At 46.5% G+C, this 57,671-nt stretch carries 45 protein-coding genes (2 of these 45 running past the window's edge); 19 read left to right on the forward strand and 26 right to left on the reverse strand.

All coding sequences use genetic code 11. From position 1 onward, the window contains the following. The 6 genes from Q1B47_RS08100 to Q1B47_RS08125 form a co-directional block, all read left to right on the forward strand. Nucleotides 1-772 carry the 3' portion of a hypothetical protein gene (locus tag Q1B47_RS08100; protein WP_299791422.1) on the forward strand. 95 nt of this gene lie to the left of the window's left edge, so only the last 772 of its 867 coding nucleotides appear in the window; its start codon lies beyond the left edge, outside the window; the stop codon is at nt 770-772. Nucleotides 773-903: 131 nt separating this feature from the next. Next, on the forward strand, nt 904-1,089 hold the full coding sequence (locus Q1B47_RS08105) for a helix-turn-helix domain-containing protein (protein WP_299791425.1): 186 nt from the start codon (nt 904-906) through the stop codon (nt 1,087-1,089). Nucleotides 1,090-1,305: 216 nt separating this feature from the next. Continuing rightward, the gene (locus Q1B47_RS08110; RefSeq protein WP_299791428.1) at nt 1,306-1,611 is read left to right on the forward strand and encodes a hypothetical protein; all 306 of its coding nucleotides are present in this window, start codon (nt 1,306-1,308) and stop codon (nt 1,609-1,611) included. After that, nucleotides 1,604-3,709 (forward strand): replication endonuclease, encoded by a 2,106-nt coding sequence (locus Q1B47_RS08115; protein ID WP_299791431.1) that lies wholly within the window; start codon nt 1,604-1,606, stop codon nt 3,707-3,709. Before Q1B47_RS08110 ends, Q1B47_RS08115 begins: the two co-directional genes overlap by 8 nt. Nucleotides 3,710-3,871: 162 nt before the next feature. Next, nucleotides 3,872-6,106, forward strand: a complete 2,235-nt coding sequence (locus tag Q1B47_RS08120) for an ATP-binding domain-containing protein (protein WP_299791434.1) — start codon at nt 3,872-3,874, stop codon at nt 6,104-6,106. A gap of 1 nt (nt 6,107) precedes the next feature. Further along, complete coding sequence (locus Q1B47_RS08125) at nt 6,108-6,782, forward strand: DUF2290 domain-containing protein (RefSeq protein WP_299791437.1); 675 nt, start codon at nt 6,108-6,110, stop codon at nt 6,780-6,782. Nucleotides 6,783-6,789: 7 nt separating this feature from the next. On the opposite strand, the gene Q1B47_RS08130 is transcribed toward Q1B47_RS08125, so the two are convergent. Further along, a complete protein-coding gene (locus Q1B47_RS08130) occupies nt 6,790-7,671 on the reverse strand; it encodes a nuclease-related domain-containing protein (protein WP_299791440.1) in 882 nt (293 codons plus the stop codon). Nucleotides 7,672-7,808: 137 nt separating this feature from the next. Between Q1B47_RS08130 and Q1B47_RS08135 the strand changes: the two genes are divergently transcribed. Both Q1B47_RS08135 and Q1B47_RS08140 read left to right on the forward strand, forming a co-directional pair. Next, nucleotides 7,809-8,165, forward strand: coding sequence for a hypothetical protein (locus tag Q1B47_RS08135; protein WP_299791443.1), 357 nt, complete (start codon nt 7,809-7,811; stop codon nt 8,163-8,165). Nucleotides 8,166-8,559: 394 nt separating this feature from the next. Continuing rightward, nucleotides 8,560-9,039, forward strand: coding sequence for a restriction endonuclease (locus Q1B47_RS08140; protein ID WP_299791446.1), 480 nt, complete (start codon nt 8,560-8,562; stop codon nt 9,037-9,039). Nucleotides 9,040-9,097: 58 nt separating this feature from the next. Here the strand turns inward: Q1B47_RS08140 and Q1B47_RS08145 are convergent, their stop codons facing one another. From Q1B47_RS08145 to pseB, 7 genes are all read right to left on the reverse strand, one after another. Then, nucleotides 9,098-10,420: a site-specific integrase gene (locus Q1B47_RS08145; protein ID WP_299791449.1), complete on the reverse strand. Its 1,323-nt coding sequence runs from the start codon at nt 10,418-10,420 to the stop codon at nt 9,098-9,100. Between the two features lie 562 nt (nt 10,421-10,982). After that, nucleotides 10,983-11,600: a pseudaminic acid biosynthesis-associated methylase gene (locus Q1B47_RS08150; protein WP_299791452.1), complete on the reverse strand. Its 618-nt coding sequence runs from the start codon at nt 11,598-11,600 to the stop codon at nt 10,983-10,985. Between the two features lie 96 nt (nt 11,601-11,696). Further along, nucleotides 11,697-12,749, reverse strand: a complete 1,053-nt coding sequence (gene pseI / locus Q1B47_RS08155) for a pseudaminic acid synthase (protein WP_299791455.1) — start codon at nt 12,747-12,749, stop codon at nt 11,697-11,699. Beyond that, entirely contained in the window at nt 12,742-14,271 is a 1,530-nt protein-coding gene (gene pseG, locus Q1B47_RS08160; RefSeq protein ID WP_299791458.1) for a UDP-2,4-diacetamido-2,4,6-trideoxy-beta-L-altropyranose hydrolase, read from the reverse strand. Before pseG ends, pseI begins: the two co-directional genes overlap by 8 nt. 5 nt (nt 14,272-14,276) lie before the next feature. Beyond that, complete coding sequence (gene pseF / locus Q1B47_RS08165; RefSeq protein WP_299791461.1) at nt 14,277-14,966, reverse strand: pseudaminic acid cytidylyltransferase; 690 nt, start codon at nt 14,964-14,966, stop codon at nt 14,277-14,279. After that, a complete protein-coding gene (gene pseC / locus Q1B47_RS08170) occupies nt 14,963-16,111 on the reverse strand; it encodes a UDP-4-amino-4,6-dideoxy-N-acetyl-beta-L-altrosamine transaminase (RefSeq protein ID WP_299791463.1) in 1,149 nt (382 codons plus the stop codon). Before pseC ends, pseF begins: the two co-directional genes overlap by 4 nt. Continuing rightward, a complete protein-coding gene (gene pseB / locus Q1B47_RS08175) occupies nt 16,111-17,109 on the reverse strand; it encodes a UDP-N-acetylglucosamine 4,6-dehydratase (inverting) (protein ID WP_299791466.1) in 999 nt (332 codons plus the stop codon). Before pseB ends, pseC begins: the two co-directional genes overlap by 1 nt. 495 nt (nt 17,110-17,604) lie before the next feature. Here pseB and Q1B47_RS08180 point away from each other — a divergent pair, with 495 nt between their 5' ends. The 3 genes from Q1B47_RS08180 to Q1B47_RS08190 all read left to right on the forward strand — a co-directional run bounded on the left by Q1B47_RS08180 (nt 17,605) and on the right by Q1B47_RS08190 (nt 21,358). Further along, nucleotides 17,605-20,109, forward strand: coding sequence for a 6-hydroxymethylpterin diphosphokinase MptE-like protein (locus Q1B47_RS08180; RefSeq protein ID WP_299791469.1), 2,505 nt, complete (start codon nt 17,605-17,607; stop codon nt 20,107-20,109). A gap of 105 nt (nt 20,110-20,214) precedes the next feature. Continuing rightward, nucleotides 20,215-20,694: a DUF2947 domain-containing protein gene (locus Q1B47_RS08185; RefSeq protein ID WP_299791472.1), complete on the forward strand. Its 480-nt coding sequence runs from the start codon at nt 20,215-20,217 to the stop codon at nt 20,692-20,694. 76 nt (nt 20,695-20,770) lie between these two features. Next, nucleotides 20,771-21,358 carry a chalcone isomerase family protein gene (locus tag Q1B47_RS08190; protein ID WP_299791475.1) on the forward strand — a complete coding sequence of 196 codons (588 nt, stop codon included), beginning with the start codon at nt 20,771-20,773 and terminating at the stop codon, nt 21,356-21,358. Between the two features lie 87 nt (nt 21,359-21,445). Here the strand turns inward: Q1B47_RS08190 and Q1B47_RS08195 are convergent, their stop codons facing one another. Further along, nucleotides 21,446-22,369: a DUF6268 family outer membrane beta-barrel protein gene (locus Q1B47_RS08195; protein WP_299791478.1), complete on the reverse strand. Its 924-nt coding sequence runs from the start codon at nt 22,367-22,369 to the stop codon at nt 21,446-21,448. Between the two features lie 125 nt (nt 22,370-22,494). Next, nucleotides 22,495-23,127, reverse strand: coding sequence for a TetR/AcrR family transcriptional regulator (locus tag Q1B47_RS08200; protein ID WP_299791481.1), 633 nt, complete (start codon nt 23,125-23,127; stop codon nt 22,495-22,497). Between the two features lie 144 nt (nt 23,128-23,271). Between Q1B47_RS08200 and Q1B47_RS08205 the strand changes: the two genes are divergently transcribed. The 4 genes from Q1B47_RS08205 to Q1B47_RS08220 all read left to right on the forward strand — a co-directional run bounded on the left by Q1B47_RS08205 (nt 23,272) and on the right by Q1B47_RS08220 (nt 30,345). Further along, a complete protein-coding gene (locus tag Q1B47_RS08205; protein WP_299791484.1) occupies nt 23,272-24,396 on the forward strand; it encodes an efflux RND transporter periplasmic adaptor subunit in 1,125 nt (374 codons plus the stop codon). A 3-nt stretch (nt 24,397-24,399) separates the two neighbouring features. Beyond that, nucleotides 24,400-27,480 (forward strand): efflux RND transporter permease subunit, encoded by a 3,081-nt coding sequence (locus Q1B47_RS08210; protein WP_299791487.1) that lies wholly within the window; start codon nt 24,400-24,402, stop codon nt 27,478-27,480. A 246-nt stretch (nt 27,481-27,726) separates the two neighbouring features. Next, entirely contained in the window at nt 27,727-29,730 is a 2,004-nt protein-coding gene (locus Q1B47_RS08215) for a methyl-accepting chemotaxis protein (RefSeq protein WP_299791490.1), read from the forward strand. 348 nt (nt 29,731-30,078) lie between these two features. Then, nucleotides 30,079-30,345, forward strand: a complete 267-nt coding sequence (locus Q1B47_RS08220; protein ID WP_299791495.1) for a TfoX/Sxy family protein — start codon at nt 30,079-30,081, stop codon at nt 30,343-30,345. A gap of 150 nt (nt 30,346-30,495) precedes the next feature. Here Q1B47_RS08220 and cydX read toward each other — a convergent pair whose 3' ends face one another. The 4 genes from cydX to purL form a co-directional block, all read right to left on the reverse strand. Continuing rightward, nucleotides 30,496-30,612, reverse strand: a complete 117-nt coding sequence (cydX, locus tag Q1B47_RS08225) for a cytochrome bd-I oxidase subunit CydX (RefSeq protein ID WP_299791498.1) — start codon at nt 30,610-30,612, stop codon at nt 30,496-30,498. Between the two features lie 15 nt (nt 30,613-30,627). Continuing rightward, nucleotides 30,628-31,767, reverse strand: coding sequence for a cytochrome d ubiquinol oxidase subunit II (gene cydB, locus Q1B47_RS08230; protein ID WP_299791501.1), 1,140 nt, complete (start codon nt 31,765-31,767; stop codon nt 30,628-30,630). A gap of 15 nt (nt 31,768-31,782) precedes the next feature. Continuing rightward, complete coding sequence (locus Q1B47_RS08235; RefSeq protein ID WP_299791504.1) at nt 31,783-33,339, reverse strand: cytochrome ubiquinol oxidase subunit I; 1,557 nt, start codon at nt 33,337-33,339, stop codon at nt 31,783-31,785. Between the two features lie 1,328 nt (nt 33,340-34,667). Beyond that, nucleotides 34,668-38,549 carry a phosphoribosylformylglycinamidine synthase gene (purL, locus tag Q1B47_RS08240; RefSeq protein ID WP_299791931.1) on the reverse strand — a complete coding sequence of 1,294 codons (3,882 nt, stop codon included), beginning with the start codon at nt 38,547-38,549 and terminating at the stop codon, nt 34,668-34,670. A 326-nt stretch (nt 38,550-38,875) separates the two neighbouring features. Between purL and mltF the strand changes: the two genes are divergently transcribed. Both mltF and Q1B47_RS08250 read left to right on the forward strand, forming a co-directional pair. Continuing rightward, entirely contained in the window at nt 38,876-40,321 is a 1,446-nt protein-coding gene (gene mltF, locus Q1B47_RS08245; protein WP_299791507.1) for a membrane-bound lytic murein transglycosylase MltF, read from the forward strand. A gap of 29 nt (nt 40,322-40,350) precedes the next feature. After that, nucleotides 40,351-40,488, forward strand: a complete 138-nt coding sequence (locus Q1B47_RS08250; protein WP_299791510.1) for a hypothetical protein — start codon at nt 40,351-40,353, stop codon at nt 40,486-40,488. Nucleotides 40,489-40,538: 50 nt separating this feature from the next. On the opposite strand, the gene tadA is transcribed toward Q1B47_RS08250, so the two are convergent. Beyond that, complete coding sequence (gene tadA, locus Q1B47_RS08255) at nt 40,539-41,108, reverse strand: tRNA adenosine(34) deaminase TadA (protein ID WP_299791513.1); 570 nt, start codon at nt 41,106-41,108, stop codon at nt 40,539-40,541. A gap of 77 nt (nt 41,109-41,185) precedes the next feature. Between tadA and Q1B47_RS08260 the strand changes: the two genes are divergently transcribed. Beyond that, nucleotides 41,186-42,085: a GGDEF domain-containing protein gene (locus Q1B47_RS08260; protein ID WP_299791516.1), complete on the forward strand. Its 900-nt coding sequence runs from the start codon at nt 41,186-41,188 to the stop codon at nt 42,083-42,085. Between the two features lie 76 nt (nt 42,086-42,161). Here Q1B47_RS08260 and Q1B47_RS08265 read toward each other — a convergent pair whose 3' ends face one another. The 3 genes from Q1B47_RS08265 to guaB all read right to left on the reverse strand — a co-directional run bounded on the left by Q1B47_RS08265 (nt 42,162) and on the right by guaB (nt 47,555). Then, entirely contained in the window at nt 42,162-44,093 is a 1,932-nt protein-coding gene (locus Q1B47_RS08265; RefSeq protein ID WP_299791519.1) for an acyltransferase family protein, read from the reverse strand. 289 nt (nt 44,094-44,382) lie between these two features. Then, nucleotides 44,383-45,960, reverse strand: coding sequence for a glutamine-hydrolyzing GMP synthase (gene guaA, locus Q1B47_RS08270; RefSeq protein ID WP_299791522.1), 1,578 nt, complete (start codon nt 45,958-45,960; stop codon nt 44,383-44,385). 122 nt (nt 45,961-46,082) lie between these two features. Beyond that, nucleotides 46,083-47,555 carry an IMP dehydrogenase gene (gene guaB / locus Q1B47_RS08275; RefSeq protein WP_299791525.1) on the reverse strand — a complete coding sequence of 491 codons (1,473 nt, stop codon included), beginning with the start codon at nt 47,553-47,555 and terminating at the stop codon, nt 46,083-46,085. Nucleotides 47,556-47,676: 121 nt separating this feature from the next. On the opposite strand from guaB, the gene xseA reads away from it, so the two are divergent. Beyond that, nucleotides 47,677-49,005, forward strand: a complete 1,329-nt coding sequence (gene xseA, locus Q1B47_RS08280; protein WP_299791528.1) for an exodeoxyribonuclease VII large subunit — start codon at nt 47,677-47,679, stop codon at nt 49,003-49,005. Nucleotides 49,006-49,128: 123 nt separating this feature from the next. Here xseA and der read toward each other — a convergent pair whose 3' ends face one another. From der to Q1B47_RS08320, 8 genes are all read right to left on the reverse strand, one after another. Next, on the reverse strand, nt 49,129-50,595 hold the full coding sequence (der, locus tag Q1B47_RS08285; RefSeq protein WP_299791533.1) for a ribosome biogenesis GTPase Der: 1,467 nt from the start codon (nt 50,593-50,595) through the stop codon (nt 49,129-49,131). A 94-nt stretch (nt 50,596-50,689) separates the two neighbouring features. Then, nucleotides 50,690-51,877 (reverse strand): outer membrane protein assembly factor BamB, encoded by a 1,188-nt coding sequence (gene bamB / locus Q1B47_RS08290; protein WP_299791536.1) that lies wholly within the window; start codon nt 51,875-51,877, stop codon nt 50,690-50,692. A gap of 11 nt (nt 51,878-51,888) precedes the next feature. After that, nucleotides 51,889-52,503 carry a tetratricopeptide repeat protein gene (locus Q1B47_RS08295; protein ID WP_299791539.1) on the reverse strand — a complete coding sequence of 205 codons (615 nt, stop codon included), beginning with the start codon at nt 52,501-52,503 and terminating at the stop codon, nt 51,889-51,891. A 13-nt stretch (nt 52,504-52,516) separates the two neighbouring features. Beyond that, a complete protein-coding gene (gene hisS, locus Q1B47_RS08300) occupies nt 52,517-53,791 on the reverse strand; it encodes a histidine--tRNA ligase (RefSeq protein ID WP_299791542.1) in 1,275 nt (424 codons plus the stop codon). Between the two features lie 147 nt (nt 53,792-53,938). After that, nucleotides 53,939-55,054 (reverse strand): flavodoxin-dependent (E)-4-hydroxy-3-methylbut-2-enyl-diphosphate synthase, encoded by a 1,116-nt coding sequence (ispG, locus tag Q1B47_RS08305; RefSeq protein ID WP_299791545.1) that lies wholly within the window; start codon nt 55,052-55,054, stop codon nt 53,939-53,941. A 95-nt stretch (nt 55,055-55,149) separates the two neighbouring features. Then, a complete protein-coding gene (locus tag Q1B47_RS08310; RefSeq protein ID WP_299791548.1) occupies nt 55,150-56,103 on the reverse strand; it encodes a RodZ domain-containing protein in 954 nt (317 codons plus the stop codon). Next, a complete protein-coding gene (gene pilW, locus Q1B47_RS08315) occupies nt 56,103-56,891 on the reverse strand; it encodes a type IV pilus biogenesis/stability protein PilW (protein ID WP_299791551.1) in 789 nt (262 codons plus the stop codon). The genes Q1B47_RS08310 and pilW overlap by 1 nt, the downstream gene beginning before the upstream one ends. Nucleotides 56,892-56,924: 33 nt before the next feature. Further along, nucleotides 56,925-57,671, reverse strand: partial view of a bifunctional tRNA (adenosine(37)-C2)-methyltransferase TrmG/ribosomal RNA large subunit methyltransferase RlmN gene (locus Q1B47_RS08320; RefSeq protein WP_299791554.1) — the 3' portion only. The gene runs 375 nt beyond the window's last position; only the last 747 of its 1,122 coding nucleotides appear in the window; its start codon lies off the right edge, out of view — the gene reads right to left on this strand; its stop codon occupies nt 56,925-56,927.

The raw sequence follows: 57,671 nt of genomic DNA on the forward strand, positions 1-57,671 counted from the left end.
TCCTGAATTCGAACGCTATAACGACGCCTTACTTTCCCTAAGTGAATGTAACGACTTAGAAGAGCTTTTAAGTTCAACGCCAGATTCCGAGGAGGAACAACTAAAGGTTCTGGCAAAAGCCCCTGATGGACTGAAGCTTTATGATGAAACTTACACTGCCATCGCCAAAGTATTTAGTGCACAGAGTCTGCTAGCTATTAAAGCCCTAGATATCCAACCTGATCCGCAACATGCTGCGCAGGTAGCATCGTCTAAAAGCCTTTCCGAGCTTTTTATAAACACAAAACCAGAACTTGAAATTTTCCTAGAAGACTTTAAGAATAGACGCCCATTCATCTACATTGAAGAACCTGAAGATGGAGATGAAAATAAGCTAAGATTTTCTCTCCTGAAAAGTGCCTTAGCCTGCCACTTTGCAAATCTACCAGAACAGTCAATTATGTTTTTCGACCAACTTTGGGAAAGGGTTTTTGGAAAGGAAAGTCCAAATAATAGTGCGGGGCGCGAGCAATTACTTAAGATAAAAGGCTCTATGGAACATTTTTCCAATGCTGGCTCTAAAGGTAATCAAAAACGCCATTCCGGCAACAAAAAAACAAAGGAAGCAGCTATAAAATTATACCTGTCTGGAGAGTACAAGAACCCAAGCCAAGCCTCGCATCTATTACTTCCAAGAGTAAAAAAACTTGCTGCAGAATTTGGTTCAACCATTAATTGGGAACTAAATGGACAAAAACGTCTTTATGAGTGGCTAAGAACAGCAAACCGATAATAAATATTTCCTCGCTGCGAGAAAGTACCTTTTCGCAGCAATAAAGTACCTTCTCACAGCGACAAGTAAATACACCTCTCTCCTCAAATCATATGGTTGACCCCGACAAACACAAACTAATCGGAGTTAACATGAATACACTACTTACCCCCTCTCAAGTTTCTGACTTCTTAGGAGTCACGATAGGAACCTTATCCGTATGGCGCTGTACTGGACGCTACCCTCTCAGCTTTATCAAAGTTGGTCGGCGTGTGATGTACCGTCAAAGCGATGTTGAAAACTTCGTTAACGGGAGGGTTTATGAGCATACTCTCTAATATTTTCCTTGTTATGCTCATTGGTTTATATGGATTTATCATCTGTCATTCAATATGGGAGCTGTATAAATCGTTTAGTCCTCGTAATAAGGGGTTGTACCCGTTAACGGGTACACAGCCCGAAAGCGACTCAAACGAACTGCCAACGTCCCCGTTAACGAACACCGAACTAGTTAACGTAACGCGAAGTTCAGTTAAAAAGCAGGGAGGCAAATAATGGCCGCCTTAAGCAAAGAACAAGGTTCGCTCCTTAACTGGATTGGGCAAGGTAACAGCATTGCTGTTTGTATCGAGCTATGCCCTGATCTCGGCAAAGTAATAAGAGGCAAGCGTTATAACCAAGCCCATGAAGAACACTTTCAAAGGCGCACCCTATTTAAGCTTAAAGCTTTAGGATTTATTAAGGAGGAGATCCATTATATAACGGGGATGCGTTACTTGATTTGTACAATCAGCCAACGTGGCCTTGAAAGGCTAGAACATGCTGTTACTCGCTCAAACAGGGAGAGTCATCATGCCTGAAGTCCATAAGCATGATAAGCCGTGGCTAAAGGGAAAGCTTTACGGCCTCCCCTCGTTACATAAAGCTGCCATCATGAGGCACTATAAAAAGCAAGCCACAAGACGTGAAGCTAACCTCTATGTGCTTCATACCACCAAGGCCATTGCGCAGGTGTTGGGTAAAGACAGTCACTTTTACAGTATTAATGTCGAAGACAAAGATCATAAAGCCCAGGCAAAATACCATGCCCGCAGCTGTATAAAAACCGCCGCAACCAGTGGCGATAATTTACTTAACGCCTATAACCGAATTATTCATTACATAACGGGTTATCAGATCACGCCGCCTAAGCTATCGGAAGCGGTACTAAATAACCTTAAAACAGGCACGCTTAACGAAACAGAACTGGCTCAAGTGGTTGGCGTACTCAAACGCGCCAATGATGAGGCATGGTGGAAACCCAAACTCAGGCGTCAACACAACAGGCAGATAGAAACTATCTCTCGCCTATTGAATCAAGTGAATAAACATAGAGGGATCTACGCCAGCAACATCACAGTCGACAACTTCAAAACCCAATGGCAAAACAACCAAGAGCTACTAGAAAACACCATTGCCACTAACGAACTCGATTACAGCGTGAGCCTTGCTGAACTCTCTAAGCTCAATGTCTCAAACCCTGCCATACGCAAAGCCGAACTGATGGTTCGTATACGTGGCTTTGAAGACTACGCCAAACAGATGGGCTACTCTGCCCTATTCCTCACCATGACCACTCCCTCTAAGTATCATAGAAGCTATTCCAAATCAGGGGACGCTAACCCAAACTGGAACGGCGCTACCCCGCTGGATGCACAAGACTATCTCAATCGCACCTTTCAACGTATCAGAGCATCCCTTAACCGAGACAAGATCAGCCCGTTCGGTTTCCGTATTGCCGAACCTCATCATGATGGCACGCCACACTGGCACCTACTGCTGTTTATCCCGACTGTGCAACAGAAAGCCCTAGTCGAGACCTTCGAGAAATATTGCCTAGAGGAAGACGGAGACGAGCAAGGCGCAAAAGAGCGCCGCTTTAAGGTTGAATATATCGACCCAGACAAAGGTTCGGCAACTGGCTATGTGGTTAAGTACGTTTCTAAGAATATTGACGGCGAAGGCATAGACCACGACTCATACGGCAAGGAAGCGGTAACCTCAGCGGTTAGAATCAAAGTGTGGGCGTCTTGTTGGGGCATACGTCAATTTCAGCAGATAGGCGGCGTGGGTGTCACCCAATGGCGCGAGTTAAGGCGCTTAGAAAAAATAACAGACCAAAGCTTAGATTGGGTAGAGACAATCAGAAAAGCGGCTGATGAATCAAACTGGAGCCGTTACACTGAGCTTATGGGTGGTGTGTTTTGTAAAAGGAGTGATCAACCCATCCGTCCTCTATACGCAAACAAAATCGACAAAAGAACCGAAACAACTTTACCCAATGCGGTTTTGAACACCACAACAGCTAACGAATTAACCTATAAGGTTAACCGAGCGACCGTAGTTAACCCAGTAATGAACACCGAACCGGTTATCAATCTAACCGAAACAACCATACCCAATGCGGTTTTGAACACCACAACAGTTACCGATTTAACCTATAAGGTTAACCGAACGAGCATAGCTAACCCAGTGATGAACACCGAACTCACTAACAACTTAACCGAAACAACCATACTGAATGCGGTATTGGGTACCGAACCAGCAACCGAATTAACCTGTAAGGTTAACCGAACGACCGTAGCTAACTCAGTAATGAATACCGAATTCAGTACTAACTTAACCGAAACAACCATACTCAGTACGGTTCTTGGTACCGAAGTAGCCCCCGAACTAACCAAAACAAAGAACCAAAAAAGCATACCCAATTCGGTCATAGAAACCGAACTAGCAACCGAGTTAGGCAATACCTCTAGTGGCTCAAACCAGATTTACAAGAGCAACAGATACGGTGATGCGCTGATGACACAGCTCAAAGGCATTGTCTGTTTAGGTGTTGAGATCATCACTCGCGTCCACGAATGGACGCTTACACATGCTCACAAGCCTAACACTGTTAACTTGGAGTTCTGTCAATAACTGTACTAAATGTACTACCGCGCATGGCGCGGCAGTGTATTCCAAGAGAATAAATCACCAATGTGTAGCATTTGATTAAAGTCTAAAAATGTTTACTAATTAGCTGATAAAGTGAGTGAAATACGCTAGTCTGACCAATATCCAGTAAAGAGAGACTTCAGCATGTCAAAATTACGCTTTTTAGCAGGCTCACTTGAATTAGAAGATAAGCCTATTCATTCAATTATCGCAGAAGAACTGCAAAAATTATTTGCTCATGTTGACGGTTACTTGGCCTATAAGCTTACCTCTTTAGGTAGAAATGATGACTCTGAAGCACCATCATTTATGTTAATTTCAAAAGAATACGGCATCACTTGTTTAGATGTAGTGGAGGGGACTTTAGAAAGTATTCACTATCGTGGTGAGGACGAAATCTGGACAGTTAGCGGTCAAGAAATGTACTCGCGTGATTATTTAATGGACTTATTCACCGATGAAATCAAGTCAAGACTTAAAAATGATTCATCACTATATAGCAGAAAGAAAAAAGATATTATATTCCCCATAAAATCTATCGTCATTTTAAATGCTAATACAAACGCTGATATTAAAAGTAAAGAACCTGAGGATGGCTTTTACTCATATTGTTTTGGCCATGACAACTTGAGTGACAACATTTTAAAAAGCATTAATGACAACCAAGATGAAGCGTTAAGTGATGAAAAACTGGACTTGGTAATAAGCCTTATCGAAGGAACGTATATTTTCCAAGATAAATTCAAAGTCAACACAGAGCAAGAACTAAAAACAATAAATTCATATATAAAAAAGTCACAAGAAAGAACATTTAAACAAGATGAGGCGCAAAGAATAATCTCTTTACAACTACCTAACGGATACCAAAGAATAAGAGGGTTAGCTGGAACAGGTAAAACCATAGTACTATCTTTAAAAGCAGCGATTACACACAAAAGAAAGCCTGACTTCAAGATTTTATATTTATTCAACACTCAAAGCCTATACGAAATAGTAACCAATCTAATTTCAAAGTATTATTTATCAGAAGCAAAAAAAATACCTGACTTTGATAATAAACTTAATATATATCACGCGTGGGGTGGTAGAAATAAAGCAGGCCTTTATTCAGAAATATGTAAAAAACTAGGCGTCACTCCGAAAACATATGGTAATGTTAAAGGAATATCAGACCCTTTAGAGTACATATATCGAGATTTGCTTGATAATCACTCAGATAGAATTGAACCTTTCTATGACATGGTTTTAATAGATGAAGCACAAGACCTATCACCAGCACTTTTTGAAATGGTTTACAAGCTAACAAAATCGCCTAAAAGAATTGTTTGGGCTTATGATGAATTTCAGTCTCTAAAGGCTGATAAAATGAAGAGCGTTGAAGAATTATTTGGCAAAGATTCAGCTGGAGAACCAAATATTTCTGAGGACATGCTCAATGGTACATATCTAGGTGGAATAGAAAAAGACTTTATTTTACCACATTGTTACAGAACACCAAGGCCATTGTTAATGGTTGCTCATGGCGTTGCATTAGGACTTTATAATAAGACTCGTAGAATGCAACTCTTTGACAACAAAAAAGACTGGAATGCAATTGGATATGAACTACTATCACCAAAAGATGCCGATGAAATTCAGGAGTATGATGAAGTTGAATTATTTAGACCAGAAAGTAACAGAAGCAATGGTTTAGAAAAAATCCTTAATGAAAACGGTAAAAACCCTCTAGAACTAGTAAGAGTAAATACACTTAATAGTTTTGAAGAAGAGATGCAGTTTATTTCAACCCAAATAGAATATCTGATAAACAAACAAAATGTATCCCCTGAAAACATAATTGTTATTGATATTAACTATTCTAACGGTTGTAAAGATGAGTGCCTACAGCTCAGACAGTTACTAAATCAAAAAGGTATCAAGTCTGTTACACCTGGATTCGTTGAAAGTGTGGATGTATTTAAAGTTAAAAACCACATCACTATTGCCACTCCTTTTAAAGCAAAAGGAAACGAGTCTGATGTAGTTTTCCTTATGAACTCTCAAAAAGTTTCTTCAGATATAACATTGAGAGCTAGAAATGCCTTTTTCGCTTCTGTAACAAGATCAAGAGGATGGTGTTATATTACTGGGCATGGCCAGTTTATGGAGGTGTTAGAGAAAGAAATCAACTCTATAACAGCAGACTTTCCATACTTTAAATTCACTAGACCGAGTAACGAAAAGGTGAACAATGTAAGAGAGTTACTCAGCAAGTCTGATAAGGAAATTGAGCGAGCAGAAAGAGATATACAGTCTGCTCTCTCCAATCCTGAACTACTATTAGAAACACTTAAAAACAACCCTGAGTTTATGAAAATGTTTAATGATAACGAGGGTTAAAATGGATAAGAAGTCTATTAGCTCAAACATAGAGCAAGTTTGTACTTATTTCAAGAAGATTATAATATCTGATCTAAATATAAATAACACTATGGGACAAACTATATCATGGAACAATTATCAAGCAGGGATAGATAAGGCTGTCTGTTACCAAAGAGAGTACCAAAAACTACTAGACAATCAGCAGTACTCTATTCTATTTGTAGACTCCTCTTTTATCCAACTTTTTTATAAATTCGATGACAAGGGTGACTTAGAGTTAGCGAGATTAGCTTACTACCCACACCCAAAAAAAATGGAAGAATCTTCTGAAGATCTATTTGATTATGCTGAAAATGCTAGCGAACCAATGCAAAACATTTACCTAGAGATGATAGATTTATTAGACGATGATGAAGAAATATTTTCAAATAATTCTCACATAAGATTTGACTATGACTGCAATGTTAAATCACATAGTAAAGCCCATCTACAATTTGGTGGCATTAATGACTTCAGAATAACGACATCAAAAATTATTAGCCCTTTTATATTTTTAGATTCCATATCCAAACACTTTTTCCAAGACTGGTATGAAGAAGCTTCGCAAAAGAAAACCTACATGGCGGCCATGAATGCATCAAAAAAGTTAGAGTTTGTATTTGATGAGATAGATCATTTCTATATTACAACTTAGCAATTACTTATACATTATCATTCAAACACTTCTGTGCCACTTGATAGACAATCGCATTTACCTGCTCATGGGTAAATGCTTGTGACCTGAGCGTTGGAATAGCCTTCACCAACTGCTTGTGATTCATGATGGGGAACGGTGGTTTTGATTGGCTGGTAACAAACCAACCAGGAAACACTAAAACGGGTAATGGGTTAATAGGCAAGCCTACTGATTTTGTTAGCCACTCCCCTACCCATTTACCTTGTCTTGTGGCTTGCTCTAATGGCTTAGTCTCTGTCCAAGATGGGAAAGTTAAACGGTTATCTTTAAAGAAAAGCTGGTAATCTTTGCCGCCATTCTTCTTGTCTTTGGTTCGCTTATGCCGCCCTTTAGTCTCGATGGCAAATACACCATTTTGACCGACAACTAAGTGATCGATATTAAACCCATCGGCTTGTACATCATGAAAGACTTGATAGCCCAATGCCTGTAACCCTATTAACTCACTAGCAGTCGCGAGTTCAGCAGTATGACCTAACCTAACCTTTGCAAGCTGTGACATGGTCTTCCACGTTCGATAACCACTATAGATAAGACCAACAAGAATAAATGCCACTAGAAGCCAGTGAATCGATCCGATAGTTAGAAACGCTTTAAGCCCGAAGTAGGCAAAGGGAAAGCAAACAGCCATTACAGCCATAAGCAAGGCTGACAAAACATCAAACTGAAGATCTTGAATTTGATTCTGTAGACCAAGTGCAGGAATGCGAGTGAGCTGCTCCCTATCAATCGGTAACCTTACAGTTCTATCACGGTGCTTAAGCATCACAAACATCACCAGCAACACGACTCCCATGCCAGAGAGGAGAATCACTATTGATAAAAGGTTTGTGGTTAACTCACTCATACTCATCCTTGAAAGCTCTTACTTCTTTAGTTCGAATCTTACTACAATAAAACTGACAATGAACAGACATTGATTGATTATTCTTCAGGCCTGCTTTAATCTCGTAAAATCATATACCTAAACAAGGATGGCTTATTGTGAAAGCAAGCGTGTTTTGGACTATTTTAGTTGGTGCTTTATTCGGAATATACTTCCTTTCTGGAAGCTTTGGCGTATTGTTCGGAGCAGTGGGCTATCTAGAGAGCTGGGATAAGTCAGAAATTCAAACTCAATGTTTAATGGTTCCTAACGGCCAAGCTATATTGAACAGTGATAAAGCCAAGTGTCAGGCTGTTTTAGACTTTTACAAATCCAAAGGTCGTAGTGGAACACGATGTTTAGACGAACTTTTTCCAGCTTCAAACATAATCATCAAAAACACAGATTTAGTAGAATGCAGTTTATCAATGGAAGAACACCAAGCTAATCTGTTAAAAAAGTCTCTCAACTTATAGATTCATAAAATACTCAAACAGCTCTCCCCATTCCTCCTCTGAGAGCTGTTCTATCCCCCTCACTAACTTATCTCTGCTAGACTCTTGAAGAGCTGAACAAGCATGGTAAAACTTGGAGATGCTAGTGCAGTTTCCCCCCATAAAACTCATGACTATAGTCCTACTGATTGATGGAAGTATTACCAGTGAGTAATCATAGCCCCCCCCCTCAAATGAACATTCAATCTAATCTTGATAAATCTGATAACCGCTTCTATTTTTGTTCTACATACTTATGAGTACATAGCCTGATTTTTGCCCCAAATTATGGAGTGTCTGCTTAATGCTTTCTTATATAGGTCAACTTTTTGCTTCATACATTGGGCTTCACTTTTTTATTGGGAGCCCGCCTAGCATGCCGGCATTTATCTTTGTAGCTCTCATACTTGGGATTATCAATATCGGCACTTTTTTCAAGCAAGAAAGTTACCGATATACAAAAGGAATAAATAAAGCTATTAGGCTGGAAAGAATCGACACTATGGATGGCCTAGAGTTCGAACATTACGTTGCATGGCTTTTAAGTCAAAAAAATTATACTGATGTTGAAGTTACAAAAGGCTCTGGTGATTTTGGAGCCGATATAATTGCTTGCCGTAACGGAAGGCGGTATACCGTACAGGTAAAAAGACACGCTCAGAAAATTTCTAGGAGAGCAATTAGTGATGCTTGTGCTGCTAAAGATTATTATAATTGTACAAACTCGATGGTTGTTACAAACAATTATTTTACTCAAAATGCCATTGAGTTTGCTATGAGTGTAAATTGTGAACTCATCGATCGTGATACCTTAGGTTCTTGGATATTAGATATACAAAGATTTAAATCAACATAATTCAAAATTTACACATTTGTAGTGCCATACGGTATTGAACAGTAGCTAAGGAAGCTTTCTAAGCTCTATAGTTAATTCTAAGTATCCTCAACAACTCACTCCTCTCCTCTCCTGAGAGCTGTTCTATCTCCTTCACTAACTTATCCACCTTCGACTCTTGGATATCAGTCCCCAGCAACTGAGCCGTGGTGATACCAAGCTCTGTCCTGACCTGTTCAACATCTAAGTGAGCATAAGTGCTGGCGGTGATACTGATATCACTATGACCTAGTAGCTTACTCGTGGTTTGGATGTTGCCGCCGCGCATCACACTCCAACTGGCTATGGTTCGCCTCAGATCGTGAATTGTGACACTCTCGCCCTTTTCATCACTTCGTAGCCCTGCTCGTTCGGTAATACGCCACCAGAAGCTGCCCTTACCTGATTTCTCTGTGATATGGCCTGTTTGAGTACGAGGAGCAGGGAAAACGTATTGCTCGCCCTGTTTGGCCTCCTGACTGCGCCGCTTGAGAATATCCATCACCTCTACCGTTAACGGCACAGCATGTGGCTTTTTCACCTTCATCTTGCTAGTCGGGATAAGCCAGATACCGCGCTGATGATCGATCTCTTTCCACTCCATCGTAAACACACAGCTTTTACGTTGGCCTGTTAATAGCAATAGCATCACCACATCTTGATAGATTTGTGGCTCATACTTGAGGGCATCGAGTAGGTTTCTCACTTCAAGTTGATTGAGTATTCGCTCTCGTTTGGTGTCAGCTAGCTTTTTGATTTTGGCAAACGGGTTTTTCTCCTGCTCGCTAAACATCGACTTCATTAGCGATAGGCATTTGTTACGGATGGCGACAGAGTTTTGACTAAGGATTTTCTTTAATAGGTTATTGGCATCGACAGGGGTGATCTCTTCAATCAATAGCTTCGCTACTCTAGGCGCAAGATGTTTACGCCAAAGTGCTTGAGCATCCTTTAATGATTTTTCACGCCGCTCACCCGTTTTGATTTTGAGTTCAAATTCGGAAACGTAGATCTCAAATAACTGCGCCATACTCATGGCTAAGGCTCGCTCTATCTCAGCCTGTTGTATTTTATCCCGTTTTTCCTCATTAGGGTTCAGGCCTTGGGACATAGTGGCCGCATGTTTTAGGGCTAGTTTACGGGCGTTTTCAATGGTGATGGTTGGAAAGTTTCCTAGGGAGACGACTACGGCTCGACCTAAGTGTTTGCGGCGAAAGCGAAAAGTTTTTTTGCCAGAGACTAAAACCTCAACAAAAAGTCCTTTTACTGAGCTTTTATGGCCAATATCATAGATTTTGTAGCGTTTAAGCGGCTTTTCGAGCTGTTCTAAAGCACGTTTTGTAAAAGGAATATCCGTATTCATAATGACTTAGCCTCTGTAAACAACCTAATTCTGTGTCACCCATGTATCACCAGCGGGGTTAATTTAAGCTAATTTACAGTAATTTTGGTTAAAGTCAAAAACGCAATTCCGCCTATAAGCGACTGATTGGTATGAGTTAGTTAATTTTCATCAATTTTGGTTAATGTCACCAGACCTCACCTGTGGGGAGACCATAATTGCCGCCAAGTGCTGACTGGCACTTGTTGAGCAGTTCCTTTCTGATATACCAGCCTTCATTTTCCTTTATACGTTTTTTTGATTAAAGCTATTTCAAAGTAATCTATCGCCTGTAGCGGGCTGATGTGCAGATACTTCAGTGACGCGCTGCAAGTACGCTCCCTGTAAGCTCGATGACAGCATCCATGCTGTCAACGGTCACAGCCGCATCTACACCAGTTAACATAAAGCAAGTATATCTCTTCGAATAACCAGTGATGGGTAAGGCAAGTTTACATTTTTGTAGTAAGCTAACATCACGCGCCATTGACTATGGCGCGTGTGGAGATTGGTAGGTGTTTTATCCTCTTTTGATAAGAGAGGATCACTTCTTTTCCAGCAGAAACCAGCTCAGGTCGTCTTGGGGAAAGTTGGTGTCTCTGTGGTAGCTAAAGCCATAATCGACCAGTTTCAGATCCGGGTACCTGTCTAACATCTCACCGGCAAAGTCACGCTTGAATAACTTGCCCTGATGCCCACGATAAGGCACCTCTACCGGTGAGGGGTTGTAGTACTCGGTTATACAGATATAACGGGAGCTGGTTTGATAAAGCGCTTCATAAACTTTTGAGAGGGCGTCGGGGTTTATGTGGATCAGCACTCCCTTGATAAAGCTCATCTCATAGGTTCGATTCGGTGTAAACTCTAACAGAGAGTCATGGATAACGGTGAGATCATCTATCTGCTTTAACTGCTCCACCGCTTTCTCATTTATCTCAATGGCGGCCAGCTCACTGCCAGGCAGCAGCTGTTTAAAGGCGTGGATATTCATGCCGATGTTGGCACCAAACTCTATCAGGGACCCCACTCTCTCTGTACGACTTAAGATACGGGTAAAGAGTGCCAGATTGCTGGCCAGCAGCTGCTGGCCCTGATTACGCTCGATATAAGCATTACCGAACTCACCGGCCCAAAAGCTTTCCTGCTCTGTTTTAAATGTCATGTTCTAACCTTATTCTTTGTCCTATGACTATCGGTATTTTCATGATAGTTAACACACTAAACAGCGGCTAGCGCCGCCCTTAACATCAAGCCCTGACTAGAGCGCAATATATTCCATTTTCAACGCCGTCCCCTCTCCCAGATCCTGGGTGAAAGTTTTACCTATCAATGACTCCAGATGTTTAGGTGCAAGGCCAAATCCTGGACGAATACTCTTAACATTTTCAGCCGTGATGCGCTCCCCCGCCTTCACCGGTTTCACCACATAGAGTGAACGCCTGAACTGTAAATTCGCCTTTTCGGACGCGCTTCGGCTGTAGTTGACCTTACCCAGTGACGACCAGGCCAACTTACTGTCGTGACAGAGCTGTCTTAGTTCATCGGGTTCGAGGGAGAAGCTGTCATCGGGTCCGCCACCGCTCCTGTCCAGAGTCACATGCTTCTCGATAATACTCGCTCCCAGGCTGGTTGCGGCAATGGCAGTGACATTACTCAGAGTATGATCCGACAAGCCGGTAACGAGATTAAATCTGTTTTTCATATCGACCAGGGTCGCCAGATTATAATCATCTGCCGATGCCGGATAGGCACTGACACAGTGAAGTATCGCTAAATCCTTACAGCCACAACTTCTTGCCGCATCGATGGCTTCACCAATCTCTTCCTCATTCGCCATTCCGGTCGAGATAATCAACGGCTTTCCGGTACTGGCCGCATATTTAATCAATGGGATATCAACCGCTTCGAATGAGGCAATTTTATAGGCCGGAGCGTTTAGATCCTCTAACAGGTCAACTGCCGTAGTATCGAAGGGGGAGCTGAAGATAGTGATCCCAAGCTGACGTGCATAATCGAACAGAGGTTTGTGCCAATCCCATGGAGTATGGGCCCACTCATAGAGTTGATAGAGGGTCTTACCATCCCATAAGCCACCATGGATCTGAAAATCGGCACTTCTGCTATCGATGGTGATGGTATCTGGTCGATAGGTCTGCATCTTGACGGCATCGGCCCCGGCTCTTTTAGCATGGGCGATGATATCAAATGCCACCTGAATGTTGCCATTATGATTAGCTGATAATTCAGCAATAATATAAGGCGGTAGCCCAGCACCTATCGCTCTACCTTCAATCGAAATTACATTACTCATTCGCTTCCTCTAAAGGGTATTGTACCCATTGGCTTTTATCTACCTGCATATAGCCCATACTTTTAAAGAGTGATTTTGAAGCAAAATTTTCAGGTAGAACAGTTGCAAAAATGGTTATCGACTTAAAAGCAAGTCTTATCAACTCGAGGGCAGACTTTGCTACTCCTTGACGGAAACAATCAGGCGCGGTAAAGATAGAGATTTGATAGAAATCATTCTCCTTCATGGGGTCTAAACGCACCATGCCCACATCTGTTTTTTTTCGGCGAATAATAAACAAAAAACTTTTATGATCAATAACTTTATTACTAAACCATTCACAATGTTCTTGCCATGAAGGAACCGCCGAGACAAGAGCAAATCTGCGAGTCTCTGGCGCTTGTTGCCACTCAAACAAACGCTCACAATCCTGCCAACTTGCTCGTTTCAGGTATATCTCCTCACCTCGAGAACCTACCGTTGTGAACAAGCTAATCGCCACCCGGCTTGCCCCCATTCCATCGAGCAACCTACCCGCTTTGGTAACCATATTTTGATAGTTAGCTTCACATTCAGCTATCGCGCTATCCAAGCTACCTGGAGTTAACTCCTCCGGTTTGCCCAAAGATATTGCCACCCCCTGCTCGGCTAACCTCTGTGCTACTGTACGCTGATTATCGGCCAATGTGATACTCAACGAGGGCAGAGAAAGAACGCACCTCTCCCAAGCACTCGAGCCGGCAGCTCCGATAGCTATATCTGACTCCATGATTAAATCGGCCATATTAGTCACAGAAGTGTGCAGCTTACATTGGAATCTAGATTGTTCAACAACTGTTTCCAGCGCTGATAAATTAGGATTATTTGGGCCTACTATCACATTGAAGCGGGTCAAATCTGATAATTGAGTAACCTCTAGCATTGCAATAACCTTCCCGGTTATATTATCAACATCGGTTCCCCCTAGACTGAGCAATATGGAGTTAATTTTAACATGTTGCTTTCGAAGAATAAGTGCTTGCTCACTGGCAAGAGCAAACTCATCCCGTAATAATCCAAACTCTGTGCCTAAAAAAAGCTCAGCCTCCGATGTTAAATGGGGGAGATAATCTTGAACAGAACGTTCAAAGGTCTGGTCCAATAAACGGTCGCAGCTATATTCACGGTCAGCTAAATCATCTATTACCATTAACTTATATTCGAGTCGCTGTACAGCTTCATGCCAACGACTATCAATTGCATAGTGATCAACAATCAACCAATCCAGTTCTGATTCGGAAAGAATATGAAGCGTTAGTTGCGCATCCTCCTGCCAATCTCGGCCCAGCCAGGAGGCACATTCTTGCTTTTCATTGGAATTTGGTAGCCTATGAACCTGATAACCTTTTTCTGTAATGAAGTTATTCAGATTTCCCGGGTGCTCAGTAGATATAAACTCAACCTGACAACCAAACTCTGTCAACTTATCAGCCAAAGTTAAACAGCGATAGACATGACCACATCCAATTTGCAGTGATGCATCCACTCTAAAAATAATCTTCAAGATAATCACCTATTTTGGTAAAACTCGAAAAGTGCTTCAGCCAAAGACCAGTCTTCATGAGTATCTATATCAACCACGCTACCTTTTGGTAAAACAAGCCCACTAGCTTTATCACTGTATATCGGCTTAGATGCAAGAAATGCTGATACTATGCCCCAGTAAAACTGGCCTGTATCATAATAAGCGGGTTTTAAATCCTGACTACGGGTATTAAGATTCTCAGGAGCAAACATCGAAATCTTAAGAGATTCATCTAAACTAATCGCTCGTTGAATTGGCGATGGGTACTCACACACTGGAAATAGATAATCTGCTTGTCTCTGCTTGATCTGTTGCAACCCCTCCCTAAGTTGTATGGCTGTAACAAAAGGGGCCGTCGCATAAATACAGCAGCAATAATCATATTGCTCTTCTCTTTCGAGCATTGCTTTTATGGCATGCTCAATCACCATCAGAGTTGTAGCATGATCGTCGGCAATATCAGCCGGTCGCATAAATGGCACTTCCGCACCATACTTTTTTGCAACCCGGGCAATCTCTTCACTATCGGTCGAAACGATGACACGGTCGAAACAGCCACTGTTGATAGCAGCCTCTATCGAATAAGCTATGATAGGTTTGCCATTGAAGAGTTTGATATTTTTCCCGGGGATCCGCTTGCTGCCTCCTCTGGCGGGAATAATAGCGATATTCATCCGAGTAAACCTCTCAGTGTGTCTATGATAAAACACTGCTCCTCTTCCGTTAAATCAGGAAATAGAGGAAGGGTTAAACAGTGTCGATAGAAATATTCGGCTTCAGGAAAATCCTGTTCGGCAAAGCCCCTCTTGAGGTAATAGGGCTGAAGGTGTACCGGAATATAGTGAACATGAACCCAAATACCAGCGGCTCTCATCGCATCGAAAATGGCCTTTCGATCGAGCTCATCGGGTAACAGGACAATCATCAGGTGGTACGCGCTGTGACTCTCTTCCAAGGGGGTAACACACTTTAGCCCAAGCGCTTTAAATGCGTCGAGATAGCCGCCTACCAGCTTGTTGCGCCGGGCAATAAAGCTGTCCAAACGCTTGATTTGACTGTTGCCTAATGCGGCCTGTAGCTCAGTCATACGATAATTGAAGCCCAGAGAGTGCTGCTCATAATACCAGTCCCCCTCATCGGGTCTCAGCATTGCCTCACTATTCCTGATGATGCCGTGACTACGCAGCTGCGCCATAGTCTCGGCTAGCAAGGCATCGTTGGTCGTGGCAACGCCGCCCTCGGCGGTAGTGATGATCTTCACCGGATGAAAACTAAATACCGTTATGTCGCTGTACTGACATGCGCCTATCATGCGACCTTGGTGGCTGCCGCCGATACCATGGGAGGCATCTTCAATGACCTTTACCCCATAGCTTTTGGCCAACTGCCCTATGGCCTGCATATCACAACTGTGACCGGCCATATGAACAGGGATGAGTACTTTCGGCAAACAGTCATCGGCCTTCGCCTGCTTGAGCTTTCTCTCCAGCGCCTCAGGGCACATATTGCCCGTCAACCTGTTCACATCCACGAAGTTAACCGAGGCTCCACAGTAGAGCGCGCAGTTGGCTGAGGCGACAAATGTTATCGGACTTGTCCAGACGCAGTCGCCCTGACCGACACCTAAGGCCAGACAGGCCAGATGCAACGCCGAGGTAGCACTGTTCGCCGCGACGGCATATTTAGCCGAGGTAACTGCGCAGATACTCTTCTCAAACAGTGGAACCTGCGGTCCCTGAGTCAGGAAATCTGATTTCAGTACCGCTGTCACCGCTTCAACATCTTCATCCGAGATATTTTGGCGTCCATATGGGATCATTAATCTTTCCCTTCATCAAGCTGCTTTATTTGCTCAATCGACAGGAAGTCCGGGTTATTGCCCGAATGATACTCAAACCCCATAGGCACACTCTTTCCTTTCTCACCGAGTAGATTTTTCGAATAATCGATATCTTTACCAAAGAAGGTGATGCTGGGTGTAATAACAAAATGATCATCAAACTCTATCGTATGATGTGAATCGTCTCCCGGACACATGATCTCATGTAGTTTCTCACCGGGCCTTATCCCTACTATCTCATGTTTCAAGCCGGGACCACACGCTTCTGCAAGGTCAGTAATACGGACCGAAGGAATCTTGGGCACAAAGATCTCGCCGCCCTGCATTCTGGCAAAGTTCGTTAACACGAAGTCGACCCCATCTTGCAAGGATATCCAAAAACGCGTCATATCCGGATGAGTAATGGGTAGCGAAGTGGCACCATCTTCAATCAGCCCTTTAAAGAATGGAACGACCGAACCGCGAGAGCCGACAACATTGCCGTACCTCACCGCAGAAAAACGTGTAGTTCCCTCTCCGACCATGTTATTGGCCGCAACGAAAAGTTTGTCTGAGGCAAGCTTGGTCGCACCATATAAATTTATCGGGCCTGCAGCCTTATCGGTCGATAGTGCAATAACACGCTTAACCTTGTTAGCTATCGCCGCTTTAATGACATTCTCGGCACCATAGATATTGGTCTTGATGCACTCCATGGGGTTATATTCAGCTGCGGGAACCTGTTTAATCGCCGCCGCGTGGATCACATAATCAACATCCCTGAACGCCTGCATCATACGGTCGCCATCGCGCACATCTCCCAAAAAGTAACGCATACAGGGCGCATTAAACACCTGCTGCATCTCAAATTGTTTGAGCTCATCCCTTGAGAGGATGATCAACCGCTTAGGCTTATAACGTTCAAGGATGGTTTTGGTATATTTGTGTCCAAAGGAACCGGTGCCGCCTGTGATTAGAATTGATTTATTATCAAACATGAGTTCTCCAACCTGTTAAGTCAGCGCCGTCACTCTAATTCACTCTTTTAAATCAGATAGCGCACCATATGTGTTGTTAAATAAATGCAAACTTTAAGCCAACAAGACTAGATGCCCTTCAAGATGAGTCATTAACCAACTCTAAAAACTTGAGACAAGCACCGATTGTTAGCCTAAACAGAGCAGATATATCTATTCCAGTTAGCTTAACCACAGCATAGTAATAAGTATATAAATATCCAGATTTATTCAATATTTTGTTATTTATCTCCCTAAAAAACGCCACCTTTATCTGTAAATTCCTAGAAAATTAATTTTTTTATCCTCCTTCTATTCATTGAACATTTGGCTTACTCTTTGCTTAAACAGGATAGCAATCCGGATATAAATTTGCTGATCGGCAACTTATATGCCCACTCAAGGGGCTAATCCCTTGTTAGCTGACAGAAATTTGACGACTGGGTAAACCATAAAACAACTTAATAAGAGGCCGATATGCAAGAGAGTCAATCTACTATTTTAAACACTTTTGCAGTAAACCCATTCGGTGAATACTACCTACCCAGCATCAATCGGACGCAATTTGAAAGTATTGATTCTAAAACTCAATACGATACCAAGTTTAAGCAAGACTTTGGCCGTGAAGATACCCTCCACGTGGTTATCGGTATGGACTCCGGATTACTGGCTAATTATGTTCTCGAGACAGGAGTCGCCGAAGGAAGTCGTTTCATTTTCGTAGAGCTCGATGCAGCCCTCAGCCTGCTACAGATCGAGATCCCCAAGGAATTTAAGCAGTCACTACATATCTGTACGCTTTCCGAGTTCAGCGAATTGTTGAAAGAGGAAACGAATGAACTTTTTGTCATTAAAGACCGATGTTCTTTTTATCGTTCATTAGGCGCCGCATCAAACCATTTAGAGGAGTACACCCTCCTATGCAATGATGTCGAAAAGATTATTCAAAATACCTATTTTGACTCTGAAGTTAGTTTCTCACAAAAAATATTCGTTAAAACTCAACTTGAAAATATCATCGAGAATCGTCAGCCGGCATCTGTTTTAAAAGATCAATTCACAGGCATGGCCTGCATCATCATCGCCGGTGGCCCTTCTCTGGATCAACACATTGAGTGGATAAGATCTCAGTCCGATAATCTGATCGTCATTGCCGTCTCCCGTATAGCATCCAAGCTGTACAATGAGGGGATAAAACCCGACATTATCGTCTCTGTAGATCCTCAGGATCACAGCTTCGAAGTCAATCGCGAGATGATGTCACTCCATAAAGAAGCACTTTTTGTACAATCATTCCATGTCTGTTCACGCATGAGTGCACAGTGGCAGGGAAGAAGTCTCTACCTGGGAAACAGGATCCCATGGAATAAGAGCTTAGATGAAAATAATATTGAATCTATCGGACCTACGGTAACAAATAGTGCTGTTCATTTAGCACTGAATATGGGCTTTTCACAGCTACTGCTGTGTGGCGTGGATCTATGCCACTCAAAAGACGGGTATACCCATGCTAAAGGCACATTAGAAGCAAGCCTGGGCCCCAATTTAGGTCAAATTTGTGAATGGGTCGATACCTACGCCGGCTATAAGGCTGAGACTCTGATCCAACTTCTTTGTGCCATTGAATCACTCGAGAATCAGGTTGCAGCTTTCTCTGAACGCACCTTTATCAACCTTTCCCGAACTGCAGCCATAGTCAAGGGAGTAAGCTATCAAGCAACCAAAGATATTCAACTTCAAGCCATAGCAACAGAGAAACGTCAATTACTACAAACTATCGGGAGTACCGACTCTAAACAGGAAAAAGTTGAAGAGATAGAAGGCTGGATTAACGAACTGGATGAGACGGCTAAATCCATGGGAGAGATCACCACCCTTTCATCGAACGCACTCAGGTATAGTCGGGAGATGGCGAAGCAGGATGTTACCCCACAGCAGTTAAGTGCTCTGTCTGAAAAAATTGAAACTATAGAGCAGGAACTCAATAGTAAATATCACTCACTGAGCCAGTTGATTAAGTTCTACGGCTATTATGAATTTACAAAATTCTTAACAACCAAAGAGTCCGATAGCTGGTCGCAGAAGCAGCTCAATGAGATGACTTTCAGCTACTATGATGCTTTCGAGAAAATATCAGAAACGCTGCACAACTTGATAAACAACTCGCTGCAGAGAAGCAAGAGCCGCCTATTGGAAACCTGCAGCAGTAGCAAAATAACGGAGCTCGCTAAACAGTGGCGGGCCGACAATCAGCAAGGCCGTGTCAGGATATGGAAGCAGGCCCACCCCGACTATATGGAACATTGTAAACCTCACCTTGAGCTCATCGAAGAGTTAGAAAATGAATACCAGGAGCAATTAACCAACGATAGAAAAGTATATGTCGATGCAGTAAAGAAAACGACGACCCTTGAACGTGCGTTCACAAAAATCATGGTTCTGGTCAATGCAAAACATCTCGCAGGCCTGAAACAGATGGCGACATGTCTGCAGCCGGTAGCGGCTCACGAAGATGAAGCGAACCGCTTGTATCATCTGGCCTATGGTCATCAACTGTATTTAGAGGAACAATACGAGGAAGCATTGACCTGTATGCTCGATCTGCCTGATGAGCTAGTCACTGAGCCAGAGTTAAAGCTGACACTTAGGCTGTCGCTGAAACTGATGAAGCTTGAGCAAGCCAGCAAGGCTCTTAAAAAGGCGACCTCATACAGTGATGAATATCTGCCGCAATATGCCAACGTACTCAGACTTCAGGGGCTGACACAGGAATCTGTAAACACCTATCTGGACTATCTGGACAGATACCCATCGGATCTGATGGTGTGGCTGAAATTCGGTACTTTCATGTTCGATATTAGACAGATACAAGCCGCTATCGACGCCTTTAGTCATGTTATTCAATCTGACCCGGATAATCAGGTGGCACTGAGTTATCTGACAAAAATCGATACCATGCTCAATGCAGAGCAAGGCAGTTAAATTGCCCCTATTTCCTTAAGCCGCCGCTTAACAGTATAATGCCGGTTAACAGATAATTAATCGGCATTTGAACCGCCGTAGCTTAGTTAGTCCCGGAGACCCCGCTTGTCACATACCTATATCCCGCTTGAGCAATACAAACGTAAATGGATCTTTAACCACAAAGATCTGCCTGTAACCGATGAAGACAAGGCAGAGATAAAACCATTGGATCAGAAGGGTTCGATGGAAGTATGGAAAAAGTGGATCAGCAACCGCAGCAACCTTTCAGAACAGTTTTCAAAAGGTGACTGGGCGGCTAAGGGCGATGCCTGGAAAGAGACCGATCACTGGCAGAGTGCATGGGACAGTGAAGATCCGGCACTTCCGGAGATGTTTGCCGAGTTTTTTGACTGGAAAGACGATGCAACCGTATATTTTTGCTACGAAAAATATCAGGTGATCGAGACTCGATGGGATGTATTCGTTCGAAACTGGAAATGTTTTCTCTTCTTCGATGACGGCCCTTTGCTTATCTCACCAAAACACAAACAGGCGGCTTTCATTCATCAAAATGGCCAATATCAGTTAGGTCATCGAGGCTAGCTCGTAGCTCGTAGCTCGTAGCTCGTAGCTCGTAGCTCGTCAGCATACTAACAACAATAAAAATATCAGAGGTTTTATGAAGTCCCTCACCCATTCTTTACCAAGCAAGCTATTATCCACCAGTCTGCTGGCAGGCAGCTTGCTGCTCTGCAGTCCGCTCAGTGCCAAAGAGGTAGCGGGTATCGAGCTTGCCGAACAGATCACGGTTGAGTCGACGCAGTTGCAACTCAATGGCGCCGGTGTACGTAGCAAGTTCTTTATCGACCTCTATGTAGGCAGCCTGTATCTGCCCTCAGGCGGTGACAACATCGGCGAGGTTATTGACGCGCCGGTTTCGGCGGTTCGATTAAACATCACCTCGGGGATGATCACCAGCGATAAGATGCGTGATGCAATCGAAGATGGATTCGAGGATGCAACCGATGGCAATACGGATGAGATCAAGCCTCAAATAGATAAGTTTATGGCGCTGTTCAGTGATGCGATTATTGAGGGCGATCAATTCACCTTGGCCACAGATAAAGCATCGGGCGTCACCGCTTACAAGAATGGCGTAGCGCAGGCGACTATCGAAGGCGAAGCATTCAGGCTGGCGCTGCTAAAGATCTGGCTCGGAGACAACCCGGCTCAAACCAGCTTAAAGAAGGCGATGCTGGGAGAGTAAACTGAAAGCGTCGCTGAAATTTCAACGAGAGACAGCAAAGGGTGTTGGTTTCCAGCACCCTTTTTCATATCTGCAAGAAGAACCCGGTTAAAATTTATATTTGATGGCCAGAGCCAGCGCGCCCTGGTTTTCAATGCTCTCTGTACCTGCCGAATTATCGAGTTTGGTTTCGCTTAGCTCCATCTCCGTGTCAAAGTAATACCCTGCATAGACGTTAAAAGATAATGAGTGACTCACCTCCCAACCAACCCGCACAAAGCTGACCCACTCATCCACTTCCACTGTAATATCATCATCTTCAACCAAAAACCTTTGGGTGCGTTTAGATGTACCTAAGCCAAATTCGATGTCCGGGCTAAACCTATAACTCAGTTCCAGCCCCGCAGGGCCGGTAAAACCGGCAGTAAATGGATTACCTAACCGCCAGTTTTCATCTATTTGCCAGTTAATCACAAGATAAGGTAGGGTTCTGACCTCAGAGATATCATTGAGATACGCCACTCCCACCCCCAGCAGATCTCCCCCTTCAAAGCGGTACATCGCCGATGTCACCACCCCATAACTCAAAGCATGACCCGCAGAAGCCGTATCGGCATAGGCATACTGTAATTTCGGCGCCAACATAAACATCCAATGTCTTCCCTGCCGATAACTCAATGAAAAACCAGCACTATATCTATCGACCTGCTGCCAGCTGCTGAGGTTGGAGTCGAATAATGTCGCCCCCCTTTCTTGCCAGTCATAGTCCAGATCTGCATAACCCAGATTAAAACCTAACGACCATTGTCGATTCAGAGAAAATGACGCTTTGCCGTCAATTAGCCATGAACTCCTTTGAAGTCGCTGCTGCCCCTGAACAAGCTCGGCTTCGCCGGTAGTAATATGTGAAACGCTGACACTGAAAGGAGAGCTGCTGTTTGGCACTACCGCATTGGCGTCGATTGTGTAGTTAAGAGAGGTAATAAGTGTTACAAAAAATAATAATGACCTAAAAAAAGACGGGTTATCCATGCTTAATCCTTAGCGTTAGGTAAATACCTCTTTAATACTCCTCAATATACATGCTGTCATGGGCATAGCAATAAACCTGGCAAGCCGGAGTCATTAAAAATAGCCGTAACATCCAGGTTCGCTGCTCACAAATTTTCCACTTTATAAGCCCTCAAAAACATAGCGACACACTCTTTGACATACTCCTCTCGCCCCTCGATTAACTCCCCGACATCCAGGCCAAGCTCCAGCTTCATTCGCATCTCACCAAACATCATCAGGCAGAGACGCACCGCGCAATCACGAGGCTTATCGAAATGATATAGCCCTTTCTTATCAACAGCTTCAAGATAACCGGATAGCATATCAAGCAGGTGATGTGGTCCGGCGTCAAAGAACAGAGCGGAGACTTCCGGGTGAGTTTCGGCTTGTGCAACACAGGCGGTAAATACGGTTATCGCTTCAGGGCTGACAATCATGTCGCCAAAGTACTCACCGAAGTTAGCCAATGCTCTTTGTGGCTCATCGGGGTCGGCAAACAGCTCAGATGTTAACTGACTGACAACACACTTAGATTTAATCGAAGCGATGAAAAGCTCATCCTTACAGCCGAAGTGGGAATAAACCGTCTGTTTAGAGACACCGGCCCTTTTGGCAACTTCATCCATGCTGGTATTAGGGAAACCGTGGCCACAGAAGAGCTCTATCGCGGCTTCGAGGATCTGAACCCGTTTTTGCTCACTTCGACTCAGGTTTAAACTGGAGAGTACGGCGGTCACTTTTCACCCCTGGCTAACATAACTCATATATCTTAGACACATTTAATCACAAAGTAGACTAGACAGTCTAGTTTTCACAAAATAGACTAAACAGTCTATTTTAACCTTTTTGTTACCTTAGATTAACCAGGGATGTGTATCAGGATGAGTAATTTCAGAGCCACTGCGGGAATAAAGATAGTAATAAGCCTGTTGCTGATTAATTTGCTCGGCGCTTGTCAGAAAGAGGTGACGCTTCATGCGACCCAGCCTGAGTTACAAACGGTAACGACCATGACACTCACTCCCTCAACGTCATATCAGCATATTCAGGAGTTCAGCGGTACCATACGGGCGGGTAACACCACAGGCATTGGTTTTGAGCTTTCGGGCAAGATTAAGCAGCTTGCGGTCGATAGCGGAGAGCAGGTCGAAGAGGGTCAGCTTTTGGCCCGACTGGATACACGCTTGTTAGAGGCCGAAAAACTGGAGCTGATCGCCAGCCTATCTCAAAATAGTGCGGATCTCGCACTTGCCACCAGCACACTGAACCGAAGTGAGAAGCTAAAACAGCAAGGCTACACCTCTGAGCAACAACTCGATGAGCTTAAGGGGCAACTGGCCAGCTTACAGGCGGCAAAGAAAAGGCTCGAAGCATCACTGCAAGCTAACACTCTGAGAATTGAAAAATCCTCCCTGATGGCCCCCTTCGATGGCGTTATAAGCCAAAGGAACACTAATCTGGGTGAGGTGATAGCCCTCGGCACCCCGGTGTTCACCCTGGTGCAAAACAACAATCCACAGGCATTTGTCGGAGTGCCCATCAAGGTAGCCCAGAGTCTGAAAGCCTCACAAGCCGTCTCCCTCAGGGTTGCCGACAAAGACTACCAGGCAAAAATTGCAGGGATCGGCGCCGAGATCAACCCCATAACCCGAACCGTGCCGCTACGGCTGCTGTTACCTCAGGACTCAAAACTGATCAACGGCGAGCTAGCCTATTTAGCTTATCAAAAGACCATAGAGCAAGCTGGTTTTTGGGTTCCTATCTCATCCCTGACCGATGGCATAAGAGGGCTATGGAATCTGTTTGTTATCGCTGCCGACGAAACAGGAGCTAAGGAGGAGAGTTTTCATATCGAGCGAAGAGATGTTGAGATTATCTATACCAAAGATGATCAGGCATATATTCGAGGCGCGGTGAACAGTGGTGAAGAGTTTATCAGCCAGGGGCTACATAAACTGGTTGTGGGACAAAAGGTAAAACCTGGCACCAATGTGGCTTCGAGGTAGACAATGATAAAAGCATTTGTAGAGAACGGACGTCTGGCAAGCTTATTCATTGCACTGCTGATCGTTGCCGGTTTCGGCGCAATATCCAGCCTGCCGAGGATGGAGGACCCGGAAATAACCAACCGATTCTCATCGGTCATCACCCACTACCCTGGAGCATCTGCCGAACGGGTAGAAGCTCTGGTAACTGAAGTATTAGAGAACCAACTCAGGCGCCTTGAAGAGCTCAAGTTGGTCCAATCTACCTCGCGCCCGGGAATATCTGTCATCCAACTTGAGTTAAAGGACAGTGTCGTAGATACCGACCCCGTATGGTCCAGAGCCAGAGATCTGGTGGCCGACTCTAAACACTTGTTACCGCTACCGGCACAGAATGCCATATTGGACGATCAGCTTGGCTATGCCAATACGGCAATTCTCGGTCTGGTGTGGAAAGGTGGAGGTGAAGCAAGAACCGAAATGCTCAACCGTTACGCTAAGGAGCTGCAGAGCAGATTAAGAGTGCTTAGCGGCACCAATTTCGTAAAACTCTACGGAGCACCTACCGAAGAGATCTTAGTACAATTAGATGGCGACAAGGTTAACAGACTGCAACTCTCGGTAGCCGCCGTGTCCCGGATACTCAACGATGCCGATACTAAAATATCGGCCGGTGAGATCAATAACAGCGATTTCAGGGCATTGATCGAGGTCTCCGGAGAGCTGGACTCAATATCCAGGATCCGTCAGGTGCCGCTTAAAATCGATGAGCAGGGGCAGATCATCCGTTTGGAAGACATCGCCGCGATAAGCAGAGAGGCAAAATCCCCTGCAAGTGCCATTGCTCTGATAGAGCAGGAACAGGGAGTGATGGTTGCGGCTCGTATGCTCAATAATACCAGGGTAGACCTATGGCTAGCCAAAGTCAGAGATGAAGTTGAAGCACTGCAGACAAGCATTCCGGCAAACATCGAAATTCAATGGCTGTTCGATCAGGAAAAATATACTACCGAACGTTTGAGCGACTTAATCGGAAGCTTACTATTAGGTTTCTGCATCATCTTAATCGTTCTCATGTTGACCTTAGGGCTGCGCAACGCTGTCATCGTTTCACTCTCGCTTCCACTCACTGCACTATTTACCCTCGCCTGCATGAAATTTGTCGGGCTGCCTATTCATCAGATGTCCGTCACCGGCTTAGTGGTCGCTCTCGGTATCATGGTCGATAACGCCATCGTTATCGTCGATGCCATATCACAACGAAGACAGCAGGGGATGACAAGACTGGATGCGGTGAGTAAAACTCTGCATCATCTCTGGCTACCACTGGCAGGCTCTACCATCACCACCATGCTCGCCTTCGCGCCTATCGTATTGATGCCGGGGGCTGCCGGTGAGTTTGTCGGTGGGATAGCCATATCGGTAATGTTCGCCTTAATCGGCTCCTACCTTATCTCTCACACCTTGATTGCCGGGCTCGCCGGGCGCTTCGGAGTAGAAGGTAAACAACAGAAGTGGTATCAGGCTGGTATTCAACTTCCCTTGGTAAGCAAGATGTTCAAGTTCAGCTTAAGGCTGGCACTGAAACGTCCACTGTTATCGGGCCTGTTTATAGGGATATTTCCTATTTTAGGCTTCATGGCTGCAGGGAAGATGACTGAGCAGTTCTTTCCTCCATCAGACCGGGATATGTTTCAGATAGAGGTATACCTCTCTCCCCATGCGAGCATAGAGAACACCCGCAGCCGGGTAGAGCAGATTGATAAACACCTGAGAGAGCAAGCGGGAGTTATCCGTATCGATTGGGTCGTTGGAGGCAATACGCCTTCGTTTTACTATAACCTGTTGCAGCGACAACAAGGCGCAGGTAACTATGCCCAGGCCATGGTAAAGGTTACAGATTTTGATACCGCTAACCGTTTAATTCCACAGCTTCAAAAGAGCCTGGATCTCGACTTTCCTGAGGCGCAGATATTGGTAAGAAAGTTAGAACAGGGCCCGCCATTCAACGCACCGGTAGAGTTAAGGGTATTCGGTCCCAATTTAGACCAGCTGAGACTTATCGGTGATGAGATCAGACGCATCCTCTCTGATACCGCCGATGTCATTCACACCCGGGCGACCCTGAGTGCCGGCGCACCTAAGGTGTGGTTTCAAATCAATGAAGACGCCAGCTTAATGAGTGGCCTTAACCTGACACAGATAGCTAACCAGATCCAGATGGCCACCACAGGAGTAACCGGCGGCAGCATTCTGGAACAGACAGAGTCACTACCTGTGAGAGTTAGCCTGCAGCAGAGCACTCGGGAGCAACAAACCAAACTATCTGAAATTAATTTAGTCTCCGCTGTCGGTTCACAAATTCCCCTCTCGGCTCTCTCCAGCAACCATATCGAAGTAAGCCGGGGGGCTATCCCCCGCAGAGATGGTCACAGGGTCAACACCATAGAAGCCTATCTGGTCAGCGGCGTTCTGCCGCAGCAGGTACTCGACGATGCCAAATCAGAGATCGATAAATTGGTGCTTCCCGCCGGTTATCATATTGAGGTGGGTGGTGAAAGTGCCAAACGCAACGAAGCCGTGGGTAACCTGCTTTCCAATATCGTATTAGTCGTGACCTTACTGCTGGCCACCGTCGTGCTATCTTTTAACTCCTTCAGGCTTACGGGCATCATTCTCTTCAGTGCCCTGCAATCGGCCGGACTCGGTCTGCTTGCTGTATACGCCTTCGGCTACCCATTTGGCTTCACCGTGATCATAGGTCTGCTCGGACTGATGGGGCTGGCCATCAATGCGGCAATTGTTATCCTGGCCGAGTTAGAGGAGCTCCCCGAAGCCCGAAGTGGTGACCTTGAGTCGACGGTGACAGCCGTCTCAGGTTGTGGACGACACATAGGCTCGACAACTATAACCACAATAGGTGGCTTCCTGCCCCTAATCATAGCCGGCGGAGGATTTTGGCCCCCGTTTGCCATAGCCATAGCCGGTGGCACCCTGCTTACGACTCTGCTCTCACTGGTTTGGGTACCGACCATGTATCAACTGCTCATGAAACCTGCCAATCAGTGCCGGATAATGCCCCGCAAGATGGTCACGGAGAGCTGATCACAGTGCCTGCTTCGCTATCGGGGAGATGAAACCTCATCAGGTGTTTCACTCCCCCAGCCTCCCAATGCAGCACGTTTGTGCCAGTTAAACCCTCTTTGTAAACACCTCTCACATACTTGCAAAAAAACTGATAAAAACAGCTGTATTTAACCTTAATTAATGTCGCTTTTAGACCTATATCAAATCATTGACAGTTAATGTGATTTAAATTATTGCTTAACATAATAAAAAGCGGACCAAAAAATGAATTATAAAAACTGGCCAATTTCACAACAGATAGGCACCCTAGCCCTGGTATTAACGGTGCTTGTATTCGGAATAACGGGGAGTATCTCTTACTTTACCGCCGCAGATATCCTCGAGGAGAAAGCCGCCACCGCCATGCAGGCTCAAATGCATGGAACATCGGACCTCATTGAGGTGCAATACGGCAGCCTGTTGACGCTTGCTCGTCGCAGCGCCGATGTCCTTCGCGCCATGTACCCCGGCCAGTTCAGAAAGCCCGACAAAACCGTCAAGGTGTTAGGTAAAGCCACCCCCGCGCTCGCCCACGAAAGAGAACAGATAAACGCCTCGAAGAGTAAGGTCGATCGCTTCTCAAACCTAACCGGCGGCACGGCAACCGTATTTGTCCGTGATGGCGATGACTTCCTGAGGATCTCCACCTCATTAAAGAAAGCCGATGGCAAACGCGCGCTGGGCACATATCTGGGGAAAAATCACCCTGGGTATAAGGCCATTATGAGTGGGCAAAATTATGAGGGCTATGCCAAGCTGTTTGGTAAGGACTACATGACTGTATATCGGCCCATAACCTCAATTGAGGGTGAGATCATAGGCATCCTCTATATCGGCTTCGATATCACCGAATCTCTGACTCAACTCCAGCAGGCGATGAATAAGCTCAAGATTGAAGAGTCAGGTTATTTCATGATCATGCGCAAGAGCAATCAATCCGTCATCGCCCACCCCAGCGTCAAATCCGGCGATAAGATGACAGAGCAGTTACTCGGCGGACTGACTATTGAGCAAGCGTTAACCGACAACGGCTCCTGGGAATATATCAACGATAAAAATGAGCCTATGTACGCCTATAGCGTCAACATCCCCGGTTGGGATTGGGCGCTGGTTGGCTTCGCTAAGGTCAGCGAGCTTAATGAGGAGAGCCTGAAACTGCTCAGCATTAATGTTGCAGTAGCCGCCATCGGGATTATTTTAATCACCCTGATGTTATTCCTTGTGTTGATGAAGAGCCTTCGCCCGTTGAAGAAGCTGCAACAGCAGCTGGATCTGCTAGGCAGAGGAGACCTTTCACAAAGCTTCAACCGCCCCAGCAATGACAGCAAGAATGAGGTCGATATGATCACTATCAGTACCTCACAGATGGCCGACAGTTTAAGGCAGTTGATTATCGCGCTTCAGCAATCGGTAAGCACCTTAGAGACTCAGGCGGCAGAAGCCCAGCAAACAGCGAGGCTCAACGGTGAGGAAGCACAGTCACTGATGGCGCAGACAGACCAGATAGCCACGGCCATCGAGGAGATGTCCACCTCCATTCGTGATGTTGCCAGTCATGCAAGTGAAGGGGCCAACAAGAGCCAGCAGGTCGACTCGGCTTCCCGTGAGGGGCATGATCAATTGACCCAGGTGGTTAACGGATTATCCGAGCTGAGTCATCAGCTTAATAACAGCCATGTCAGCGTAGAAAACGTGACCAAAGAGAGCGAGGCTATCAGCCAGGTTACCGAGGTGATAAATGGTATTGCCGAGCAGACAAACCTGCTGGCACTCAACGCTGCAATCGAAGCGGCGAGAGCCGGGGAGCAGGGACGTGGATTTGCCGTGGTTGCCGATGAGGTCAGAACACTGGCACAGCGAACACAAACATCAATTCATGAGATTGGCCTCACCATCACTCAGCTTCAGGCCCAGGTCAAGACAACGGCAGAGCAGATGGGACAGAGTCATCAGCTAGGTATGGCATCGGCTACTCAAGGTGAAGAGGCCGGCATACAGCTCAACCAGATCACCGAAAGTATCGGCGAACTGGCGATATCATCGAGCAGTATTGCCAGCGCAACGGAGCAACAGAGCGCCGTTGCCGATGAGATAACCCGCAATCTTCACCAGATCACCGAGCTTGCACGTGAAGGTGAGCAGAGAGCCGGTGAAACCGTCGATGCGGCGCAGGGCTTATCGAACCTGGCCATGGAGATAAAACAAAAGATCAGCGTCTTTAAAGCTTAAACAGGGTATTTTTATAAAGAGGGCCTGAATGCGTAAAGTATTTGGGCTCTCAAGCTTTCTAAGCCTCTCTCCTCAACCATGAAGTGCCATAGATTCTGAAACAAGTTCAGAATGACGGTTCGAACCCAGAACCTCTCCCCCTCAGAAACTCAAGCTGTCTTCTCAAGCCCGCAACAAGCTTTGCGCCTGAATCACGCTCCTGCAATGAGAAAACAAACGATATACCACCAGTACAGAACCACCTTTAGCCTGGAAAACGATAATGGGGCCTGAAATATTCGTAAGGGATACCCGTTCACTTTGCTGATAATATTGACCGATGACAGTAATGATTATCGGAGCCGTTATATGCAACTTGAAGCGCTGCCCGGGCTTGGGCCTAAGTCTGCCAAGTGGCTTAATCAGATTGGCATCTATACGAGAGATGATTTAATCACAACAGGACCAGTTGAGACTATGGTCAGGCTTGAGCGTGCGGGAATAAAGCCCGGACTCAACATGCTCTACGCTCTTGTTGGCGCGATAGAGGGGTTGAATTGGCAGGAGGTAGCACGAACACGCAAAGCCGAACTGGTATTATCGCTCGATGCGGCTCGCGAGCTGGAAAAGTTATAACCCCCTTGAGATTATCCATAACGCTATAAGTTTATAAGTGTAACTGGCAACAAGTTTCGCGGCTAAAGCCGCTCATACAAAAAAGAGGCACAAAAAAGCCCCGCAACATAAGGCTGCGGGGCTTACGGTAAAAACTAAATCACTCTTTGATTAGTCTTCCTGCTCTGCTTCTCTGTCCATATTTTCTGTATTTTCAAGCCATAACGCATTGATAATACCGAAAGAACACGCCAGCAAAATACCTAATATCCAAGAAAAATACCACATAGTGTTGGCTCCTAATCAGTAAAGTGACGTCTTGTTGTTCTCGATAAAGTTACGAGAAAGGCGACCAAACATCTTCAAGTATGTGTACACGGTATAGCTCAGTACAATAGGTACGAAGATGATTGCAGCCCAGGTCATCACAGTTAAGGTCATCTCACTCGCCGTTGCATCCCACATAGTCAAACTCACGTTCGGCTCCAGTGAAGATGGCATAACGAATGGGAACATAGCCGCACCACAAGTTAAGATCACGGCCGCAATCGCCAGTGAGCTGAACAAGAAAGCGAAACCACTGCGGTTCAGACGACTTGTCAGTAACACCAGAATCGGCATCGCCAGACCCAGTAGAGGGAACAGCATAGTGATCGGATACTTGTCATAGTTTGTTAACCATGCACCAGCTTCCACTGCAACAGTCTTAAGCGTTGGGTCTGAGATACCATGAGAATCGATGACAGAGGTCACGACGTAACCATCGATGCCATTGACTAACCATACGCCTGCTGCGCCGAAGAGCAGGAATAGCGCCACAGACAACAACTGAGAGACCTTAGCCGCACGAACACGCAACTCACCTTCGGTCTTCATCTGTAACCAGGTCGCACCTTGAAGCATAAACATGCTAACGCACACTAAGCCAGCCAATAGACCGAATGGATTCAACAAGCCAAAGAAACCACCGTGATAGGTTGCACGCAGATATTCATCGAAGTTGAACGGCACACCCTGCAGCAGGTTACCAAAAGCTACACCTATGATCAGCGGAGGCACAAAACCACCAACAAACAGAGCCCAGTCCCAGGACTTACGCCATCTTGGATCTTCAATCTTAGAACGGTAATCGAATCCAACGGGACGCAGGAATAACGCAAACAGGGTCAGCATCATAGCGACGTAAAATCCTGAAAACGACACGCCATATACCATTGGCCATGCAGCGAATAACGCGCCACCGGCTGTGATTAGCCAAACCTGGTTACCATCCCAATGTGGAGCGATCGAGTTGATCATGATACGACGCTCGGTGTCATCTTTACCTATGATAGGTAAAAGTGCCCCTACTCCCATATCAAAACCATCAGTAACTGCAAACCCGATGAAAAGCACACCAATCAGTGCCCACCAGATAAATCTTAATATTTCATAATCAAACATAATCAGATCTCCCGCTTAGGCATCAAGCTTTTCAAAGTGATAACGGCCGGTCTTAAGACAACTTGGGCCTTGACGCGCAAACTTGATCATTAAGTAAGCTTCAATCACAAGTAACACAGTGTAGAACAAGGTGATAGAGATAATACTGAACCAAAGATCGGCTACAGAAAGGCTCGACGCTGACATGAATGTCGGCAGAACCTCTGAAATAGTCCAAGGCTGACGACCGTACTCGGCAACAAACCAACCACATTCGATGGCTATCCAGGGTAGTGGCAAGCTGTAGAGTGCAGCTTTAAGTACCCAAGGTTTCTCATCAATTTTGTGGCGAGTGCTCTGCCAGAACGCCGCTGCGAATACAAACAGCATCACAACACCTAAACCAACCATGACACGGAACGACCAGAACATAGGTGCAACACTAGGTATCGAATCTTTCGCCGCAGCGACAATCTGCTCTTCAGTCGCATCGACAACATTTTCGGTATAACGCTTCAGCAGCAGGCCATAGCCCAAATCGACTTTGGCTTCCTCGAATGCCGCACGTAACTCCGGCGTTTCATTACCCGCACGCAACTCAGTCAACATAGCGTAAGCTTTCATACCATTGCGAATACGCACTTCATGCTCTTCAATAAGGTCATGAATACCGGTTACCTGCTCATCGAGAGAGCGGGTAGCGATAATACCCATAGCATATGGGATCTTCACCGCGAAATCGGTTTCCATGGTCTCCTGATTCGGGAAACCAACGGCCGTAAAGGCTGCTGGAGCCGGCTCTGTGTGCCACTCAGCTTCAATAGCGGCTAACTTAACGCGCTGTGCTTCACCAACTTTATAGCCTGATTCATCTCCTAAAACGATAACGGAGAGAATAGAGGCCATACCAAAGCTTGCGGCAATCGCGAACGAGCGACGGGCAAACGGCAGGTCACGCTTCTTAAGGATATAGTAAGCACTGATCGCAAGAACGAACATAGCACCGGCAACATAACCGGAGGCCACAGTATGAACAAACTTCACCTGAGCGACAGGGTTGAACAATACATCGGCAAAACTGGTCATCTCCATGCGCATGGTTTCGTAGTTGAATACGCTACCAACCGGGTTTTGCATCCAGCCATTAGCCACCAAGATCCACAGTGCCGACATGTTAGAGCCCAGTGCAACCAACCAGGTAACCGCTAAGTGCTGGCGTTTGCTAAACCTGTCCCAACCGAAGAAGAACATGCCAACTAAGGTAGATTCAAGGAAGAAAGCCATCAAACCTTCGATAGCGAGCGGCGCGCCAAAAATATCCCCGACATAATGAGAATAATATGACCAGTTGGTACCAAACTGGAACTCCATGGCAAGACCCGTGGCCACACCAAGAGCAAAGTTAATACCGAATAACTTACCCCAGAATTTGGTCATATCTTTATAGATCTGCTTATCAGTCATCACATACAGTGACTCCATGATAGCCAGCAAGAAAGCTAAGCCCAGAGTTAAGGGAACAAACAAGAAGTGATACATAGCTGTCAACGCAAACTGAAAGCGCGATAACTCAACAACCTCTTCTAAAATCATTAGTGACTCCTTAGGTGGTGCATCCATTTATCATAATTGATCCCCATCACTCACGATAAATGCCTATTTAGGAATTTTGTTTTTAGTAGTATTTATACGCCAACGAGCAATATAAATGGCTAAACATCATTTTTTATTAATTAGCCGAGTTATTAAGCAAACATGACAAACCCGACCCAATTTCACGACAAACTTCACACTATTTATTTTATTTGTGATCTATGTACAAATAAAATATCTAAAAAACGAGCTAAGCATTATTTTTCAAAAGCTTAGCGCGACAACATGCTCTTTCCCGCCCCTATTTTATACCATTCAAAATTGATTCAAATCAATCAAACACTCTGTGCAAAACCTATTTTGTGGTAAGGAACACAGTTACACCCACCCCGCCATTGACTATCACCACATTACGTGCTAGGGATAAGCAAATGAGCAAGTTTAACGCAACTTTTACCAATCTCACCATACAAAAAGCAAAAAACACAACAAAATTGGCACCAATAAAATATAAAGATTATTTTTCTTAACTCGCAACAAATTTAAAACAATCACAAAATCAACGCAAGACACTGTTTTAAAAAGACACTTAACCAAACCGAAAACAAAGATAGACATTAGCACCCCAAAATGGATTAGAATTACTAATCTACATGTGAAAAATTTCTCGTTTGATAAGCAACTCGTTAGCACATAACATACACCCTGTGTTGAGGAGGCAGCTTGTTAACCCGGTGAAGTAGCCCGGCAAAGCCCAACTCCGCTCACATCATCTAATTACTGTGTGGAGATACCAATATGAAAAACTTTTTCGACCGTCTAGTTTGCAACTACCAGCGTGTTTTTGTTGAACTTTATACAGCAAGAGAGCTATAAAGCGGCTTTTTTGCCCCCCAAATGATTTCCAGTTTTGTTAGCGCAAAACAGCCACCTGGCTTATTAAGCCGGGTGGCTTTTTCATTTCTGGCCCTCCTCCTCTCTTTTAAGCAGCAAATGAGTCAAGATCACGAACTTGTTTTTCGATTTGCACACCTATAGAAAATCATCATTTTTACTCATTTGGCTTGTTCGTGAACCAAGACGCCACTTTCTTTAGGTTTAGAACTTCATTATCAACTAAACCTTATCTAACCAGTTATTTATAAAGTCTTTTTTATAATGAAAAAACACAAAAAAAAAGAGCCTCGAAAATTTCGAGGCTCTTTTTCAGCCGTTAAAGCTTTAGTAAACGTTAAATTAGCACCACTCAACCTTTACAATCTGTAACATTAGCTCACTATGGAGATCTTCCCGTAGAGCTAAAAAATAAGTGCTATTGCCAGATGATGTTAGCCGATACTCGCTCGCACGTTTCTGAACATTCTCATCCAAGGGCTATCTTCTCCCCACTCATCAGGGTGCCACGAATTAGCAACAGTTCTGAATACACGCTCAGGATGCGGCATCATAATTGTCACTCGTCCATCGGTTGAACTTAATGCGGTAATTGCATTAGGAGAACCGTTCGGATTTTGCGGATACTGAGTCGCTATCTGACCATTTCCGTCAACATAGCGCAGTGCCACTGTACCTGATGCTTCAGCCGCGGCTAATGCCTCGGGCGATGCAAACTCGGCACGTCCTTCACCATGAGAAACGGCGATAGGCATACGTGAACCGGCCATCCCTTCAAAGAACAGGGACGGACTCTTTTGCACTTCGACTAAGCTGAAACGGGCTTCGAAACGTTCAGAGCGGTTACGTACAAAGTGTGGCCACAACTCGGTGCCAGGAATGATATCTTTAAGATTAGAGAGCATCTGACAGCCATTACACACACCGAGCGAGAAGCTATCACTGCGCTCGAAGAAACCACTGAACTGCTCACGGGCACGCTGATTGAAAAGAATAGACTTAGCCCACCCCTCACCTGCGCCCAATACGTCACCGTAAGAGAAACCACCACAAGCCACCAGCCCCTGAAAATCTTCAAGGCTGATACGGCCGCTTAAGATGTCACTCATATGGACATCGCGAGATTCAAATCCGGCCCGGTCAAATGCAGCAGCCATTTCGATATGTGAGTTAACTCCCTGCTCTCGCAGGATAGCCATCTTAGGTGCCGCCCCCTTAAGAATATAAGGTGCTGCAACATCTTCGCTTGGGTCGAAACTCAGATCGACAGTCAGGCCTGACTCGTTCGCATCTTGCTTAAGCTCAAACTCCTCTTTGGCACATTCAGGGTTATCACGCAGCGCTTGCATGCGGTAGGTGGTTTCGGCCCAAATAGTACGCAGCGAAGTGCGAGACTCGGTCAGTACTTCACGCTCGCCGTCACGAATAACAATTTGGTCTGCATCGGTGAGCGTAGCCACCTTATGGCAAGGTACACCCGCAGCGGCAAACTTAGCACTGATAGCGGCGACATCATCGCTGCGAACCTGAATGACGGCACCGAGCTCTTCGTTAAACAAGCGCTCAACGTCATTACCATTCAACGCGCTGATATCGATATCCAGTCCGGTGTGACCCGCAAATGCCATCTCTACCAATGTGGTATAGAGACCGCCGTCACTTCTGTCGTGGTAAGCGATAATGGACTTATCGGCCACCAGTGGCTGAATAACTTCGAAGAAACCTTTCAGGGTAGCAGCATTATCGAGATCCGGCGCAACATCGCCCAGCTCACTATAGACCTGTGCTAAACAGGAGCCACCAAGACGGGTTTGTCCAAGGCCTAAATCGAGGAGCAGCAGCTCTGTTTCACCCTTGTCGCTTCTAAGTTCAGGCGTCACTGTATTGCGAACATCCTGCACCACACCAAAGGCGGTGATAACCAGTGACATAGGCGAGGTGACGCTCTTCTGTTCACCGTTATCTTCCCATGCCGTCTTCATAGACATAGAATCTTTACCGACAGGAATTGTCAGTGACAGCTCAGGGCATAACTCTTCACCGATGGCTTTAACCGCCTCATAGAGACCGGCATCCTCACCCGGGTGACCCGCCGGTGACATCCAGTTAGCGGACAGCTTAATACGTTTGAATGAACCGATATCGCTACCGGCGATATTCATGATCGACTCGGCAACCGCCATACGTGCAGATGCGCCAAAATCCAGCAACGCAAGCGGAGTACGCTCACCCATAGACATAGCTTCACCCGTGTATGAATCATAGCTTGACGCGGTCACTGCACAATCTGCAACCGGTACCTGCCATGGGCCAACCATCTGGTCACGATTTACCAGACCGGTTACCGTTCTGTCACCGATAGTAATAAGGAATGTTTTCTCGGCTACAGTCGGCAAACGCAAGATACGATGCGCCGCTTCCCTAACCTCAATAACACTCTGATCCAGCGCCGGGGAATCGGCCTTGGCGCTGACTACGTCACGGCTCATCTTAGGCGCCTTACCCAGTAGCACCTCTAGCGGCAGGTCGATAGGGTGATTTTCAAAGTGCTCATCACTAAGAATCAGTTCTTTCTCTTCGGTGGCGATACCCACTACGGCAAATGGAGCGCGTTCACGCTGACAGATCGCAGTGAATATCTCTAAATTTTCAGGCGCGACAGACATCACATAACGCTCTTGAGACTCGTTACACCAGATCTCCAGAGGGCTCATGCCCGGCTCATCGGAAGGCACTCTGCGCAACTCAAACTTGCCACCTCGCTCGCCATCATCAACAAGCTCAGGGAAGGCATTTGACAGTCCGCCCGCTCCCACGTCGTGGATAAACTGAATTGGGTTTTCAGCCCCCATCTGCCAGCAGCGGTCGATCACCTCCTGACAACGACGCTCCATCTCCGGATTTTCACGCTGAACAGAGGCAAAATCCAGATCTTCACTGGACTGACCCGATGTCATCGATGAAGCAGCACCGCCGCCTAAACCAATGTTCATCGCAGGACCACCCAGTACGATCAGCTTAGCGCCAACGGTGATCTCGCCTTTCTGCACATGCTCTTCACGAATATTACCTAAGCCACCAGCCAGCATAATAGGCTTGTGATAACCCCGGACTTCGACGCCATTGTGGCTGTTGACTTTCTGTTCATAGGTACGGAAATAACCCACAAGCGCCGGACGACCAAATTCATTGTTAAAGGCTGCGCCACCCAGCGGACCTTCGGTCATGATATCCAAAGCAGTGACGATGCGGTCGGGTTTACCATAGTCGGCTTCCCAGGGCTGAACAAAACCGGGAATCTTAAGGTTCGATACACTGAAGCCGGTCAGTCCCGCCTTTGGCTTAGAGCCACGGCCCGTTGCACCCTCATCACGAATCTCACCACCGGAGCCGGTAGCAGCACCCGGATAGGGGCTGATAGCCGTTGGGTGGTTGTGGGTCTCAACCTTCATCAGTACGTGCATAGGTTCGGTATGATAACCATAAACACCATCTTGCTTAGGGAAGAATCTCCCCGCAGTTGAGCCTGTCATCACAGCGGCATTATCTTTATATGCCGACAGTACATTTTCAGGGGTCGATTCATAGGTATTCTTAATCATTTTGAACAGAGACTTTGGCTGAACTTCGCCATCGATGGTCCAATCGGCATTAAAAATCTTATGACGACAATGCTCGGAGTTTGCTTGGGCAAACATCATCAACTCGACATCGTTAGGGTTACGGCCTAATCGTTTGAAGTTATCGACCAGATAATCGATCTCATCGTCGGCCAGTGCCAAGCCTAACTTGATGTTAGCCTCCTCGAGTGCGAGGCGACCTTCATCAAGCACATTAACACTACCGAATTTTGCCGGCTCAGTACGAGCAAATAGCACATCAGCCTCATTAAAGCCAGGTAAGATAACCTCAACCATACGGTCATGTAGCAGACCATTAAGCACTTTTGATTGCTCGGCGCTTAACTCATCGGCCACGACATAATAAGCCATACCTCGCTCTAAACGCTTAACCTTTTCCAGGCCGCAGTTATGTGCGATATCTGTTGCTTTTGATGACCAGGGGGAGATTGTACCGGGGCGGGGTGTGACAAAATGGAGTTTACCTTCTGGCTTATGTGCTTCGATAGCAGGGCCGTAGGTCAGGATTTTTTCAAGCTGTTGAGTTTCTTTCTCGTCTAGTGACTCTTTCAAATCGGCTAAGTGGATAAACTCGGCATAGATTTGGCGCACCGGTAGTGCTGCCGATTCACAAGCTTGCATCAGCTTCTGTACTCTAAACGCCGAAAGTGCAGGGGCTCCGCGGATGATCTCCATCACGTCATTTCACCTTATATATTATTATTGCAGGGTCAGAACTGGCGCTATTATAGGGAAATGTACGCGACAAATCATCCGTAGTCGCTGTCGAAAACAGTGTTTCCTGTTAATCAAAAAAGCTCATTATAAAAATGTTGAGTCAATTGGGGCTTAAACTAAAAAATGGACCATAATTAGTAAAGATTATTTCACAATAAATCACCTTAAATCACTCTAACAGTGCTAAAAATGGAGTTTTTTTTCACTTGGCACTGATTATGATATAATCGCCGGCTTGCTCGATAAAAATCACTAAATTTAATGACGGGTCACTAATATCCACGATGAAAAAATTGCTGTTTGTCTTACTCGCTTTGACCTTACTGGCTTCCTGCCGGGAGGTGAGTGTGGAACAAACAGAAGTGACCCCACAGCCCGTTAAGAAAACAACCCTCAATGTGGGCACCCTGTATGGGGCGCAGATATTTGTTACCACAGGACAGGGAGAAGCCGGGTTCGACTTTGAGATGGCGAGTCGATTCGCTAAGTATCTTAATTTAGCTCTTAAGATGAAGCCCTACTCCAATATCGGCGAGCTTTATCAGGCTCTGGAGAGTGGCGAGGTCGATCTGCTTGCCGCAGGCCTTGCCGATACGCCGAGTCGGCGGGAGAAATTTCGCTTAGGCCCGCCTCTCTATAGGGTCAATCAGGTTCTGGTCTATAAACAGGGAACCCCGGTACCTAAAGATATCTCGTCGCTGGAAGATAACATCACGGTTATCAAAGACTCATCTTTTGTAGAGACCCTGTCTCAGCTACAAAAGCTCTATCCTGAGTTAATCTGGGAGCAGGAGAAGGAGAAAGATAGTGAAGAGTTGATGGCCATGATTGCCCGCGGGGAGATCACCTATACCATAGCCGATTCAACCACATTTGAAATTAACCGGCGCTATCTTCCGGAGCTCAGGGCCGGCCTCACACTGAAAGAGAAGCAGGCAGTAGTCTGGTTACTGCCGCCTCATAACAGCGATCAACTCATGAGCGATCTACTCACTTTCTGGCACTATGAGAAGCGCTCGGGCACCCTGGCACACCTGAATGAAAAATATTTCGCTCATGTTAAACGCTTCGATTATGTCGATACACGGGCATTTTTACGCGCCATAGATAACAAGTTACCTAAATACAAAGAGCGATTTCAAAAATATGCCGATGGTATCGATTGGCGAAAACTTGCCGCAACGGCCTATCAGGAGTCTCACTGGAACCCAAATGCCCGCTCACCTACCGGTGTTCGAGGGTTAATGATGCTCACTCTACCTACGGCAAAGCAGGTTGGTATTCAGAATAGACTGGACCCGGAGCAGAGTATTAAAGGCGGAGCCAAGTATCTCAATGACATTCTTAACCGGCTACCGGAGTCTATTCCGGACAACCAGCGAATGTGGTTTGCCTTAGCCTCCTACAACATAGGGTATGGCCATGTGGAGGATGCCCGTAAGCTGGCGCAGTCGATGGGACTCAATCCCAGCGCATGGCGGGATCTGAAAGAGGTGCTACCCTTGCTTCAGAAACGTAAATACTATCAGCGTACCCGCTACGGCTATGCCCGTGGCAACGAGGCCGTTCATTATGTCGACAGTATTCGTCGTTACTATGACACTCTGGTCTGGGTAGACAACCAGAGGCAACTTATGGAAAGTGAAAAAAACACTGCAGAAACACAGATTGTCGACCTGAGCACAGAAGGAAAACCTCAAGAAGAGGTTTCGGCAGTACAGCCTCAATAGCGGCTTTGTGTTGCAGATAAGGAGGTAGAATGAGAAAAGCAAAAATAAAACATATGTCCGGAAGACGCAGAACACAGTTAAAATCACGTCACCTGCGTACCATGAACAGGCAGAAGCAGTTCTTCGTCTTTATTCAGCCGGTAAATCCGGCATCCGAGGGCCAATGAAACCAAAAATAACTTGAGGGGTACAGTCCCTCAAGCATATAGATAAGAGACTAGCCGACAGCAGAGTCGTTGCCGTCGGCTTTCAATGCCTCTAACCGCTTCAACTCCTTTTTGAGCTCTTTCTTCTCCTTGCGCCGCCGCCTGAAAAACGCCCTCAACTGTTCACTGCACTCCTGCTCCAATACACCATGACTGACATCCAACTGGTGATTAAATTTAGGGTGCCTGACCAGGTCAATAACCGAGCCGGCCGCTCCGGTTTTTTCATCTTTAGCACCGTAGACCAGCCGGGTGACGCGTGAGTGAACCATGGCCCCGGCGCACATGGCGCAGGGCTCGAGCGTCACGTAGAGGGTGGTATCGAGCAGGCGATAATTCTCAACGAGTTTACCGGCCTGGCGCAGACACTGCATTTCGGCATGAGCACTGGGATCATGCTGACTAATGCTGTCATTAGAGCCAACCGCTACCACCTTATCATCTTTGACCAGAACGGCGCCCACAGGCACCTCTCCCCTCGCCTCGGCCTTACAGGCTTGCTGCATGGCGAGTGTCATAAAATGAACATCTCTATCTAATTGGGTCAAGCTTAGATCTCCAAAAAATTCCTTATATTTCATTATACCCTGATAGCTGTTCAATCGTTCGAATAAATCCTAACTATACTCATAACAGATATTCGCTAAATGGCGGTCAGATGCTAACCCGGTATAGCAAACAGTTTTTAATACTTGCCTTCTCATTGATGCTGACTTTGATGATCACCCGAAATTCGTCGCTGGTTGATGACCCGCTCAGTATCGAGTCGGCTATGGAGGGAATCAGGGTCATTATCTGTTTATGTCTGCTTTTCTTAATCGAATCGACCGGTGACCAACGGCAGATCTACACCCCGCTTTTAGCGGGTGGCAGCGCACTCTACCTGGGAAACCTGCTCAACTTATTAGATGACTTCTATGATTTGAGTCAGGCACCACTTGAGCTTATTGAAGATCTGTTTGAAACAGCCGGCTTGATCAGTGTCCTTGTGGGAGTCACATTATGGACAAGACATCATCAGGAACAGTTCAAATACCTGATGAAACTGGCGACCAGCGATCCATTAACCGGATTACTCAACCGACGTGCGGCGATAACCGCAATTAAAGAGTATGGCGGAAACGGCGAAGAGACACATCTTGAGCCCGAAAAATCGGGTGAGACACACTGCACCATGATAATGGATCTGGATCATTTCAAACATGTTAATGACGCCTTAGGCCATGATGCCGGAGATAAGTTACTCTGTGACATTTCAGGCATATTGCAGCAGAGACTCAAGAGCTGTGTCATTGCCCGTTGGGGGGGAGAGGAATTTCTTATCTACTCGATGACCGGCTCGAAACAGGAGGCATTAGAGCTGGCATTGTCTGTCAAATATCAGATAGGCCACCACCCCTTCAGCTATGAAGGCACCCCCATGAAGATCACCGTCAGCATAGGTGTCAGCACCTGTTCCTGTGAGGATTTCTCGCTATTCGAGGAGATAAAGCATGCCGATATTGCCCTGTATCAGGCGAAGGCGGCGGGTAGAGATTATGTACAGATGGCGAAATAGCAAGTTGTCAGCAAGTCTCGGCCTCAATATGACTGCATCTGACAAGTGCTGTACTATTTCCAGATATTTAGCTCAGCTATAACGCCATTAACCAGTTGACACTATCGATACGTGAACCGAAGAACTTCGCCCCCTCAACCGTATGGTGACCATAATCATAAAATAGTTTTTGATAATCATCTGTGATGGCGTAGCAGACCTCTTTAGGTTTATCGCACACATAATCCATACGATCCAACAGTAAAACCTGTTCATATTTACGACCAATATCATCTATTCCACTATTTATCTGCTTCCTGAACTGACCGGGATCGCGATAGCGGAACTGCTCAAAATGTTTCTGATTAATTTGATGGATATCGCTATCTGAGATATTTTCAGCCCCTTCATTCTGAAGCAGTAAACTAAATAGGAAATCTGCATACGTTCTGTGACCAAACTCCTCAAATTCATAGATATTTTTCACAAGCGCCGTTTTCTTTCCATCAGATATGGTTCGCTCTATCACTTTGTCAAACACATCAAGATCGGCTGGTTTATATTGAGATACAAACATGATCACATCGGCCAGACGATAATTTGGAGAGTTAAAAAACTCATAATCAATATTGGCGATCTCGGCTCCAAAACGTGCAAGCTGAAACTGATTTAAAGTTTGTTTACTACTGCTTAGCACATTAAACATATCTTTAGAGTGAGAATTACCAACCAACAACAAGCGCACTCTCTTGTCAGATTCGTCAAACCATTGGGTCCGATCAAATTCATTCAGCTCTACGCCGTATTTGTCATCCCCGCTTATCTCTCTTAAATAGCTCCAACTGTTTGCCCCCAACTCCCTGTTATCAGGCTGATACCCACCAATCATCAAATCTCTATAGAGATCCCTGGATTTAAAACCGTCGTTCATATTTAGAACGCCCGCAGTGCTTATAAACGCCAGCGTCATCACCGTCGATGAAGTAAAAATAAATTGCCTGTTATATACCTTTTTATCTCTGAATGGTTTCTCCACAAACCGCCAGCTCAGATAAGCCAGTACCAAAATGACCAGACACAGGCCCAACATCAACTGAGCCGACGGTTCGGTAAAACTTCGGTACTTAACAAACGCAAAAATCGGTTGATGCCAGAGATAAGCACTGTAACTTATCAAACCGATCCCCACGAAGAGTTTAAGACTGAGAATACGGTTAACCAGAGTACCTTTTTGAGCAAACATGATGATAAGCACCGTACCTATAGTAGGTACCAGAGCATAGACTCCCGGAAAGGGGGCTGTTTCATCAAAATAAAAGGTGGCAAAACAGATTAAGCCTAACCCGGAAAGACTTAAAAACTCATTGAGCCGTGAGTGAGTTACAATGGGCACTTTACGGTTAAGGAAAAATGCCGCAAAGACACCTATTAACAGCTCCCATCCTCGGGTTGGTAGCAGGTAAAAAGCAGCCGTTGGTGAGTGATACGCGCCCCACTGTGCCAGTGCTAAACTGAGCAAAAATACCACGGCCAATGCCATTAAAATCCAACGTTTGCCCAAGTGCCAGCTAAACATCAGAAAAAGTGGGAAGAAGATATAATATTGCTCCTCAACAGCCAGGCTCCAGGTGTGTAACAGAGGCTTCAACTCAGCTGCGGTATCGAAATAGTCACTCTCGAGCCAAAACAGAATATTCGATGAGAAAGTAGATACGGCTAGTAAACTCTGAATAAAATCTTTCATATCGACCGGCATCAGATAGAGCCAGGCAAAGGGGAAACAAGCAAGCATCACAAAGAAGAGTACAGGCAGGATCCTTCTGGCCCTGCGTTCATAGAAATTAACTATGCTGAACTTTCCCTCCTCCAGCTCGGTAAGTATGATACAGGTGATTAGGTAGCCACTTATCACAAAAAAGACATCTACACCGACAAAGCCGCCACTGAAACTATGGATACCGGCATGAAACAGAATGACAGGTACAACAGCTAAGGCTCGTAAGCCATCAATTTCCGGACGATATACCATACTCTGCCCTCCCCTAATTTATTGATGTATATTTAGTTTATTGCTTATAGTTCTCCCCTTACTCAATTGGTTTGAATGATACTTATTCAACAAATTTACGAACGAAATAGCTTTAAGTATATGAGAGGTTTTGAAGCTTTGCGAACTCACCAACACGGTATATCGGCAATCTGTGCAGGATGAAGCAGGATTGAGATGGCTAACTTCCAGTGATAAAAATCTGATTTATTGACAAAAAAAGGGCTGGCGTATCAGATACGCCAGCCCTTTATAACCACTTAGAAATTAATTATTCCCACTCGATAGTCGCAGGTGGCTTACCCGAGATATCATAGACAACGCGAGAGATGCCATCAATTTCGTTAATGATTCTGTTAGATACACGACCCAGGAAGTCATAAGGTAGCTGTGCCCAGTGCGCCGTCATAAAGTCGATAGTTTCAACTGCACGCAGTGAAACCACCCAGTCATATTTACGGCCATCGCCCATAACGCCTACAGAGCGCACCGGCAGGAAGACTGTAAATGCCTGGCTGACTTTATGGTATAGGTCGGCTTTGTGCAGCTCTTCGATGAAGATGGCATCGGCCAAGCGCAATAGATCACAGTACTCCTTCTTCACTTCACCGAGGACACGAACACCCAGTCCAGGGCCAGGGAATGGATGACGATAAAGCATGTCGTACGGCAGGCCTAGCTCCAGACCGACTTTGCGCACCTCATCTTTAAACAGCTCACGAAGCGGCTCAACAAGACCCAGCTCCATATCGTCGGGCAAGCCACCCACATTGTGATGTGACTTGATAACATGGGCCTTACCTGTCGCACTACCGGCAGATTCGATCACATCCGGGTAGATAGTACCTTGACCCAACCACTTGGCATTCTTGCACTTCTTAGATTCTTCATCGAAGATCTCAACGAAGACATGACCGATGATCTTACGCTTAGCCTCAGGATCGGCCTCGCCCTTCATCGCCTCAAGGAAACGCTCTTCGGCGTTCACATGAACGATATTGAGTCCGAAATGATCGCCGAACATCTCCATCACCTGCTTAGCTTCGTTGAGACGAAGCAGGCCGTTATCGACAAATACACAGGTCAGCTTGTCACCGATGGCTCGGTGTAACAGCATAGCCACAACCGATGAATCTACACCGCCGGAGAGGCCGAGAATCACTTCATCGTCACCGATCTGCTTCTTCAAGCGCTCAACGGCATCTTCGATGATTGATGTCGGTTTCCAGTTAGCTTCACACTGACAGATATCAAGAGCAAAATGCTCCAGCATACGTTTACCCTGACGGGTGTGGGTCACTTCCGGGTGGAACTGTACGCCATAGAACTTCTTATCCTCATTGGCCATTGCCGCGTAGGGACATGTTTCGGTGTTAGCTACGGTAACGAAACCTTCAGGAATTTCAGAAACCTTATCACCATGGCTCATCCAAACATCAAGAAGCGGCTTACCAGCATCGCTGATAGCATCTTCGATGCTCTTAAATAGCTCTGTTGGCGCCTGGATTTCAACCTGAGCGTAGCCAAACTCACCTTCACCGATCCCCTGGATCACCTTACCACCGAGCTGCTCAGACATGGTCTGCATGCCGTAACAGATCCCCAATACCGGGACACCGGCATTGAAAACGTATTCAGGTGCACGGGGCGATTCGTCGGCAGTTACGCTTTCAGGCCCACCGGCCAGGATGATACCGTTAGGGGCGAACTCTTTTATTTGTGCTTCGGAAACATCCCAAGCCCACAACTCACAATAAACACCGATTTCACGGATACGACGGGCGATTAACTGAGTATACTGAGATCCGAAATCCAGGATCAGTATCTTATGCTCATGAATGTTGCTCATGGGGAAACCTTAATTTTTCTATCTAATTTGTTGGTATCAATCTCAGGTTCAGATAAAACCCCTGAGACTGGCATAAAAAAGGATAAAGAGTGGGCGACAAATTGTCGCCCATTATCACTACTTTATGAACCTGGGCTGTAGTTCGGCGCTTCTTTACTGATGGTCACGTCGTGAACATGCGACTCACCCATACCTGCAGAGGTGATCTTTACAAACTCAGCCTTCTCATTCAGGTCTTTGATGGTTGCACAACCGGTCAGCCCCATACATGAACGCAGACCGCCCATGTGCTGGTGAATGATCTCTTTTAGCTTACCCTTGTATGCCACACGACCTTCGATCCCTTCGGGAACTAGTTTGTCTGCAGCATTATCGCTCTGGAAGTAACGATCAGATGAGCCTTGAGTCTGAGTCATGGCACCTAACGAGCCCATACCGCGATAAGACTTGTATGCACGACCGTTGTAGAGCTCAGTTTCACCAGGCGCTTCATCGGTACCGGCAAACATTGAACCCGCCATGATGCAAGATGCACCGGCAGCTAACGCCTTAGCAAGATCACCGGAGAAACGTATTCCACCATCGGCAATAACCGGAATATCCAGGTGTCTGACGGCTTCGGCTGCATCCGAGACAGCAGTGATCTGTGGTACACCTACACCGGTAACGATACGGGTGGTACAGATAGAGCCAGGGCCGATACCCACCTTAACACCGTTAACGCCGGCCTCAACCAGTGCTAGTGCACCTTCTGCCGTCGCTACGTTTCCGCCAACAATTTGTAATTCAGGGTATTTAGCACGGGTATCACGAATACGCTGTAAAACGCCTTCCGAGTGACCATGAGATGAATCGATAAGCAGCACGTCTACACCCGCCTCAACGAGGGCATCGACACGCTCTTCGTTACCGGCACCGGCACCAACGGCAGCACCGACACGCAGGCGACCTAACTCATCTTTACATGCGTTGGGTTTACGTTCCGCTTTTTGGAAATCCTTAACGGTGATCAGACCCTTAAGCTTAAATTCACCATCGACAACGAGCACCTTCTCAACACGGTGAGAATGCATAAGTGTCTGAACTTCATCTAACTTAGTTCCTTCAGGCACAGTAACCAGACGCTCTTTAGGTGTCATCACCTCATCGACGGTAAGGCTCCAGTCTGTCACGAAACGAACATCACGGCCGGTTATGATACCGACAAGTTCATGGGCTTCGTTGACAACCGGGTAACCGGCAAAACCGTTCTTCAGGGTTAACACTTTAAGGTCGGCAAGTGTCGTTGTAGGCGTAACAGTTACAGGCTTTTGAACGATACCCGCTTCATAGCTTTTAACTTTACGAACTTCTTCGGCCTGTTGCTCAATCGTCATATTCTTATGAATAAAGCCTAAACCACCTTCCTGTGCGATAGCGATCGCCAGGCGTCCTTCGGTCACGGTATCCATGGCCGCAGAGACAATTGGGGTATTCAGTTCTATTTTAGTGGTCAGACGAGTTTTGAGAACGGCAGTATTAGGGAGTACAGTCGAATGTGCAGGAACGAGTAACACATCATCAAAGGTAAGCGCATCTTTCTTTAAACGTAGCATTTAGCAACATCTCCCCATATAGGTTGGATTGGTGGTGAAATATTGCGGCGGGATTATACCTTGCATATTCACACTGGTAAATGGAAAATGGTAAAAAAGTGCTTTTAGCTGCCAAATTAGTATGAAAATGCCAAAAAATAACGTTTACACTGTATCCCGCCTCAATGGCGAAGTGCGCCAACTACTCGAAGGTGAGCTGGGGAGAATCTGGCTCAACGCCGAGATATCAAACTTCGCCGCTCCCGGCTCCGGGCATTGGTATCTGACACTTAAGGATAATTTTGCCCAGATCCGCTGCGCCATGTTCAAGGGCAAGAACCGAACCGTTACCTTTAAGCCCGCCAACGGGCAACAGGTTCTGGTGAAAGGCTCGATAAGCGTCTATGAACCCAGAGGCGATTATCAACTCATTATCGAGTCTATGCTTCCCGCAGGGGACGGGCTATTAGCGCAGCAATATGAAGCGCTTAAGATGAAGTTAGCGGCCGAAGGCCTGTTTGCGGCAGACACCAAACGTCCACTGCCGAGCAAGATTCAAAAAATTGGGGTTATCACCTCAGCAACGGGGGCTGCAATTAAAGATGTCCTCCATGTGCTGGCACGGCGCGACTCGAGCATAGAGGTCGTCATCTATCCGACACAGGTTCAGGGGGATACGGCAGCGGACAACATCTGCAGAGCCATTCAGCTGGCCAACGCCAGGCTGGAGGTAGATGTGCTTTTGCTGACCCGGGGGGGCGGCTCACTTGAAGATCTCTGGTGTTTCAACAATGAGGAGCTTGCCCATGAGATCTATAACAGTGCCCTGCCCGTCGTCAGTGCCGTCGGTCACGAGGTCGATACCACCATCAGTGACTATGTTGCCGACGTGAGAGCCCCGACACCATCGGCCGGTGCGGAGCTCCTCTCTCAGGACGCTGAAAGCAGGGCCGAGAGATTGGCAGGCTTCATCGCCCGGCTTAAGCAGGGCTGGCAACATTACCAGTTAAAAACCGAGCAACGCGCCCAGGCGCTCGAAAACCGGCTTCACAGGCAAGATCCGAAACGCAAACTGGAGCAGTTTCAGCAGAGTTTCGATGAGATGCAGATACGCCTCAACGCAGCCATTAACGACAAATTGAATCGTTCGGCCCTGATGCAGCAGAATTTAGATCACAGGCTTAACCAACAGTCTCCCCGACATAGGTTAACCTTAGAGTCGAAGCGGCTCGACTATCTCAGCGCCCGGTTAAATGATGGCATTAAGGGTAAACTCCACGATGTCGAGATGAGCCTTAAGAACAGTGCCCATCAACTGGAAACCGTCAGCCCACTGGCAACCCTGAGCCGCGGCTACAGCATCACCCAGGATGAGAGCGGCAAGGTTCTGCTAAATGCGCAAGACGTTCACAGCGGCGATACCATAACCACTAAGTTACTCGAAGGTGAGCTTAAGTCCAGAGTGATCTGAGGTCGGCCCGTTTACAACTGGACTTTCAAATCGTCAAATATCAGGCAAGGGTAACAAAAAGGCCAGCTAACATGAATTAGCTGGCCTCCAATGAATCAGGTGCAGGGTTCTGAAACCTTAACCCTACTTCTTATCTTTAATATGACTCATCATGCGCTTGCGACGACGCTCCTGACTCACGGTCAGCTTCTTGGTGTTCATCCCCTCAAACGGGTTACCACCATCCTGGAAACGAACCTGAATCGGCGTCCCCATCACCTTAAGCGAACGGCGATAGTAGTTCATCATGAAGCGCTTATAGGAATCCGGCAGCTTCTTGACCTGATTACCATGGATCACGACGATCGGCGGATTATAGCCACCTGCATGAGCATATTTAAGCTTAACACGGCGACCATTCACCATCGGAGGCTGATGATCGTCCTGCGCCATCTGCATGATACGGGTCAGCATAGAGGTACTGACGCGACGGGTAGCACTGTCGTAAGCTTCCTGAACAGACTCATAGAGATGTCCGACACCTGTACCGTGAAGGGCCGAGATAAAGTGAATGCGGGCAAAATCTATGAAGCCCAGACGGCGGTCCAGCTCGCTCTTCACTCTATCTTTAATATCCTGATCGATACCATCCCATTTGTTGACGGCAATAACCAGTGCACGACCGGCATTAAGGGCAAAGCCCAGCAGACCCAGATCTTGCTCTGCGATACCTTCACGGGCATCGATGATCAATAATACGACGTTACTGTCTTCAACCGCTTTCAGCGTCTTAATGACCGAAAACTTCTCAACCGTCTCATGTACCTTGCTGCGTCGACGCACACCCGCGGTATCGATAAGAACGTACTCACGCCCCTCCCGCTCCATCGGGATATAGATACTGTCTCGGGTGGTTCCCGGTTCATCGTAAACAACCACGCGCTCTTCACCTAAGATACGGTTAGTCAGCGTAGACTTACCTACATTAGGCTTACCGATAATCGCCAACTTGATAGGCAGATCCTGCAGACGCTTCTGCTCCGCTTCCGCTTCCTCTTCGGTATACTCGCGTTCCTGCTCATTCTCATCGCCTTCACCATCACGGTTAAGACCCAGAGCCTCGGCATAGGGCGCCAATGCATACTCGATCATATTGGTCACACCACGCCCTTGCGCGGCGGCCATCTGATAAACTTCACCAAGACCTAAGGCCCAGAATTCGGCGCAAGCCGAATCTGCGTCGATACCGTCGACCTTGTTAGCAACGACAAAAGTGGTCTTTTCGCGACGACGCAGATGCTCGGAAATCGCCTGATCGGCCGCCGTCAAACCCGCTCTGGCATCTGTCAGGAATAGCACCACGTCGGCTTCTTCAATCGCTGCAAGTGATTGTTCTGCCATGTGGGTTTCAATCCCCTCTTCCGTACCATCGATACCACCGGTATCGACAACGATAAACTCATAACCGGAGAGGTAGGCGCGACCATATTTACGATCCCGAGTCAGCCCAGGAAAGTCGGCCACCAAAGCATCTCTAGTGCGGGTCAGACGATTAAACAGGGTCGACTTACCCACATTAGGTCGGCCAACAAGGGCCACAACTGGAATCATTTTTTTGCCTCTAATCTACAAATTCTTAAAACATTAATAACTAAAAAGCCCCCGAAACAGACTTCCGGGGGCTAAAAATCTATTCAGCTAAAGCTTACGGAAGCGTTATTCTAGCAACTTTTCCACCACGAGTCTGAACATAGATATTATCACCTTCGACCAGCGGCTGGCTAAACAAACCTGAACTATCGATCTGAATACGCCCTGCTAAGGTACCGGTACTCTTATTGATAAAGTGTAGGTAACCTTCGAAGTCTCCGACAACAATATAATCTTTAAATACAGCAGCCGATGTTAAGTTACGGTTAGTCAGCTCTGTATTACTCCAGCTTTCCAAACCATTTCGTCTATCGACCGAGTATATACGACTATGATCATCGACAAGGAACAGGCTCACACCTGAATTAGCGAGTTCATGAAAGCTCGAGTATTTACGAGTCCATACCACACGACCCGTTCTCACTTCCATAGAGACCAGATTACCGTTGAAACTCACGGCATAGAGGTTCTCACCTATGATCAATGGCTTCATGTCGACATCGGCCATTCTGGTAAACTCGTTACCTCCCTTAGGCGTATAGATCGCTTGTTCCCATGCAGCCTGGCCATTATTTTTAACGACAACCGCAATCTTGCCGTCAGCCGTACCGACGAAGAAACCACCTGACTCATAGGTCGCCGAACCTGTACCACGTAGTGTCAGGTTTGGCAGCTTAGACTCGTAGCTCCACTTCTTTTCACCATCTTCTACATCAAAGGCTTCGAGTGTCCCCGAGCTGGTGTTGACCACCACAAGATCCTCACCGACCGAGGGGGCCGACAACAGCTCACCACTGGCTATAACAGACCAGAGGGTCTCACCCGTTTCGGCATCGAGGGCACCAAATATGCCACTCTCACCACCGATAAAGACTTTGTTTCGGGCCGCTGTCACACCGGCGGCTAATTTAGCCCCCTTGTTCTTAGCAAGAATATTGTCCTTAAATGCAGAACTGAAATCCTGACTCCAAACCTTTTCACCGGACTGTTCATCGAACGCGGTGACTTGACCATATCTGTCGGCAACATATAACTTGTCATAGCGTACGGTCGGACGAAGTTGCGAGTAGTAATCGCCCACGCCATTGCCAACGGTTGCGCTCCAGCTTACCTCAGGGAAAACCGTTGCCTCGAGCTCTGGCAGCGGACTCACCGGCTCCTCTTCTACGTCACTGGATGAGCAGGCCGATAACAGACCCAGACTCAATCCACATGCGAGCAATGTTTTGCACCAAGACTTCATGGACAGCTTCCTTATGCCTTGTTCAGGTTATCTAGCTTCATCTGTAAAGCGGGGCTTGTTGCAGCTCCGCCATTATCTACTGCGGCTTGATAAGCGGCTTTGGCTTTTTCGGCTTCACCCTTACGAACAAGGAAGTCACCTTTCAGCTCCTCTCTTTGTGCGATAAATGCAGGATCAGACACCTGCTCCAGAGTTGTGATGGCCGTAGCGACCTGACCTTGCTCGGCTTGAACACGGGCTAAACGCATGGTGGCAACCATAACCAGGCTGGCGTCAGGCGCAGAAGCGATGACACTTTTCAGTGATGCCTCGGCTTTCTCCAGATCACCTGACTCGACTGCCGCCTTGGCAACGATCAGTGATAACAGTGATTGATAGCCTTCCTGACTGTGGTCTTTGGCGAAGTTTTCCGCCGCACTCAGCATGGTGCTGTCAGAAGAGGCACTCATGGCCTGAAAAGCTTCTGAAGCCGACTCAGATTTTGCTACTTTATAGTCTGAATAGTAGTTCCAGCCAAATAGGCCACCCAGACCTACCACAGCACCAACGACTATGGAGGTGCCATAATCTTTCCAGAACTGTTTGATAGCATCTACTTGTTGTTCTTCTGTGCTATAAATTTCCACGTCATCTTCCTCTTTAAATCAGTTCTGCAATATAAGTTGCCAAAGCATCACGGGCAACTAATTCCTGTTCTTTTTTAACGCGCAGGTACTTAACGGCAACCTGGTTATTTGCAAGTTCATCCTCACCAATCACCAGTGCCACCTGAGCACCGCTCTTATCGGCGCGCTTCATCTGCTTCTTGAAGTTTCCACCACCACAATGGCTCATCACCCTCAGATGAGGCATTTCACTTCTTAGTGACTGGGCAATTTTAATCGCTTCAATCTTGCTCGCATCCCCCATCGCTGTCACATAAACATCGACAGTTGCCGGGATATCCTTGGTTAATTCGAGTGTCTCCAGCATCAATACAATACGCTCGAGCCCCATGGCAAAGCCAACAGCAGGAGTGTTCTTCCCACCCAACTGCTCAACCAAGCCATCGTAACGACCGCCGGCCAGTACGGTTCCCTGAGCGCCAAGGCTCGAGGTTACCCACTCAAAAACGGTACGATTATAGTAATCTAAACCACGAACCAAGCGTGGATTAATCACGTATTGGATGCCAACGGCGTCTAAGAGTTCACATAAATGTGAAAAATGTGCACGAGTCTCCTCACCAAGATAGTCCATCAACTCCGGTGCATCGGTCAGCAGAGCCTGTACCTCAGGGTTCTTCGTATCGAGAACGCGCAGCGGATTGGTATACATGCGTCGCTGGCTCTCTTCGTCGAGCTGCTCTTTAAACTGCTCAAGATAAGCGATAAGTGCTTCACGATAAGCCGCACGCTCTGCCGGGTCGCCCAGCGTATTCAGTTCCAGAGTCACATGCTCGCTGATCCCCAGCTTCTCCCACAGGCGGGCAGACATCATCAGGATCTCAGCATCGACATCGGCCGTGCCAATACCATAGACCTCTACACCAAACTGGTTGAATTGACGATAGCGCCCCTTCTGCGGACGCTCATGTCTGAACATAGGGCCCATATACCAGAGACGTTGCTCCTGGTTATACAGCAAACCATGTTCATTGCCGGCACGTACAGTCGAAGCGGTGCCTTCGGGACGCAATGTTAAGCTGTCACCATTCCTGTCATCGAAGGTATACATCTCTTTTTCAACGATATCAGTTACTTCACCGATTGAACGCTTGAAAAGGTCTGTACTCTCTACGATTGGAGTACGGATTTCACTGTAACCGTAAGCACTGACTGTTTCTCTCAATACGGTTTCCAGTTTTTGCCATAGAGGGCTTTGGGTAGGCAGAATGTCATTCATTCCGCGAATCGCTTGGATCTGTTTTGCCACGATAAAGACTCGTCCGAAATTAGCTATAAAAATTAAAAGCGCCCCGCAGTATATACCCTGGCGCTTCATTACTAAACGTAAAACTGATAACTAACACAATAAGAGGCCATGCCGGTAGTTCACCGGCAGCCTCATATTTTGCATGAATTACTTATTTAAATCTTGAGCAGGAATTCGCCCATTGATAATGGCTGCTTTGGCCCTGATCTTGGCCTCGAGAGAGTCGACAATGTTATCGTTATCGAAACGCTCTTTCTGCCTGACGCCTTCGTCGTAATAGCCACTCTTGCGGTTGCCACCGGTAAGACCGATATCGGAGACCAGTGCCTCACCGGGTCCATTAACGACACAACCGATAATAGAGACATCCATCGGCGTTACGATATCCTCTAAACGGCGCTCGAGTTCATTAACGGTACTTATCACATCAAACTCCTGGCGGGAGCAGGACGGACAAGCGATAAAGTTAATGCCACGAGAACGGATCCGCAGTGACTTCAATATATCGAAACCAACCTTGATCTCCTCGACGGGGTCGGCGGCCAGCGAGACGCGCAAGGTATCTCCGATCCCCTCGGCTAACAACATCCCCAAACCCACGGCTGATTTTACTGAACCTGAGCGTGCACCGCCCGCCTCGGTGATCCCTAAGTGTAGAGGCTGCACGATCTGCTTAGCGAGCAGGCGATAGGATTCAACCGCCAGGAAGACATCCGATGCCTTTACACTGACCTTGAACTGATCGAAGTTCAATCTATCCAGGATATCCACATGACGCATGGCTGATTCCAGCAGTGCTTCAGGCGTCGGCTCCTTGTATTTATCCATCAGATCTTTTTCTAAAGATCCGCCATTGATGCCAATCCGAATAGGGATATTCTTATCCCGGGCACAATCAACCACGCTCTTGATACGTGATTCATTACCGATATTCCCCGGGTTGATACGCAGACAATCGACACCATACTCAGCAACTTTAAGCGCGATACGGTAATCGAAATGGATATCTGCAATCAAAGGAATATTCGTCTGCTGTTTAATCACTTTAAACGCTTCAGCGGCATCCATCGTAGGTACCGATACCCTGACAATATCCGCACCGACATTTTCCAATGCGCGAATTTGAGCAACCGTTGCATCGACATCTGTGGTGAGAGTATTGGTCATCGACTGAACCGCAATAGGGGCACCGTCTCCGATAGGCACATCGCCAACATAGATACGGGTGGAGGCTCGTCTTTTGATTGGGGTTTCGTTGTACATCTTGTTTACTCTATAAATGTCTATTCGATGCTGTTATCAGTCAATCGCCGGACTCAAACCACAGCACTATATCTTTTTCAGCTTGTCGGCTAATGCTAACGGGCCTCAGGTAAAGTCAATCTTGCTACGCGTCCGCTTGGAAACTCACTCAGATTAACTTTCTTGCCATTCAGTTCTATGCTGACAGCCTGAGGAGCCCCTAAGGTGAGCTTAAAGGGCTCAACACCGGAGACATTCAGCTGACTGCCGGCACGTTTCAGGTCGTTTACCAGGGTATCGCCCTTGGCATCTTTAATATTAATCCAGCAGTCACCGCTGAGATCCAGACTCAATGCCGACAGCCCGGCTTCAGCCTCTTCGATATCACTGTTAGTCTCAGTTACAGCGACAGCTTCGACAGTGTCACTGTGTTCAACTCGCTCCTCCTGCCCGGCACCGATATCGAGCAGAGCTGCTGTCGAAGCCTCTGTCTGTGGCACAACAGCCGATACAGTCGGCTCAGTACCCCGCTCCATAACGTCCCGCTCCGTATAATCGGCTTGTGTCGATTGAGAGTCGGCCATCTCCTCTACGGTCGGCTTGGAGAGATCGATGCCCGACAGGGTATCTGACTTCTGTACCCACCAGAGCACCAACATAGCCAACAGAATAAAGGCTATCAGGTAGGTGACAAACATCAATCGGCCATCGCGGGCCTGACGGCTCGTCTTACGGGAAAAGCTCTGCATCTCCGGAGCTGTGGCCTGGGGGAGCTGCCTTTCGAGGCAAGCCTGAATCGCGGCGGAATCGGCCTGCACGATTCGGGCGTAATTTTTCACATAACCTTTAACATAGGTTGCCGAGGCTATCTCACCAAAATTATCCGCCTCAATATCTTGTACAATACATGGGCGTAGGTGAAGCTGTCCTGCGATATCGGCAATACTGGCCCCCTGCTTTTCACGGGCCGCCTTCAGAAGTGAACCGAGCGTTTCCTCTCGTTCGGACGCATCTGTTTCAACATTATTGTCTGCTTCATCCTTGAGCATATCGATCTCTTTTTTAGTCATTAGTGCATACTAGCTCGATACTGCTTAGCTTCAATGGATGCGGGAAACTTAGCCAAAAGTAAAATGCCAAATTTTCTGGCTGCATCTAGATCATTTAAGCCTTGCTCAATTTTTATTCCCAACGTCAAACTCTCGGCGGACTCAGCAACGACTCGATGATAACGCACCAGTTGAGCGCGTGCATTGAGATAATCGCCGGTTTCAACGTCGATCTCTGTTAATTCAAGTAAAGTCACTCTCCTGCGGGGATCGTACTTCAATGCCACCTCGAAATATTCTTTAGCCTTATCTAAATCGCCGGCTTTGCGGCTACAGATACCTAAGTTCTCATAACTCGATGCTGAACGGGTATATTTGGGCATCTTAACGGCTTTCAGGAACATCTCTTCAGACTGTTTATACTTTCCCTGTTGGCAGAGAAACACACCAAAGTTATTCATGGCGTCGCCACTGGCATCACTGGTTCTTATCGCCCTGCGATAGGATGCCTCGGCATTGTCCAACTCGCCAACAGTCTGGTAATAGTAAGCCATGGACACATGGACGGCTTCGAGGTCCGGCGCGTATTCAACCGCCTTATCCAAGTTGTACTTTGCCTGCTGACTATTGCCTTTTTGTAGATAGGTCAAACCAAGCTGTGCTCTCTGTCTGGCAGCGGACTCACTGTCAAACTCCTTTTCGAGCACGGGGACATCGGTGCCGCTATAGGTACGTTCCGATACACAACCGCTCAGCATGCCTATAGCGAATAGGCTGAGCACTGTAATTTGGGTTAATCCTTGCTTCATTGGCAAGCCTATCTATCTACATAATACAAAGAGTTAGTTTATTGTGACCGAAATCTGACTATCTTGCATTTGTTTTTTCGCTAAACGCTTGGTTCTGTCGCGAATATCCCCTGCAAGTTGTCCGCAGGCAGCATCGATATCATCACCACGGGTTTTTCGTACGATCACGGTAAGCCCATACTCCATCAGTACTTTTGAGAAACGATCGATGCGGGAGTTCGATGAACGACCGTAAGGGGAGCCCGGATATGGATTGAAAGGGATCAGGTTAATCTTACAGGGAGTGTCTTTCATCAACTCAGCCAATTCATGGGCCTGATCAGTACTGTCATTGATATGATCTAGCATCACATACTCGAGCGTTACCCTGCCACGATTTGCATTAGACTTAGTGATATAGCGACGGATCCCGGCTAAAAACTCCTGCAATGGATACTTTTTATTGACCGGCACCAGCACGTCACGCAGCTCATCGTTAGGCGCGTGAATACTCACAGCCAAAGCGACATCCAGGGCATCACCGAGCTTATCAAGCGCCGGAACGACACCCGATGTAGATACGGTGACTCTGCGCTTAGAGAGGCTGAAACCGAAATCATCTAACATGATATCCAGCGCAGGAATGACGTTTGCGAGATTAAGCAGCGGCTCGCCCATCCCCATCATCACAACGTTGGTAATAGGTCTCTCGCCGGTCTCTTTCTGAAAACCGATAAAGTCTGCGACACGCCAGACCTGACCGATGATCTCACCAACGGTTAAGTTACGGTTAAATCCCTG

Source organism: uncultured Shewanella sp., from assembly GCF_947501225.1.
Classification (GTDB): domain Bacteria; phylum Pseudomonadota; class Gammaproteobacteria; order Enterobacterales; family Shewanellaceae; genus Shewanella.

Coding starts and splice junctions, on each gene's coding strand:
- Q1B47_RS08105 (WP_299791425.1), top strand. CDS start 904: ATGAATACACTACTTACCCCCTCTCAAGTTTCTGACTTCTTAGGAGTC.
- Q1B47_RS08110 (WP_299791428.1), top strand. CDS start 1,306: ATGGCCGCCTTAAGCAAAGAACAAGGTTCGCTCCTTAACTGGATTGGG.
- Q1B47_RS08115 (WP_299791431.1), top strand. CDS start 1,604: ATGCCTGAAGTCCATAAGCATGATAAGCCGTGGCTAAAGGGAAAGCTT.
- Q1B47_RS08120 (WP_299791434.1), top strand. CDS start 3,872: ATGTCAAAATTACGCTTTTTAGCAGGCTCACTTGAATTAGAAGATAAG.
- Q1B47_RS08125 (WP_299791437.1), top strand. CDS start 6,108: ATGGATAAGAAGTCTATTAGCTCAAACATAGAGCAAGTTTGTACTTAT.
- Q1B47_RS08130 (WP_299791440.1), bottom strand. CDS start 7,671: ATGAGTGAGTTAACCACAAACCTTTTATCAATAGTGATTCTCCTCTCT.
- Q1B47_RS08140 (WP_299791446.1), top strand. CDS start 8,560: ATGCCGGCATTTATCTTTGTAGCTCTCATACTTGGGATTATCAATATC.
- Q1B47_RS08145 (WP_299791449.1), bottom strand. CDS start 10,420: ATGAATACGGATATTCCTTTTACAAAACGTGCTTTAGAACAGCTCGAA.
- Q1B47_RS08150 (WP_299791452.1), bottom strand. CDS start 11,600: ATGACATTTAAAACAGAGCAGGAAAGCTTTTGGGCCGGTGAGTTCGGT.
- pseI (WP_299791455.1), bottom strand. CDS start 12,749: ATGAGTAATGTAATTTCGATTGAAGGTAGAGCGATAGGTGCTGGGCTA.
- pseF (WP_299791461.1), bottom strand. CDS start 14,966: ATGAATATCGCTATTATTCCCGCCAGAGGAGGCAGCAAGCGGATCCCC.
- pseC (WP_299791463.1), bottom strand. CDS start 16,111: ATGATCCCATATGGACGCCAAAATATCTCGGATGAAGATGTTGAAGCG.
- pseB (WP_299791466.1), bottom strand. CDS start 17,109: ATGTTTGATAATAAATCAATTCTAATCACAGGCGGCACCGGTTCCTTT.
- Q1B47_RS08180 (WP_299791469.1), top strand. CDS start 17,605: ATGCAAGAGAGTCAATCTACTATTTTAAACACTTTTGCAGTAAACCCA.
- Q1B47_RS08190 (WP_299791475.1), top strand. CDS start 20,771: ATGAAGTCCCTCACCCATTCTTTACCAAGCAAGCTATTATCCACCAGT.
- Q1B47_RS08195 (WP_299791478.1), bottom strand. CDS start 22,369: ATGGATAACCCGTCTTTTTTTAGGTCATTATTATTTTTTGTAACACTT.
- Q1B47_RS08205 (WP_299791484.1), top strand. CDS start 23,272: ATGAGTAATTTCAGAGCCACTGCGGGAATAAAGATAGTAATAAGCCTG.
- Q1B47_RS08210 (WP_299791487.1), top strand. CDS start 24,400: ATGATAAAAGCATTTGTAGAGAACGGACGTCTGGCAAGCTTATTCATT.
- Q1B47_RS08215 (WP_299791490.1), top strand. CDS start 27,727: ATGAATTATAAAAACTGGCCAATTTCACAACAGATAGGCACCCTAGCC.
- Q1B47_RS08220 (WP_299791495.1), top strand. CDS start 30,079: ATGCAACTTGAAGCGCTGCCCGGGCTTGGGCCTAAGTCTGCCAAGTGG.
- cydX (WP_299791498.1), bottom strand. CDS start 30,612: ATGTGGTATTTTTCTTGGATATTAGGTATTTTGCTGGCGTGTTCTTTC.
- cydB (WP_299791501.1), bottom strand. CDS start 31,767: ATGTTTGATTATGAAATATTAAGATTTATCTGGTGGGCACTGATTGGT.
- Q1B47_RS08235 (WP_299791504.1), bottom strand. CDS start 33,339: ATGATTTTAGAAGAGGTTGTTGAGTTATCGCGCTTTCAGTTTGCGTTG.
- purL (WP_299791931.1), bottom strand. CDS start 38,549: ATGGAGATCATCCGCGGAGCCCCTGCACTTTCGGCGTTTAGAGTACAG.
- mltF (WP_299791507.1), top strand. CDS start 38,876: ATGAAAAAATTGCTGTTTGTCTTACTCGCTTTGACCTTACTGGCTTCC.
- Q1B47_RS08250 (WP_299791510.1), top strand. CDS start 40,351: ATGAGAAAAGCAAAAATAAAACATATGTCCGGAAGACGCAGAACACAG.
- tadA (WP_299791513.1), bottom strand. CDS start 41,108: ATGAAATATAAGGAATTTTTTGGAGATCTAAGCTTGACCCAATTAGAT.
- Q1B47_RS08260 (WP_299791516.1), top strand. CDS start 41,186: ATGCTAACCCGGTATAGCAAACAGTTTTTAATACTTGCCTTCTCATTG.
- Q1B47_RS08265 (WP_299791519.1), bottom strand. CDS start 44,093: ATGGTATATCGTCCGGAAATTGATGGCTTACGAGCCTTAGCTGTTGTA.
- guaA (WP_299791522.1), bottom strand. CDS start 45,960: ATGAGCAACATTCATGAGCATAAGATACTGATCCTGGATTTCGGATCT.
- guaB (WP_299791525.1), bottom strand. CDS start 47,555: ATGCTACGTTTAAAGAAAGATGCGCTTACCTTTGATGATGTGTTACTC.
- xseA (WP_299791528.1), top strand. CDS start 47,677: ATGAAAATGCCAAAAAATAACGTTTACACTGTATCCCGCCTCAATGGC.
- der (WP_299791533.1), bottom strand. CDS start 50,595: ATGATTCCAGTTGTGGCCCTTGTTGGCCGACCTAATGTGGGTAAGTCG.
- bamB (WP_299791536.1), bottom strand. CDS start 51,877: ATGAAGTCTTGGTGCAAAACATTGCTCGCATGTGGATTGAGTCTGGGT.
- ispG (WP_299791545.1), bottom strand. CDS start 55,054: ATGTACAACGAAACCCCAATCAAAAGACGAGCCTCCACCCGTATCTAT.
- Q1B47_RS08310 (WP_299791548.1), bottom strand. CDS start 56,103: ATGACTAAAAAAGAGATCGATATGCTCAAGGATGAAGCAGACAATAAT.
- pilW (WP_299791551.1), bottom strand. CDS start 56,891: ATGAAGCAAGGATTAACCCAAATTACAGTGCTCAGCCTATTCGCTATA.